Here is a 49,715-nt window from a genome sequence, read left to right on the forward strand (position 1 = left end):
GGCTGGCGCGGCGAAGGGCGAAGGGGTCTTTCGAACCGGTGGGTTGCTGGCCGATGCCGAAAATACCGCTGATGGTATCCAGCCGGTCCGCCAGGGCGATAATGGCCCCGGTGGTGGTCTCGGGCAGGGCGTCGCCGGCGAACTTGGGCAGGTATTGCTCCATCATCGCCCGGGCCACGTCCGTTTTTTCGCCGTCATTGCGCGCGTAGTAGTAGCCCGCAATGCCCTGCATATTGTCGAACTCCAGCACCATTTCGGTGACCAGGTCGGACTTACATAACTGTCCGGCGCGCTCGGCCAGGGCCTGGTCGGCGTTGAGATCGCCGGCAATGGTTTTGGCCAGGGCGGCAATGCGCTCGGTTTTTTCAAACACACTGCCCAATTGCTTCTGGAAGACAATGGGCTTGAGTGCCTCGCGGCGGCTTTCCAGGGTGTGCTTGAGGTCGGTATCGAAAAAGAAGGCCGCATCGGCCAGCCGCGGGCGAATCACCCGCTCGTTGCCGTCAATGACCTGGGCCGGGTCTTTACTTTCGATATTGGCCACGGTGATGAAATGGGGCAGAAGCTTACCGCTGCCATCAACCAAGTGAAAATATTTCTGGTGCTCTTTCATGGAGGCGATCAACGCCTCGGCGGGCACATTGAGAAACCGCTTTTCAAAGTTACCCAGCAGCGCTACCGGCCACTCCACCAAGGCGGTGACTTCATCTAGCAGGTCCTCGTCGATCACCGCCAGCCCGGCCACCTTCTTCGCTTCGGCTTCCACTTGTTCGCGAATCAGCTCGCGCCGGGCGGCCATGTCGGCCATGACGTAACCGGTGGTGGCGAGCTTCTCCAGATACTCGCTGGCGCTGAACAGGTCCAGCTCGTGGTTGTAGTGAAAGCGGTGCCCGTAGGTGCACCGGTTGGCGCGCAGGCCCAGCACTTCGGCGTCCACAATTTCGTCGCCGTAGAGCATGACCAGCCAGTGGGCGGGCCGGACAAATTCAGTACGGCTGGCGCCCCAGCGCATCCGCTTGGCAATGGGCAACTTGGCCAGCGCGTCGTTGACGATGTCACCGAGCAGCTCCATCACGGGCTGGCCGCCGGCGCTGGCTCGGGCGACCAGTTTGTCGGCCTTGCCGTCGTTCTCCGTGGTCAGCTCGGCCACGTTGAGGTTGTTCTTTCGGGCGAAGGCTTCGGCGGCCTTGGTGGGGTTGCCGTCCCCGTCAAAGGCGATTTTGGTGGGCGGCCCCCAAGTGACCACCTCCTTTACCGGCGTCTGTTCGGCCAGGTCTTTCACCAGTACCGCCAGGCGGCGGGGGCTGGCGTAGGCGTCCAAGCTGGTGTGCTCCAGGTCCTGGGTTTTTAGCCCCTGCTGGATGCCGTCGCGCAGGGCGTTCATTAGGGTTTTCAGGGCTTTCGGGGGCAGCTCTTCGGTGCCCAGCTCAAATAGAAAATCGGCACTCATGATTCCTCTCCCTCCGCGGCCAGCAGTTCGTTGCGCAAGGCTTCGGGGGCCAGCGGAAAGCCGAGCGACTTGCGCGCCTCAAAGTAGGCTTTCGCCACCGCGCGGGCCAGGCTGCGCACGCGCAGAATAAAACGCTGGCGCTCGGTGACGGAAATGGCGTGGCGGGCATCCAACAGGTTAAACGCGTGGGAGGCTTTCATCACCATTTCGTAGGCGGGCAGCGGCAGGTTCTGTTCGATCAACCGTTCGCTCTCGCGCTCGCACACATCGAAACTGTGAAACAGAAACTCGGTGTCGGCTTGCTCAAAGTTGTAGTGGGACATTTCCACTTCGTTCTGATGGAACACATCGCCGTAAGTGACTTTGTCCCCGCTCGGGTTCACCGTCCATACCAGGTCGAAAATGGAATCGACCCCTTGGAGGTACATGGCAATCCGCTCCAGGCCGTAGGTGATTTCTCCGGTGACCGGGTAGCACTCCAGGCCGCCCACTTGCTGGAAATAGGTGAACTGAGTGACTTCCATGCCGTTGAGCCAGACCTCCCAGCCCAGCCCCCAGGCGCCGAGCGTGGGCGATTCCCAGTTGTCTTCCACAAAGCGGATGTCGTGGACCGCCGGGTCAATCCCCAGCTCGCGCAGCGAGCCCAGGTAGAGCTCCTGAATGTCGCTCGGGTTGGGCTTCAGGGCGACCTGGAACTGATAGTAGTGCTGCAGCCGGTTGGGGTTCTCCCCGTAGCGGCCGTCGGTGGGCCGGCGGCAGGGCTGAACGTAGGCGGCGTTCCAAGTTTCCGGGCCAATGGCGCGCAGGAAGGTGGCCGGGTGAAAGGTGCCGGCGCCCACTTCCATATCCAGCGGTTGTAGGATCACACAGCCCTGGCGGGCCCAGTAGGACTGCAGGGCCAGGATCAGGCCCTGAAAGGTCCCGATATCGGGTTTATCGGCGTTCTGACTGTCGGTCACGGGTAAGCTGCCTCCGAGCATGAGGTCGAGAAATTGGCTGCACCCGGAAGTGCATAAAACCGGCGATTATAGCGGTAGTTGGGGGGTGATTGGTACGGCCGAGGGGGTGATATCCGGTCTTTTCGTTCAGTTGGGCCGTTTTTTCCCGTAAACTGCGCGCAGTTTCCCCTTTTTATAAAACGTTGAATGGTTCATGAAAGAAAGGCTAGCGCTGTGGTTGTTAAAAGGGCTCGGCCGGCTGCCGTTATCGGTGGGTCGGGGCATTGGCGGCTTTACCGGTTGGCTGATGTGGTTAAGTAGTGGCCGCTCGGCCCGGATCACCCGAGAGAACCTGGAGACCTTCCGCCCCGACTTGACGGCTCGGGCGCGCGAGCGCCTGGTTCGCCAGAGCCTTACCGAGACCGGAAAAACCGTGGCCGAAGCGGCGGCGGTGTGGGCTCGCTCCTGGGAGTGGCTGCAGCGGCATATTGTGGCCGTTGAAGGTGACGAGGCCATTAAAGAGGCGCTCGCGTCGGGGACCGGCGTGTTGGTACTGGCGCCACACCTTGGCAACTGGGAAGTGGTGGCCCCCTTTTTGGCCAGTTACGCCCGGTTGACGGCGCTTTATCAGCCGCCCCGCCAGGCCGCGTTGGACCAGTTGATTCTGGCCGGGCGCAGTAAAGATAATATCGATATGGCACCCACTAACCGGCGTGGTGTCAGTCAACTGCTCAGGGCTCTCAAACGCGGCGAAATTGTGGGCATCCTCCCCGATCAGGTCCCAGAGCCGGGCAACGGCGGTGAAGTGGCGCCCTTTTTTGGTCGGCCCGCGCTCACCATGACGCTGGTCCACAGTTTGATTCAGCGCACGGGCTGTCGTGTGGTCAGTGTGTTTGCCCAGCGAGTCCCCGGGGGGTTCAAAATGGTCGTGCTGCCGGCGGATGAGCGTATTTATTCCGAAGCGGTAACCGAATCGGTGACTGGGCTCAACGCCAGCGTGGAAAGCTGTGTCTTGCGAGCGCCCACGCAGTATCAGTGGGAGTACCGGCGCTTTCGCCGCGCGGACGTTAAATCATAACCTCCGCGCGCTCTGGCCTTCGAATTTGGCACATTTAAACCATGAAATTTATGAGTATCCACCGCTGTCCTGGCGCGCTACGTTACACTAGGCGGATTCTGTCAAATCTAGGAAGAGAACCATGAATCACTGCTTGTGGAAATCTCTGCTGCCGATTGCTGTGGTGTCGTTTTTGAGCGCCTGCAGTTCCAACTACGCGCTGGTGAAAAAGTCGGATGTCAGCACGGCAGAACAATGTCTGTTGGCGCAGCAAACGCAAAAGGAAACCATTGCCCGGCAACAGGAGCAGCTCTCCGAGGCCCTGAGCTTGCTGCAGCAGGCCGTGGAGTTGCAGCAACAGGGCGATACCGCCTTGCGTGGCTTTATGGAAGAGGCGCGCCGGGGGCTGAATGAGGGGGCCGCTCCGGAGTGTCGTCCGGCGTCCGTCGCCCGGGGGGCAACGGCCAATATCGCGCTGGACAAAACAGTGGTGGGCGCGGCCGAACCCGTACTGATCACGGACCTGGACATCATTGTGCCGGCACGCGTGGATACCGGCGCCGCTTTGTCTCAGTTAGACGCTCGGGACATTGCGTTTTTTGAGCGCAACGGTGAAGAGTGGGTCCGCTTCTATATTGCTGACCCCGACTCCGAGGAGACGATCGAGGTGGAGCGCCCGCGTTTGCGCACCTCCCGGGCTTCTTCAGAAGAAGGGACGCGCCGCCCGGTGGTGGAAATGCGCATTACCATCGGGTCTCTCACGCAAATGGCGGAACTAGTGCTTATCGATCGCAAAAAGCAGGACTTTCCGCTCGTGGTTGGACGCAACGTACTGCGCGACTTAATGCTGGTGGATGTGGCCCGCAAAAACATTACCGAGCCAGAACGGCAAACGGGTGGACACTGAGGAATGACCCAGTCCCGTGTTCCCTTTTACCTGATTGTGGCCGGCCTGGTAATCACGGGCTTGGCGACCGCCTGGGCCCGGCATGTGGAAATGGAGCTGCCCTTCTTCCCGGGCGAGCGGCGTCCGGTCTGGTTGGTTGAGGCGCGGGTGGACTTTCGGGCGATGGGCGATGAGGTGTTGGTCAGCCTTGATTTACCCGATAACCCCCCCGGTTTTCGGATTCACACCGAACATGCCACCTCCCCCGGCTACGGCTTTTCCATCATTGAACAGGATGGCGACCGTCGGGGAGAGTGGTCCAAACGACAGGCCGTCGGCGCTCAAACGCTGTACTACAAGGTGCAGTTGATTGGAGGCGTGCCCGAATCCAAGGAGGCGCCTGCCGATTCCGGTGCGTCCTCCCCTTCCGCGCGCTCGGTGTACTGGGAAGAGCCCCAGGAGACGGCGGCCAGTCAGATGCTGGCTCAAGCCCTGTCCACCTCCAGTACGCCGGAAAGCCTCACCCGTGAGCTGATCAAACGCCTGAATAGGCCCTCGGCGGATCAAAACGCTTCCATGTTATTGGAGGCGGTGGGCAGCCGCTCGCAGTTACTGGAGCGGCTACTGAATCAGGCTACGATTCCCGCGCGGCAGGTTATGGGCCTGTTCCTGGAAGATGCCCGACGGCGCCAGACCCTCACACCCATGGTGGAGGCCTATAACGGCGAAGAATGGGTGCTGTTTAACCCGGAGACCGGCGAGCAGGGCGTCCCCGATCATTTGCTGCTCTGGCATCGGGGCGGGGAATCGCTGATTGATGTGGTGGGGGGAAGCAATTCCGGTGTCAGCTTCTCGATGATTCGACAGACCGTCCCGGCCGAGGAGCTGGCGGTGGCCCAATTCAGCAACAGTGCCTTTGCGTTGCTCGGCGTTCAACAACTCCCCATTGAAGAGCAAAGCATGTTCAAGATGCTTTTCCTGCTGCCTTTGGGGGCGTTGGTGGTGGTGTTTATGCGCATCATCGTTGGCCTCAAAACCTCCGGTACCTTTATGCCGGTGTTGATTTCCCTGGCGTTTTTGCAGACCTCACTGTTCCCGGGCCTGATCAGTTTTATCGTGGTGGTCTCCCTTGGCCTGATGCTGCGCAGCTACCTCTCACACTTGAATCTGCTGCTGGTGGCCCGCATCGCGACGCTGGTGGTGCTCGTGATTTTCCTGATATCCATGTTGAGCCTGGTGGGCTATCAGCTGGGGTTCAGCGCCGGCATGACCATCACCTTCTTCCCCATGATTATCATCGCCTGGACGATCGAGCGTATGTCCATTCTCTGGGAGGAAGAAGGGCCCAGAGAGGTGGTCATTCAGGGCGGCGGCAGCCTGCTGGTGGCGGTCATGGCTTACTTGTTGATGCGCCTGCCCATCGCCAACCATCTGAGCTTCAATTTCCCCGAACTCAACCTGGTGATTTTGGCCCTGATTATGGTGATGGGGCAGTACACCGGCTACAAGCTGTCCGAGCTGCGGCGGTTTAGGGCCATGGCCCTTGAGCAGGAGGCCGCCTCGAAGGAGCGCAAACCATGAAGTGGATCAGCCCCTGGCGGCTCAAAAAACTGGGCATTCTGGGGATGAATGCCCGCAACCGGGATTTCATCGGCCGCTACAATACCCGGCAAATGTATCCACTGGTGGATAACAAGCTGAAAACCAAGCTGCTAACCGAAGAATATGGCTTGGCGACGCCAGCCTTGCGGCTGGTGGTCTCTGAGCAACACGCCATCAGCCATATCGAACAGCAGCTGTATGACCTGGACGGCTTTGCCATCAAACCGGCCAAGGGCTCTGGCGGCAAAGGCATCCTGGTGATCACCGGTCGCCACGGCGAGAACTTCATAAAGGCTTCCGGCGCGGAGATCGGCATCGAGGAAATCCGGCGCCATATGTCCAATACCCTCGCGGGGCTTTATTCACTGGGGGGCAAGCCGGACGTGGTGATTGTCGAAGATCTCATTGAGTTCGACGATATCTTTGATGGTTATTCCCACGAAGGCGTGCCGGACATACGCATTGTGGTGTTCAAGGGCTACCCGGTGATGGCCATGTTGCGCTTGGCGACCCACGCCTCCGACGGCAAAGCCAACCTGCACCAGGGGGCGGTGGGCGTCGGCTTGGACATCGCCACCGGCCGCTGCCTGAAAGCGGTGCAGTTTGGCTTGGGCGTGAGTTTGCACCCGGATACCAAGAAACCCCTGAATGAAATTAAAGTCCCGGGATGGCGGGATATGCTGGTTCTCGCCTCTCGCTGTTACGAGATGACAGGCCTGGGCTACATCGGCACGGATATCGTGCTCGACAAAAGCCGGGGGCCGCAGCTGTTGGAGCTCAACGCCCGCCCGGGGCTGGCCATTCAGGTGGCCAATGGGCTGGGGCTGGTGCCCCGGCTGCGCGAGCTTGAAACGCTCAAACTCCGCCAGCACAAAACCCCAGAGTCTCGGGTAGACTACGTAATGGAAACGTTCGCCGAGCCGCTGCCCGCTAAACCTGCCTAGTCCGATTAGAAACCCCTTGGGTTTTTGCCCTTTTGGCCGATATAGCCTAGTGCAAAGTGAAAGAAGCAACCCAATGTGTGAGAGACCCCATGAACGGTAAGGCCCAGCACACCCAAAAGCTGTTGCTGTTTAAATTGACGCCCACCCAGAGCTTCGCCATGGGAACGCTCAAGGTGCGTGAAATCATTCCCTATACCCGGCTGAATCGGCTTCTGCAGGACCACCCCGCCGTTCTCGGAGCGACAACGGTGCGTGGCACCACCATTCCGGTCATCGATATGGCCGCGGCCGTGGGTTACAAGCCGCTGACCGAGGAGGAAATGCAGCGGGGGTCAATTATCATTACCGACTGCCAGCGCAAGGATATTGGCTTCCTGGTCCGGAGTATCGATCGAATCGTCGATGCCGACTGGAAATCGGTCAAACCCCCGCCGGAGATGTTGGGCAAACGGGCCTTTGTCACCGGGTTGTGCATGGTCGATGATCAAGCGATCCAGCTCATAGACCTGGAACTGCTGTTCTCTCAAATCTATCCAGACCCCCCGGACCGACGACGGGCGGTGTTGACCGACCCGCAGCGGGAGCAGCTCAGGCACCTGAATATCCTGTTGGTGGATGACTCCCACGTCGCGCGCAAACAGTTACAGGACGCCCTCGACAGTGTGGCCATCCCCTACCAGGTATTAACGAACGGGGGGAAGGCTCTGGAACGTATGCGCGAGGCGGCGAAGGACCACAATGCCATCGATATTCTGGTAAGCGACATTGAAATGCCGGGGCTCGACGGCTACGAACTGGCCTTCAGCGTGCGGGACAACAAAGCGCTCAAACACACTTACATTATTCTGCACACGTCACTGAACAGTGAAATGAGCGTCAGTTATGCCCATCAGGTGGGGGCCAACGAAGCCCTGACCAAATTCGACGCGGAGGAACTGGTCCACGCCATGCTGCGTGGGGCCAACGCGCTTACCGGGGACTGAGCCCCGGCATCGCGGCCACTCTACTGGCAGATTTCACCAGTGACCGAAGGGTTTGTTAAGTTTTTCGTGGCACTGCGGCCCATAAAACGAACCCGGGCGCGTTCGCCGGCGCCCAGGGAGCGCTCGGCCCAGCGGTAGGGGTTGTGGCCCACCATGAGCGCGTCGGCGGCGTAAATATCCGTGTCTTCGGGGTACTCCCAGCCGACAGCCCAGTCCTCCATCGGCTCTTCACTTTGGTTGTGAACCGTTACTTGGCCAAGGAAGATTTCCCCGAACTGCATGAGTACCTTGTGTTCGCACGACGCCGGGGGCGGTGCCACCTGGTAGGGCTCGTAACTGACCGACAGCTGTCCGTTCGAAATGTCGCTATAGGTGCGCACCAGCACGTGGTAGCGGCCGGGTTCGGCCACCTCAAACAGGCAGGTTTCCACCTCACCCTCTCCCCCTTGGGAGCGGCAGTCGTACTCGTCTTCGGTGGGCACCTCTGCCCGGCGAACGTACAAGTCCGGATCGCCGGATTCGGCGGAAAACTGGAATTGCAGGTTGGAAACACGCTCCTCTACATCCAGGTGCATGGTCAATTCGGTGTTTTCAGCCAGGGAGAGGCCGTTGACCGTCTGATGGTTTTCCAGCGCTTCCAGGGTGTAGTCGCCTCGCAAAGTGACGTCGTCGAAGCTGGTAAAGCCCTCAACAATCACCGTGTAAGTGCCGGCCATGGCATCGTTGAAGGTGCACTCTTCATCGTTGTCGGCCACCGCCGGGTAACACGCCTCGTTTAAGCTGTTCGGGTATTCGCCATAGTGCACTCGAAGGTCCGCATCCCCCGTGCCGCCATTGATGGCCACCCGCATGTAGGCGGCGGTCTCGGGCACGTGGAAGTGGAACCGAAGGCGTTCGGTAATATCACCGGAAAGCCCGCGTATGGGGGTGTCCTTCTCCAGTTCGGCGACCTCGGGCCGCGGTGAATCCATTGCCTCTTCAATCCAGTCCCGGTGGGCATCGGTGCGGGCGTAGACGCCATAGTAGCCTGGCAGAGCGCACTGATCGTGCCCCCAACTGACGACGCCGATGCTGTAGTCCTGTCCGTCCACGGTCAGGGTTAGGGGCCCGCCGCTATCGCCAAAACAGGAGTCCTTACCGCCCTCTCTGAAGCCGGCACACAGCATGCTGTCGGTCACCGCCTCCGGTCCGTACAACTCCTCGTAGGCCTCCTGGCACACAGCGTCATCGACCAGGGGCACCTCCACTTGTCGCAAGTGGGTGGGGTAATCTCCCAGGTTGTTGAGCGCCCCCCAGCCCGAGACACGCGCCCGTTCGCCGGGCCGAGTAGCGGCCAAAATGTCGGGTGAGGCCAGCGCCAATGGCTCAATTGTTTTGGGGGCGGGTTCAGCGAGGCGCACCAAGGCTACGTCGTGGTTGAGGGTGGATGGGTCAAAGTCGGGGTGGACAATGACCTGCTCCACGGGAATCCAGAAACCGCCCTCCCCCCACAGTTCGGTGCTATTGAGAAACACATCGAATGACCCTTGAACGCAGTGGGCTGCGGTGAGTACCCATTCAGGATCGATTACCGCGCCACCGCAAAAGTGCCCGTCTTCCACGTCTTGTAGGGAGACCTGATAGGTGCGCTCCCCCTCGGGCGTGCGTTCACCGCCCACAATTCGAGGGGTGAGCGTGGGGGCCGCAGTGGTGAAGGAACTGTTCTCGCTATCAAGGTGGATGCCACGGGCTTTCAGCGTTCGCTCCAGCTGCGTTAACGACAAAGGGCGAGCCGCGCCTGGGCGAGCGTCTTGTTCGGGTTGTGGCTGTTCACTAAGTTCAATAAGGGAAGTGGCGGTCGCGTTGGAGGCCGAACCGCAAAAGGCGATCAACAAACCGGTCAAAAGTGTTGTCGACGATAGAATCCGAAAGGGCATTGACGCTCCTTATACCGCTGGTGGAGAGTAAAAGTGGGTGCAAATGGAGTCCTCTCCTTGGTCGACTCCGTTCGCGGTAGCAGTATATAAAGTCACCCAGGGGGGTGGGTAGATTTTTGGATGCCAAGGGGCAGATTTTTTTTGAATATACGGCCCCGCTCCTCGGATCAAGACCCACTAAGCCGGGGCCTAGGTCCGTTACAGGACAAGCGGGGGCCCTAGAAGGGTTAGTGCCGCTCCTGCCGCTCGATCGGCACGCGTGAGCGAACGCTGCTCAGGTGATTGCGCATCTGACCAATATGCTGCTTGAGGTATTCTGAATAGGAATGGATACCGCCGAGAGTGGCTGGGTCGATGCAGTCACTGCGCTGAAGAATGGAGACCACCGCGTCACACAAAAAGGCGCAGCGGTCGCTGAGTTCCGCCAGGTCGTCATCGAAATCCAGCAGTTCCAGTCCGACGCTGCCATTTCCTGCCAGGCGATTGCTTTGAATGATGTCCGACACGGCGACTCCTCCGTTAGCCCGATCATTGCGGTTACCGCTATCGACCCTCGAGCGCAACGACAACGTAGCCGTGGACGAGAATTGGCAAGAAACGCAATGATTCGTGTACAAAATGGAAAATTACACTATTAGTGTTGATGCCAGAATCATAGCGGTTCGCTAGCATACCCGTCAAGCGTGTAAAGTATGATGATAAACCCGCCAAAGAGAATCCATTGGTATGCCGAAACCGCTCGTCCACGAACTCGACCGCCACTTGGGAGCCCGGCTGCGCAAGCTCCGACAGCAACAAGGCATTAGTGCGGCCATGCTGGCCGAGGCGGTGGGGCTCACCCAGCAGCAGATTTCCCGCTACGAAAACGGTGAGAATAAGTTGGCGGCGGTGCAGCTTTACCGAATGGCCAGCTGCCTGAACACCCCATTGGCGTGGTTCTTTCAGGGTGCGGAGCAAATTGAGGAGGCGCCGGCCATTCGTGACCGACGAGGTGTGTACCGAGTGGAGCCGGCCTCTGGTGAGGCCGCTCTGGAGGAGGAGCTGTCCATACTGCGGGCGGTGTGGCCGACATTGGGCCCCGAAAGGCGCGCCGCGCTCTTGCAGTTGCTCGATACGCTCTCGGTGAAGTAGTGCCCGCGACCGCTAGAGCACCATTACCCCTTCGGCCTCAAACAACGCGCCCTTGGGCAGTTGGCTGATGCCTACCGCCGCGCGCGCTGGGAAAGGCTCCCGGAAATAGCGGGTCATGACTTCATTCACCACCGCAAAATTATCCAAATCAGTCAGGTAAAGGTTCAGCTTGACGATATGGTTCAGGCTGCCGTTGGCGGCTTCACACACCGCCGAGAGGTTCTTAAACACCTGTTCCGCCTGGGCTTCGAAGCCGCCCTCCACCAGCGTCATGGTCTCTGGGTTCAGGGGAATCTGACCTGACAGGTAAACGGTGTTGTCCACTTTGACCGCCTGGGAATAGGTGCCGATGGCGTCCGGCGCCTGCTTGCTGTGAATCACGGCGCGATTGGTCATAAGGGAGTCCTTGCATCGTTGGGTTAAGGAGAAAACCGTTAAGTATAGAGGAACCACCCCGCCCGGAGCCAGCCGCATGGGCTACTAGCGTGGAGCGGTATTTAGACGAATCCTGTACAATGCTCGCCTTTGTGGTACCTACCACCCTAAACCGCTTTTCCCTAACAACAAAAGCTCGCCTTGTCCGCTGGCCCTTCAGCGTGACCCGGGCGGGTTTTTGCCCAACTTTGGACCCGTGAATGACAGCCCCCACCCCCGCCGCCAGCCCTACACTCACCAAAGCCCAAATGTGGCTTATTGAAATCGCCCTGGCGGTGGGCGGCTTCGGTATCGGCACCGGTGAGTTCGCTACCATGGGGTTGATGCCGGGTATCGCCGAGGGATTGGGCGTCAGCGAGCCCCAGGTGGGCCACGTCATCAGTGCCTATGCGCTGGGAGTCGTGGTGGGTGCACCCCTGCTGGCGGTCTTTGGGGCCCGGCTGTTCCGGCGGCATTTGCTGATTGGGTTGATGGGTTTCTATACGCTGGCCAATATTGCCAGTGCCCTGGCCCCCAGTTACGAATCCCTGCTGGCCTACCGCTTTATTGCCGGCTTGCCTCACGGTACCTATTTCGGGGTGGCGGCCCTGGTGGTGGCGAGCCTGGCTCCGCCCAGTGACCGGGGCAAAGCGGTCAGCCGTGTGATGATTGGCCTGACCCTGGCCGTGCTTATCGGCAACCCCTTGGCGACTTGGCTGGGGCAGTCCATCAGCTGGCGCTACGCCTTCGGGATGGTGTCGGTCATTTCCCTGCTTACCGTCGTGCTTATCGTGATCTACCTCCCGCTGGATCGCCAGCAGCCGCGCAACAGGCCCATGGCGGAGTTGAAGGCCTTTGGCCGGCCTCAGGTCTGGCTGGCCCTGATGATTGGTGCCACGGGTTTTGCCGGGGTTTTCTGTGTGTTCAGCTATCTGGCGCCTACGTTGCTCTATGTCACGGAGGTGGAAAAAGGCTGGATCCCCATTGCCATGGCCACCTTTGGGGCTGGGGGTTTTCTGGGGAATATAGTCGGCGGCTGGCTGTTCGATAAGTTCCGGTTCAAGGCCGTGGGTGGTGCCCTGCTCTGGAGCCTAGCGGTCTACTTGATTTTTCCCTCGGCGACCCAGGAGTTGTGGAGCATCTTGTTGATGACCTTCCTGGTGGGCACGGTGGCGGCGGTGTCCCCACCACTGCAGACCCATCTGATGGACGTGGCCGTGGGAGCACAGACTCTGGCCGCCGCCTCCCACCATGCGGCGTTCAACACCGCCAACGCCATTGGACCCATGCTGGGTGGCTTGGCAATTTCCGCCGGGCTGGGCTGGAGCGTCACCGGTTATGTCGGAGCGGCTACCGCCGTTGCGGGGCTCGTCTTCTTTGGGCTGGCCTGGCGCTTGGAGCGATCAACCGCCCAATAAACTATAAATCATATTTATTATGGAATCCGTGCTCACTCTTGGATAAGCTGGCGTCTGTCGATCACGCTGACGTTGGATTGCCAGAGGAACGCCGACCATGACCGCCCCGTTTGACCCAACCGAGCACCCGCACCGCCGCTTCAATCCGTTGACCGGCGACTGGGTGTTGGTTTCGCCCCACCGCGCCAAGCGCCCCTGGCAAGGGCAATCCGAAACGCCGGATCAGGCACCGCGGGCCCCCTACGACCCCGGCTGTTACCTGTGCCCGGGCAACACCCGCGTCAATGGGGAGAAAAACCCCCGCTACGTGTCCACCTTCGTGTTTGGTAATGACTTCGCGGCCTTGCAGGCGGATACGCCGACCACAGAGAACAACGACCCTTTGTTCCGCATGGCCGCCGAGCAAGGCTGTAGCCGGGTGATCTGTTTCTCGCCGGACCATAGCAAGACGTTGCCGGAACTGTCTCAGTCAGAGGTGGAAGCCGTTGTGCGCTGTTGGCGGGAGCAGAGCGCGGAGTTGGGGCAAACTTACCAATGGGTTCAAGTCTTTGAGAACAAAGGTGCCGTGATGGGCTGCTCCAACCCCCACCCGCACGGTCAGATTTGGGCCCAGACGCAACTGCCGACCCTGGCCCAACGCAAAGCCGAACACCTTACCGAGTATCGCCAGCGCGAAGGCAGCGCCTTGCTGGAAGATTATGTCGCCCGCGAGCTCAGGGCCGGTGAGCGGGTAGTCTGCCAGAACGAGGATTGGCTGGTGGTGGTGCCCTACTGGGCTGCCTGGCCCTTTGAAACGCTGCTTCTACCCCGCTTTACCGTGGCCCGCCTGCCGGCGTTGAGCGAGGCCCAAAGCGCGAGCCTCGCCGACATCTTGCGCCAGATCACCGCGCGCTACGACAATCTGTTTCAGGTCTCTTTCCCCTACTCCATGGGTTGGCACGGCGCGCCTTTTGATGGTGAAGCCCACCCTGAATGGACCCTCCACGCTCAGTTTTTCCCGCCCCTGCTGCGCTCGGCCACGGTACGCAAGTTTATGGTGGGCTACGAAATGCTGGCCGAAGCCCAGCGCGACCTGACCCCCGAGCAGGCGGCGGAGCGCCTGCGGGCGCTTCCCCCACACCACTACAAAACGAACGAAGGGTAGTGCTCAGCCGGCGACGGAGCTGCGCGCCAGTTCGTTGCCGCTGGGTTTGGTGAAATGAAAGCGTGATCCCGGGGCCTGGGAGCAAGGTGTAAACAAAAGGAGGTTAGTTCTTGGCGCGGTTAATCCGCAGCACAAAACTCAGGTTGCGGGCCCGGCGCATGATATTGGCCAGGTGCACGCGGTTATGCACCCCGATGCACAGGTTGATAACGCTGTTGTGGGCATCGCGCTCGTTGACCTTGATGTGCTCAATGCTTCCGCCCTGTTCGGTCACCCGGGTGGCAAGAGTGGCGATGATGCCCCGCTCGGATTCCACTTCCACCCGCACATCCACCAGGAACTCTCCCGAGACGGTCGGCGCCCAGTTCACGTAGCTAATTTTCTCGGGCTTGTGGCGCAGCTCGGTAATGTTGCGGCAGGTGTCTTGATGCACGACCAAGCCTTTGCCCGAGCTGATATGGCCGATGATCGGGTCCCCGGGGATAGGGCGGCAGCAGCGAGCGAAGGTGATCATCATACCTTCGGATGAATCGATGGTCAGGGGCGAGTAGATGCTGCCGCTGGGCGGGTTCACCTCGGCGTCGGGCTGTAACAGCTTGGCGACCGCTTGGGCCACGCGGTTGCCGAGCCCGATATCTTCCAGCAGCTCTTCCATGGAGTTCATCTGAGTGGCGATCAGGAGCTGGCGTTGCTGCTCTTCGGTCAGCTTGCTCAGTTGCAAGCCCACCTCACTCAGGGCACGGCTGAGCAGTCGCTTGCCCAACGCCACCGACTGGTGATGGCGCTGGTGTTTGAGGAAGTGCCGGATGGCGCTACGAGCTTTACCCGAAATGGCGAAGTTGAGCCAGTTCGGGTTGGGCTGGGCCCCCTGGGAGGTAATGATGCTGACCTTCTGCCCGCTTTGCAGCGGCTGGGACAGCGGCGCGAGCCGACCATTGACCCGGCAGGCCACACAGTTGTGGCCAATGTCGGTATGGACGGCGTAGGCAAAATCGATGGGAGTGGCGCCGTGGGGCAGCTCCACGATTTCGCCTTTGGGGGTGAAAACGTAGACCTCGTCGGGGAAGAGGTCGATTTTCACGTTTTCAATGAATTCCAGCGAGTCGCCCGCCCGGCGCTGCATTTCCAGCAGGCCCTGCACCCACTGGCGCGCGCGGTTGTGGCTGATGCTTTCATCCGCCCCGCTGTTCTTGTAGAGAAAGTGGGCGGCAATGCCGTTGTTGGCCATTTCGTCCATTTCCTTGGTGCGAATCTGGACTTCGATAGGCACCCCGTGCATGCCCAGCAACACCGTATGCAGAGACTGGTAGCCATTGGCTTTGGGGATGGCGATATAGTCCTTGAATTCGCCCGCCACCGGTTTGTACTGGTTGTGTACCACGCCCAGCACGCGGTAGCAGGTGTCCACGCTGTCCACAATAATGCGGAAGGCGTAAACATCCATGATCTCCTTGAAGTACTTTTTCTTCTGTCGCATCTTCTCGTAGATGCTGTACAGGTGCTTTTCCCGGCCGATGACCAGGGCGGTGAGGTTTTCCCGGTCCAGGCGCTTTTCGATGGCGGTTTGGATTTGCTCCACCAGCTCCTTGCGGTTCCCCCGGGCCGTTTTCAAGGCCGCGTGCAGCCGGCTGGCCCGCAGCGGGTGCATGGCGTAGAAGCCCCGGTCCTCGAATTCGAGGCGCATGTCGTTCATGCCCAGGCGGTGGGCGATGGGGGCGTAGATTTCCAGGGTTTCCTTGGCGATGCGTCGCTTCTTGTGGGGCGGCATGGCTCCCAGAGTACGCATGTTGTGCAGCCGGTCGGCGAGCTTCACCAGAATAACCCGCAGGTCATTGGCCATGGCCAGTGCCATTTTCTGGAAGTTCTCCGCCTGCTTTTCGGCGTGGGATTCGAACTCGATCTGGGTCAGCTTGCTCACCCCATCCACCAGCTCCGCGACCGTGGGGCCGAACTGCTTGGAGATGGCTTTTTTGCTGATGGCGGTGTCTTCAATCACATCGTGCAGCATGGCCGCCATCAGGCTTTGATGGTCCATATGCATGCTGGCGAGAATATCGGCGACCGCGAGGGGGTGGGTAATGTAGGCTTCGCCGCTGCGACGGTTTTGCCCGTCATGGGCTTGTTCCGCGTAAAAGTAGGCCCGCTTCACCAAATTGATTTGGCTGTACTCGAGATAAGATGAAAGCCTGTGACTCAAGGCTTCGATCGTTTGCAAGGCCGTCCTCCAAATGGGGCCGGGTGCGGACCCGGCCGGGGCTGTCAGGCGAGGAGCTTACTCGTGGCCGGGTTGCGCCTCGGTCTCCTGAATATGTTCTTGCGAGGGTGCTTCGTGGCGCACCGGCTCGTCCGCTTCCAGCAGCACGCTGGCATCGATCAGCCCTTCTTCAATCTCGCGCAGGGCGATCACGGTGGGCTTGTCGTTCTCTTCCGGGACCATGGGGTCCTTGCCGCCCACGGCGATCTGGCGGGCGCGTTTGGCGCTGACCATAACCAGTTCGAAGCGGTTATCAACGTGGTCCAGACAATCTTCAACAGTAATACGTGCCATAGAGTTACATGCTCACAGTGTTAATCTGGCGGCGGGCCGGCCGGCTTTCAAGCCAGGGCCGTCCCGTCGCGGGGAAATCGAACCAAGTATTGTACACAATTCGCGCGCCCAGCGTCAGTTCTAGAGCGGTATTTAGGCCAATAGTTCCCGCAGCATGGCGTCGTAGACCTGCTCTTGCCGGTCGCGCCTGAGGTGCTGGCTGGTAATCAATGCCTGAAATTGAGCCAGGGCGGTGGTGAAGTCGTCATTGACGATCAGGTAATCCGTTTCCCGGTAGTGGGAAATTTCGCTGATGGCCTCGTTCATGCGGGCTTCAATGACCTCGCTCCGGTCCTGCCCGCGGCCGGTCAGGCGCTGGCGCAGAGCGGCCAGTGACGGGGGTAAAATGAACAGGCTGACGGTATCGGGCAGCAGCTTGCGTACTTGCCGGGCGCCCTGCCAGTCGATTTCGAGAATCACGTCCATGCCTTGGGTCAGCGTTTGCTCCACCCAATGGCGGGAGGTGCCGTAGAGGTTGTTAAACACTTGGGCGTGTTCGAGAAAGGCGCCCTCCTCAAGCATCGCCTCAAAGCGGGCGTGGTCCACAAAGTGATAGTTGACTCCGTCAACTTCTCCGGGCCGCATGGGACGGGTGGTATGGGAGACGGACACACAGACTTCGGGGTTCGACTCTACCAGGGCGTTTACCAGGCTGGTTTTACCGGCGCCCGAGGGGGCGGAGACGGTGTAGAGAATGCCTTTGCTGGTCATGGGGTGCTCTTCGTTTTAGGGTGCGGCCTGCGGGAGCAAGGGCACAAACAGGACTTTGACGCTAAAAAAAGGCATTATGACACAGCTTTTGCCTGGCTTCATGGTCAGAAAAGTGCAAACAACGGTATTCCCCGATGAGGTGGCGAGTGACCCAAGGCATAACCCAAAAAGCGGCAGCGGAACGCCTCAACAGTAGCGAGGACTTTGTTCGCCGGATGATTCAGAAAGGCCGGTTGGTGCCGGATGAGGAGGGGCGCCTCGACCCGGAGCGGGTGGAGGATTTGGCCCGGCTCCTCGACCGACTCCGTGCCAATGGGGTCGGCACGGTGATCGGTTTGATTGGCGAGGAGCTCGGACCAGAGGATCGGCACTAGCTTAGAACGTCATGGCCGCCATCAGCCACAGTTTACGGGTATCGGTGGCGTAGTCATCGGCGCTGTAGTCGGCGTACTTGAAGGTTAGCCCCACGGGGCCAACCTTGGTGCCGGCCACCAAGCCCAGTTCGTTGCCGTAGTCCATATCGCCTTCGTTGGCGCTGAGGCTGTGGTAGACCACCGTCAGGTTCACCGGGCCCACGGGGTGGCCGGCACTGACGTAGAGGTCTTCAACCCCGGTGGCGGGGGTGCCGAGAAACTTATCGGTCCAGCCCTGAAAGGCATGCAGCGTCGCCAGGGAGGTGGTGAAGGCAGCGTTGCCATCGTCCGAGCCCAGCACTTCGTAGCCCAGCTTGAACTTGAATTTCTGAACGCCGGCGACGCCTTCGGCCAACATATAATCGGCGGAGTAGTCCATTGGGTTGTCGCCCGCATCGGTCTGGCTGGCGTACTCGAGGTTATAGCCCAGGCTTTCGCTCAGTTTGCCTTCCCAGCGCAGCCCAAAGGTATCACTGGAGAAAACCTGCGCCGTTTTGTTTTCAATCAGGTAACCGTAGCCCACCAGCTTGCCGGCACCGAGGCCGCTGAAGCTGGCGTTGAGCAGATGGGTTTCGTGGTTGTGGTCACCGGCGGGCGAGCCTTCCCCGAAAATACGGTTAACGTTGTGAACATAGGCATAAAAGAGGTCGATGTTTTCCAGGCTTTTGTTGGTCAGTGATAAGGCGTCGAACGTTTGTTCGTTTTGACGCCATCCGACCCCGCCCACAAAGCGCTGGTTGTCCAGCAGGATACGCTGGCGTCCGTAGCGAGCTTTGGTGCCCCCCATTTGATAATTGACATAGACCTGGTTGACCTCAGTGCCTTCCGGATCGGCGATCACTGCGGTGTCGGTATTGATGCCAGTGCCGTCGTTGTAGTCCACATCAGTGAGGGCCGTGGTGTCGTCCATTTCCAGCAGGAAACTCATATTGTTGAAGGTGCCGGACTGAAACGTCAGTCGCGTTTTCTGAGTCAGCGCGCTGGAGGATTCCACGCCGTCCTGGTCGACATCTTCAAAGCGGGTGCGTAAATGCAGTTTGGTTTCGCTGTTTTCAAGCGCCTCGGTCAGGCTATCCGCCGCCAGCGCGGGTGCGGCCGATAGCGTTGTCAGAGCGATACAAGCCGCGAGGGGGCGAAGGGTTTGGGTCATGCTAAATGTCTCCGTAACAATGGATCAAACAGTCAAAGAATGTATTTTGAGGCGGGGCGGAACCCCGCCTGTTTAGCCGGTAATTTTAAGCTTTTGGGCCCAGGATTTACGGGGCTTTCGTTTCGCGTCGATGGACTCGACCTTCTTCTGTTTTTCGTACAGAAAGCGTAGCACGGCGCTGCGGCACTCGTTGTACTCGCGGCTGTCCACCAGCTCCAGGCGCTCCCGGGGGCGGGCCAGGTTAACGGGTAGGATTTCGCCGATAGTGGCGGCCGGCCCGTTGGTCATCATGACGATGCGGTCCGAGAGCAGCACGGCTTCGTCCACATCGTGGGTGATCATGATCACGGTATTGCCCAGCTCGTTTTGGATGTCCATCAGCGAGTCCTGCAAATGGGCGCGGGTTAACGCGTCCAAAGCCCCAAAGGGCTCATCCATCAGCAGTACTTGAGGCTCCATGGCCAGCGCCCGGGCAATGCCCACGCGCTGCTTCATACCGCCGGAAATTTCCTGGGGCTTTTTGTGCATGGCGTGGGTCATTTGCACCAGCGCCAAGTTATGTTCGATCCACTCGCGCATTTCAGCGCGGCTTTTGGTGCGTTTGAACACTTGTTTAACGGCCAGCTCGACATTTTGGTAGGCGGTGAGCCAGGGTAACAGCGAGTGGTTCTGAAACACCACGGCGCGCTCGGGCCCGGGCTGGTCCACCTCCTTGCCGTTAAGCACCACGCCGCCAGCCGTCGCTTGGTAGAGCCCGGCAATGATATTCAGTACGGTGGATTTGCCGCAGCCAGAGTGGCCAATCAGTGAGACGAATTCGCCTTTACCGATTTTTAGGTTGACGTCGTTCAGCGCGCAAAAGGGGCCTTTGGGGGTGGGAAATTCAATCCCCACTTGGGTGAGTTCGAGGTGGGTTTGTGACATTGTCTACTCCTTCTCTCAATTCGGTGGGTGCTTAGCGAACCACGGCGGATCTGTCCCAATTGATCCAGCTCTGCAGGAATAGCAGGGCTCGATCGAGAAGGAAGCCAATAAAACCAATCATTAATACCGCCACGCAGATGCGACCCAGAGAGTCGGAGGAGCCGTTCTGAAACTCGTCCCAGACAAACTTCCCCAACCCAGGATTTTGCGCGAGCATCTCGGCGGCAATCAATACCATCCAAGCGATACCCAAAGAGAGGCGTAGCCCCGTAAACATCATGGGTATGGCGGACGGTAAAACAATGGTTTTTACATGGCTCAGTCAGTTCAGGCGCAGTACCCGGCTGACGTTCTGCAAATCGCTGTTGACACTGGCGGTACCCACGGCGGTGTTGACCATGGTTGGCCAAATGCTGCAAAGGGCGACGGTTACTACCGAGGTTACAAAGGATTTGGCGAACATTGGGTCATCAGTTACGTACACCGCGCTTACGACCATGGTCACCAAGGGCAGCCATGCCAGTGGCGAAACCGGCTTCAGAATCTGAATGATGGGGTTCAGTGCCCGGTAGGCGGTATTGCTTAAGCCGATGACGATACCCAATGGGATCGCGATTGCCGTGGCCAGGAAAAACCCGGTCATGACCGTGCCCAAACTCGTCCAGATTTGGTCGAAGAAAGTGGGGCGACGGTTGTACTCACGAAAGCGCAGTTCGGCGTTGGGGTTCTGAGCGAGCTTGCGCTCGTGGCGTTTCTCCTGCCGCTCGTAGAAAGCGGCGGCTCGGGCGTTTTCTGCCTGGTGCTCGTCCGCCAGGTTGTTCCATTGTTCATACACGTCCTGGGGGCCCGGGAAGGTACCCAATGAGGTGTCTACCTGTCCGGCTCCCCAGTGCCAGAGGCCCAAAAACAGAACAAGGCCAACGAGGGGGATGGTCACGGCCCGGACGATTCGGCCGATTTGGAATCCTTCCAGGTCCCAGTTCAGCTTGTGTTTAACGATGGTGGCGGGGTTCATGGTGGCTTCTCCTATAACGCTGGGTTTGCCCAGCAAGAGCTTACGGTGACCGAGGGGCGACGCCGAAGCGTCGCCAAGCGCTGGTGCTACGCCGGGTCACTACAGTGTTTCGTCCGCCTTCAGCCCGATGTCCAGCTTGTCGAGATAGGCGTTGGGCTTGCGGCCGTCGTAGGTCATCTCGTCGAGAAATTCGGTTTGCGGCGGCTTGAAACCGGATTCGCTGGCAAAGTCGGGGAACTCATCGGAATCGGCGTAACCGTCTTCGATTAACGCCTTGGCGGCCTTCTCGTAGATGTCTGGGCGGTAAACCTGCTCGGCGGTATCGAAGTACCATTCATCGGGTTTGTGCTCGCTGATCTGACCCCAGCGCCGCATTTGGGTTAAATACCAGATGGCATCGGAATAATAGGGGTAAGTGGCGTTATAGCGAAAGAATACATTGAAGTCCGGCACCGACCGCGTGTCGCCCTTCTCGTATTCGAATGTGCCGGTCATGGAGTTGGCAATCACCTCTTCGTCCGCGCCGACGTAGTAAGGTTGCGATAGAATTTTCACGGCTTCGGGCCGGTTGGCGTTGTTATCGGCGTCGAGCCACTTGGCGGCGCGAATCAGGGCTTTGGTCAGGCGCACGGTGGTGTTGGGATATTTCTCGGCAAACTCTTTGGTAATGCCGAAGACTTTTTCCGGATTGTTTTTCCAGATTTCGTAATCGGTGATTACCGGTACGCCAATACCCTTGAAGACGGCCTGCTGATTCCAGGGCTCTCCCACGCAATAGCCGTGAATGGTACCTGCTTCGAGCGTTGAGGGCATTTGTGGCGGGGGGGTGACACTCAGCAGCGCTTCTGCCTGAAGCTGGCCGGAGGTGTCGCCCTTGTGCGGGGCATAGTAGCCCGGATGAATGCCGCCGGCGGCGAGCCAGTAGCGCAGTTCGTAGTTGTGTGTGGACACCGGAAAGACCATGCCCATTTTAAACTGTTCACTTTTCTCGTTGAGTTTTTTGATAACCGGCTTTAACGCATCGGCATGAATCGGGTGCTCCGGCATTCCATCCTCGCGCTTGGGAATGTGTTTCTCCATGGCTTTCCAAACCTCGTTGGAAACGGTGATGCCGTTGCCGTTCAGGTCCATGGAGAAAGGCGTAATAATGTCTGCCTTTGTGCCGTAGCCAATGGTGGCGGCCAGGGGCTGGCCCGCCAGCATATGGGCGCCGTCCAGCTCGCCGGTAATAACCCGATCCAGAAGCACCTTCCAATTGGCCTGAGCCTCAAGTTCGACGAACAGGCCCTCCTCCTCGAAATAGCCTTTCTCAAGCGCGATGGCCAGTGGTGCCATATCGGTGAGTTTGATAAACCCGAACTTCAGGTCTTCTTTTTCTGGGAGGCCAACCGCTGCGGTGTGCTGACTGGCCGCAATCATTAGGGCCGCCGTGGCAAAGCGTTTGCTAGCGGCGGTAGCTGCGGCGGCTCGACCCAACAAAGATCGACCGCCCGAGCATAGAGCGTGAATTAAAACGTGCATAGGGTACTCCTGGCGTATAACAGGCTTGGTTCAGTCAACGCGCTCCGGCTCGGTTCTTGTGCCCTGAAGTCAGCGTGACCATGGCTCGAATTGCGATCGCAAAATTCGGAAGTTATCTTTCCGTGTGCACACCATGAACTATTCAAACTCTGTGCCAATGGTGGAAAAAACGTACCAAAATTTTTATTTCCCCTCTTCAAGCGATTGTTGGGGCATTCTTGCACTGAAATGGGGTTGCAAATCTGGCATTGCTTTAAAATGGAACACACTCCGAATGAGTGTTTTGCCATATATTCGGCCATTTATCGTTCGGTTATGCTCGAAGATGAAACAAAAAGGGGAAGGCGCGTGAAGGGAGAAGGTGCTCGAAAAGGTAAGACGGCGTGTGCTTTTACTGGTGGGAAGAACTTACGTCGTCCTTGACGAGCGATAACAAATTGATTTGCTATGCCTTTGTTGATCGGCTTACCAGTGCTTATAAGGAAGGAACTTTCCATTCATGGTAATCACCACCCGGTCGCCCTTTGGGTTTTCTTCTTTGTCGATGTCCATGGTGAAGTCGATCGCGCTCATAATGCCGTCCCCGAATTTTTCGTGAATCAGTTCCTTCATCGTGCTCCCGTACACGCCGACCACTTCATACAGCCGGTAAATCAGTGGGTCCTGAGGGACGGCGGGCTCCCAGCTCTTGCAGGGAAAGGCCATCAAGGCTTCCTTGGCCCCCTCGGGTAGTTCGAGTAGCTTGCACAGGGCTTCGGCCTGGGGTTCCGGGGCGGAGTTCATCCCCAGGCAAACCGACGTGGTCCATACTGGGGACATATCGATTTGCGCGGCGATTTTTTCCCAGCTTAGGCCTTTGGCCTGCTTGGCGAGTACGGCGGTTTCTACCAGTTCGTGTTTTTTCATAATACATCTCCTAGTTCAAACATGATTAACCGATCCTCGCTCAGTAGAGAATCGAGAGAGGTCGCTCGAGCGATTTGAGCACGGAGATAGGGTGGTACTCGGGCTCGCGCCTCCGCTCGTATGAATACGCTTAGCAAGGAACGTGTAGCGAGGAACGTGCCAACACGAGCAATGGGAATTTGGGGAACGGGTTCTGGGGAGTGGGTTTAGCGGGCTGGGCGTGGCAGCATCTAGCCGCGCAGCCCACTAGGGTAGCCAGGGATGCTGCGAGCGTTTATATAGCCGCTTAAGCCCCCGGCGCTGAGGAGTCAGCGGTCTCGGTAATGGGAGTCTTGGGGTTGGGCGAGTTGGTCTCGGGTGCCGTCAGGTTGGGATGCGCCCGTTTGGCCGCCTCCACGTCCCTGACTAAAACGGCGCCCCAGGTTCTTAATTTTTCAAAGCCCAGCAGGCAAAGCATCAGCGCGGTCAGTGCGAGGGCGACTCCTGCGAATCCCAAGGTGGCGCGCTCGGCGTAGCAAGTCCAGACAAATTGCCCCACGCACAAAATTGCTACCACCAGGAGCGTGGGGCGCCGCCCAATTAGCTCGACAATGAAAACACCTAGCGGCGCGCCCAATATCACCACCGGCGCCGCGGCCAGCCAGTTTTCGTACACGCCTGGCTGCCAGCTTCCCAGGAGCGACTTGACCACCACGCCACACAACGAGGCAAACGCCATAATGAGCACGGAAGTCGGAATCGCAATCTTCAGGTCGGCACGGCACAGAAGCACCAACGCGGCGTAGATGACCATATCGATCCCCACCCCGGTCACCGAGACGGCAATGGCCCCCGAGGTCAGGCCAAGGAAAAAACCGACTTTGTGGTCCCAGTGTTCATCGAAATCGGTCATTCCCGTGTGCCCGGCAATTTCATTTAGCCGGTATAGGTGCAGAACACCAAAGCTTCCCCAGAGTACCGCAAAGGTGAGCTTGATCCACAAGTCCGGAATCAGGGGCGCAAACCACACAATGCCGATAGGGGTACCGATGAGGGCGCCTAGCATCGCGCCTTTTAGCAGCGGCCAAGCCAAAGGCTGGCGACGGGCAAGAATAAAGATGCCGGCACTGACCATGCCGATGGACTGGACGGCAAAGCTAAAGTCGCGCCCCAAGCTAGCGGGCAGATCGAAGAACAGCACCAGTACGGGAAACCCTACCGTGCCGCCGCCCATCGGCGTGGAGCCGGCCGCGTAACTGCCAATGGCCATGGCCAGCGCAATGGGCCAGTGTTCCTGGGCACTCGCCCAGGCGCCCTCGGCTTGAAGAAGAAACAGCCAGACACTATAAAAAAGGGCGACCCAGAGAAACCACACCCAGAGGTGCTTGCGGGGCCGGGGTTTGATGGACATTAATTACTTCCTCGCCCGGAGGGGGCTACCGTTTGGCTCTTATGGCGTCATTGTACCGGTATGAAGGAAGCCCTTGCCAATGAAACGGTTCTTAAGGGCTGGCAGCTCTAAATTGTCTGATTATAGTATTTCATTTGATGTGGGTAGTCGCCTCTATTTGTATTGCATAACGGCGTGTGGCCGTCTACGCTCTTACTGGCATATGTTGGTATATTTGGTTATATATTAGATGGTATTTCTAACTATCGCTTATTGACAAGGCGTAGGGTCGAGTGTAATAGTCTCGGCGACTAACCTTTATAGTCACACGTGCTTTTATGTGGATTTAGGCGGCAAAAGTAATGCTTTTTAGCTTATCTTGGCGGCAAATTTCTCATCCGAATGATTTGTGGCGGGGTTAATTCTGAAAAGTGAACGGTAGCTTATTGCCCGAAAAAACTGACACCGTTATGAAGAGCTTCAGTGGTCGGCCTTCGGCGTGTGGGAGCGTGACGAATAGCCGACAGGATCTAAATAAAAACAGTAAGGAGACCCCTTTTGGGCTCTGAGAACGGTAATAATCAACTAGAACACCGTACAACAGCTATTTTCGGATTGCTGATAAATGACTTGCGGTACCCCGAGTACCGACAATAATAACCTGGTCTCATTTAAGGAGAGTTCCATGAATCCCAATAGAAAGTATTTCCAAAAGCGCCTGATCGCTTCTGTTGTAGCGTCCTCGGCCCTCGCCGGTTTCAGCGGCGGCGCCTTTGCGCAGCAAGGTGAGCCGGTGCTGGAAGAAGTGGTTGTCACCGGTATCCGCAGCTCGCTGGAGCGGGCGATGGATATCAAACGCGATTCCGACGGCGTAGTTGACGCCATCTCCGCCGAAGACATCGGTAAGTTCCCCGATAGTAACTTGGCCGAATCCCTGCAGCGGATTACCGGTGTGTCGATTAAGCGCACTAACGGTGAAGGGTCGGAGATTACCGTGCGCGGTTTTGGCCCAGCCAACAATATGATCACCTTGAACGGTCGTACAATGCCTGGTGCCATCGCGTATGGCGGTTCCTCCGGCGCTGACGGTACGACTCGCGGTGGTAATACCCGTGCATTCGACTTCTCCAATCTGGCTGCGGAAGCTGTTAGTGGCGTAGAGGTCTACAAAACAGGTAAGGCGGATATTGCGACGGGCGGCATTGGCGCCACCGTTAATATCAAAACCAACCGTCCGCTCGATAATCCAGGCCTTCGAGCTTCTATTGGTGCGAAAGCTCTGCACGATACGACTAATCGTACTGGCGATGACGTAACGCCGGAATTGTCAGGCCTGATGAGCTGGACTGACGACTCAGACACTTTTGGTGTCTCGCTGAGTGCGAGCTATCAAGAGCGCCACTCAGGTTATACCGGTGCCACAGTCAACGAGTGGCACATGGGTGAGTGGGGCATCGACAACCTCTACAACCGTGATTTTGACGATCCGGTATTTGTCAATGAGCCGGAAGTAGGACAGCTGTATACCCGTCCTAACGATATTCGTTATGCCTTTTCGGATACTCAACGCGAGCGCACAAACGCTCAGCTGACCCTTCAGTTCGCCCCTACCGATGCCATTACCGGTACTGTGGATTACACCTTCGCTCAGCAAACCATCCAAGAGGAGCGGGGCGAGGTGACTAATTGGGTGCAGAACGGTACTTTTCTTGAGCGTGTCGAGTTCAATGACGCTGATGTAGCAACACCCATCTTTATCGCTGAGGACTATCGTGGCAGCGATGGCACAGGTATCCGTGATCAGGGGTACGAACAGCAGTTCCGTAACCAGGAGAACACGCTGGACTCCTTTGGTTTCAACGTTGAGTATCAAGTAAACGACAGCTTAAGTCTGGCGCTTGATGTCCACGACTCCTCCATGGAAAGTCTGCCTAACGGTCCGGGTTATACCGGCTCAATTTCTGTTGGTCTCGGCGCCCCCGTCAAGCGCGCCAAAACGCTGGACTACAGTGGGGACTTGCCGACTTATACCCATGAGTTGAACGACTGCACCCACGCGGATAACAATCCCGACAAAGAATTCGTAACCAATTGTAATGGTGAATTAGACGCGGGCGATGTTAGTTCTTCGGTGCTGCGTAACTGGTCCGCCGAGCAGACAAACGATATTACCCAGGTCAAACTTGACGGCGCTTGGGAGTTTGACAACGGTCGTTTTGATTTCGGTTTGGAAATGCGCGACATGAGCTCCAATACCAAACAGTACAATGGTTCGCAAAACCAGGTGCTGGGCGGCTGGGGTGTTGATAACCCAGGCGAGTTCCCCGAAGGCATGATCGAACCATTCGATGTAACGGGTGAGTTTGACGATTTTAATACGGGTAATTCTCCACACGTTGGGTTCCGTGCCAATGCGTATGAGCTGGCGAAACACTTGGTGGATGCTCCACAGTACGCCGACCAAGACCCCTACATCGGCATTCAGAATGATGGTCGTAACACGCTCAATGTGAATGACACCATTGACGAAGAAACTATGGCGGGTTACTTCCAGGTTAGCCTGGACGGGTCGCTCGGTGATATGGACACCAACCTCTTGTTTGGCTTGCGTTACGAGACCACTGACGTGACCTCGACTTCGCGTGTTACGCCGACCAGTTCTTTCCTCTGGGTCTCGGAAGACGATTTCTTCGCCCAAACGGCGTCCGAGAGCGTTCCTTTTTCTGCTGAGGGTGGCTACGACAACCTGCTGCCGAACCTGGACTTCCGCATCAACTTGACAGAGGATCTGGTTGGTCGCTTCTCCACCAGCAAAACCATCGCGCGCCCGTCTTTTGGCGATCTGTCCGCTTCGGTCGGTAACCTCGGCATTGGCGGGTCAACGCTTAATGGTGCTGTTCCCACGGCTGATGGTGCGAACCCCAGCTTGGCGCCGCTTGAGTCAACCAACTTCGATCTCTCGCTGGAATGGTACTATGACGACGCCAGCTATGCGTCGGCAGGTATCTTTGAAAAGCGTGTAATCAACTTTGTGGGCACGGGACAGACCACTAGTAACCACTTTGGTGTGCGGAATCAGACTGCCGGTCCGCGAGCCTTTGAAGCGATGGATGCACTTAACGATCTGGATGAGCCGATCGACGACTCGACGCTCTATACCATGATGGTTATTCTGGAGAACCCTGATCGTTTCCCTGGCGGAGCCAGTGAATACGATGGTACACCGGGTCAGGCTCAGGCTTTAGGCGAGGGTTGTGGCGAGGAATGTGACATCGCCCCCAACTCGGAGGATCCGTTGATGCAGTTCCGCACTAGCGTACCGGTCAACAATCGTGAGGCCAAAGTGTATGGTGCTGAGTTTGCGGTGCAACACTTCTTCGGTGACAGCGGTTTCGGTGCTCAGGCTAACTACACCTATGTGAATGGTGATGTGAAGCACGACGATTTGGCGAACCCGGACGAGGAACAATTCGCGTTGCTTGGCTTGAGCGATACGGCTAACGTAGTTTTGATGTATGAGGACTACGGCGTCCAAGCTCGTTTGGCTTACAACTGGCGCGACAAGTACCTCAATCGCACCAACTACAAAGCAGGTAATAACCCCGGTTACATTGAGACCTACCAGCAGCTGGATCTTAATGTTTCGTACGACGTTACCGACGATGTCCAGGTCTTTTTTGAAGGCATTAACTTGACCGGCGAAGATAACCGTGAGCATGCTCGCAATGAGAATATGCTTTGGTATCTGGAAGACTTGGGTCCACGCTATGCGGTGGGCGCTCGATACAGCTTCTAAAGCCTCACGTAGGTTGTAAGCTAAAAAAGGACCGCGATTTCGCGGTCCTTTTTTTTGTGGTATGGTAAAAATCATAAAGTGGCTCACAGCACCGTTTCCACTAAATTTTAACGCTCTATAAAAATAAATTGCAGTAAGGAATTAATTATGGCTCGTTTCGAGACTCTGGATAACATCAGCCATCAAGATGTCAAAATAAAACCGTATTTTTCGGAAGACCTTGGGGATAATGTCGCAAGCACTATAACTTTTATTACTGAATTCGCTGAAGTGCAGAAAGAATACCCTATTCTAATTCGCAAAGAGGCAGAGTCAGGCCTTTATCAGGCTGTAGCGCTTTTTGGTATTCAAAAAAATGAGAACTTGTTTCTGAGTAAGCCGGATCCCAAACGTCAAAAAAATCCCGGCTGGAATGGGAACTATATTCCGGCTGCTATAGCAAGGGGACCTTTTTCAATAGGTGTTCCCCGTCCGTCTGGCGACACGGGGCAGGAAAAAGGGGCGATGGTAAATATCGATATGGAAAGTCCCAAGGTCTCAAAGGAAGAGGGTTTGCCTCTGTTTTTAGAGCATGGTGGCAATAGCGCTTACTTGGAGCAGATCTCCTCAACACTGAACCTTATTAGAGATGGTATGCATCTGAACAAGCCTATGTTTGATGCCTATGTTAAATACTCGCTGCTGGATGACGTCACAATCAATATTGATTTGGATAACGGTGACCGTCATAAAATATCCGGGTTCTACACCATTAATACTGAAGCGCTTTCAGCGTTGAAGGGCGAGGCGTTAGAAGATTTGAACAAGAGCGGTTTTTTGCAGGCTGCTTATTTTATATTAGCTTCTCTTTCGAATGTTCGAAAGTTGATTAATATTAAGAACTCACAGTTAAGGGAAAGTTAATCAAGGAACTGTTGTAGCTCACTTAGATAATGGTGATTCTGTGGAAAATGTCAGTGTTATAGAATGCCATACGCCTGGCGAAGTTCCGGAAGAGCTGGAGCTAGGAAAAGCTCCTGTTGTTTTAAAAGGCTTGGTTAATGATTGGCCCATTGTGAAAGCCGCTGGTCAGTCAAACGCTTCAGGTGTGGCCTATCTGAAGCACTTTTATAATGGTCGGCCTACTATCGTATGTAAATTACACCCAGATAGAAAGGGGCGCCTCTTTTACAATGATGATTATACGCGGTTGGATTATGAAAGTTACAGGGGGCGTGTGGATGACACGCTTGACGCAATATATGAGCAAATAGGGGCTTCCCATCCTTTTGGATACTATATTGCGTCGAATGTCATCAAAACTCATTTTCCCGGAATGGATGTTGAAAACTCGTTAGCTCTTCCCAGAGCTGAGTCAGAGGAAGTAAGCGATGAAACAGTCAGTATTTGGATTGGAAATGCGACAACGGCAAGTTGCCATTACGATGCACTAGAAAATATAGCGTGCTGTGTTGCAGGCCGTCGTCGTTTTACTTTGTTTCCTCCTGATCAAGTCAACAACCTGTACCCTGGCCCACTCGAGCCTACCCCTGGCGGGCAGGTGATTAGCCTTGTTGATTTTAAAGACCCGGATTTCAACAGATTTCCAGGCTTCAGGGAGGCTCTGAATAACGCGCAGTATGCGGAGCTTGATCCGGGAGATGCTTTATATTTACCGAGCATGTGGTGGCACCATGTGGAAGGCTTAGAGCCTTTTAATTTGCTGATCAACTATTGGTGGACGGACGCCGCCAAGTATATGACCTCGGGGATGAATGCGCTTTATATGGCGATGCTGGGGATCCGTGATAAGCCAAAGCATGAGAGAGACGCTTGGAAGTGTTTATTTGACTACTATATTTTTGAGGGTCACGAGAAGGCCAGTGCACAACTGCCTGAAAAGGCCAGAGGCCTTCTTGAAAAAGTTGATGCTACAAGTGCCAGAAAGTTACGAGCGCTGCTCATTAACTCATTAAACCGGTAGCTATTATGCAGTCTAATCCAAAAACCAAAATGAAGGTGGTCGTGGCAGGAGGTGGCACCTCCGGGTGGTTGGCTGCCGCCGCTCTCAAGCAGCAGTTAGGAGACTCCATTGAGCTTACGCTCGTCGAGTCTTCCGATATTGGCACTGTCGGTGTGGGAGAGGCGACTATTCCTCCCATGAAAACGTTTCATCGGTTGCTGCGTATCGATGAGAGGGAGTTTATGAGGGCGACGAATGCCACGTTCAAATTGGGTATACAGTTTGAAAGCTGGAAAGAGCTGGGGGACAAATATTTTCATTCTTTCGGAACGACCGGTAAGGACACTCTTATTACCGAATTTATCCACTTTTGGTTAAGAGGACGAGAGCTGGGGATCGCTAAGGACTTCGGTGATTACTGCGTTGAATACAAAGCGGCATTGGAAGGGCGATGTTCTGCTAAAGAGGGGGCGCCCCTTAATTACGCTTTTCACCTTGATGCGGGGTTGTACGCACAGTTTTTGCAGAAAAGAGCTGAAGCAGCCGGAGCAAAAAGAGTAGAGGGGAAAATCGTAGATGTTATACAGGATGTCAATACTGGCTATATCAATCGCTTGACTCTTGATTCAGGTGATGTGGTGGATGGAGACCTCTTCATTGATTGTACTGGGTTTCGCGGCTTGCTGATTGAGCAGACGCTGCACTCAGGGTTTGAAGATTGGAGTCATTGGCTTCCTTGCAATAGGGCAGTAGCAATACAAACGGAGGCAGTATCACCACCCCCTCCATACACTCGGTCTGTGGCTCATAATGCAGGGTGGCGGTGGCAAATTCCATTGCAAAATAGAGTTGGTAACGGGTCAGTCTACTGCTCCCATTATATGTCTGACGACGAAGCGGCCAAACACCTTCTGGAAGAGGTTGAAGGAAAACCTTTAACAGAACCTAAGTTCCTTCAATTCAAAACCGGAAGACGTCGCCAGTGCTGGAATAAAAACTGTGTGGCTATAGGGCTGTCATCGGGATTTATTGAGCCTTTAGAGTCTACCAGTATACATTTGGCTATGACGGCAATTACTCGGTTGTTACAACTCTTTCCGAGCGGCGGAATTTGTCAGTCGGTTATTAATGAGTATAACCGTCAAGCAGACACTGAAATTGAGAGAATTCGTGACTTTATTATTTTGCATTATAAGGCCACAGAGCGTCGCGATAGTCGATTTTGGCGCTATTGTGGCCAAATGAAAATTCCCGAGGAACTGGCTCATCGAATAAATCTGTTTCGGGAGTCGGGAAAGTCATATCAAGTCGAGTCCGAGCTTTTTCGTTTAGACTCCTGGATGCAGGTGATGTTAGGGCAAGGCATTGTCCCTGAAAGTTATCATCCCATTGTGTCAACAATGGAGGCTAGAGAGCTAAAAGCGGTCCTCGGTAATATTGAATCCCATGTCAACCAAAGCGTTAGCGCACTATCTCGCCATGACGAGTTTTTAAAATTATATTGCTCTTCTTTATAGCGAATATTTAGTAAACCGTTAAAGCTCCCGGGTTACTATGCCTTTGTTGAACACTACTAAGGGGGACATACTGAGGCATGAGTGATGACTAATATGGCCCTAGGCGCTAGCCCGAATATTTGGGCTCGTAGCTTCAAAAATCAGTAAAGAGGGCCCTATGTGTCAACCTGAATCTATACTCAAAAAAAGCCTTGTCAATGCTCGATGGCAGAACCAGTGGGAGCGAGCAATGACCACGGTGATTGAACAGCGCCCACCGCGCCTCCCGTTGGCCAACGCTTGTCATGCGCGCGGCCTGAATCGGAGCACTGTGTACGCCTAGCACCGCCAGCCGCTGGCTCCTGTGGTTGAGCCAGCGGCTTTGTCAGCACCGGTCCACTTTGTCTGCCCCACCCTCCACCGAGGCCCGCACCACTCGCTTGACTACATGACACCCCAAGAGGTTTACTGGATTGGCGGTGGGGGCGCGGTGATCACTGATAAACTTCATGGCGCCATTGAGAGCTATTCTGAGCCATTAATCGATACGGAGGCGCCCGTCTCCGCGGTAGTTTTCAACCCAGTTGTCCAAAAAAGTGTGTCTAAGCCGCTACTCGATTGCGGTCTATTTCCTGGGTTCTGCCAGGGTTAAGGGATACCTCGCCAACGGCGGTCCAGTTTCGGGTTTGTCCCGACCAGCGCCTCGGATGCAGGCGTTTGGCTCTTTCATAAACCGTTTTCCGTTGGGCCAACAGCGCCGTGTCTTCACCACGATGGCGACTGGCCGGCGTCACGAAGTTAATGCCGCTGTGTAGATGTTGCTCGTTGTACGCGTGCTCGAAGGCCAGCATCCACTCTCGCAGCGCTGCCAGTGACGTGAACCCTTTGGAGGGCCACTTGGGACAGTATTTCACCGTCCGGAACAGGGACTCCAAGTATGGGTTGTCGTTACTGACCCGAGGCCGGCTATGAGACATCGGCATATCCAGCTCAGCCAACCGGGATTTGAGCGTGTAAGAGGTCATCGGCGCACCGTTGTCAGAGTGCAGCACCGGCGGGTTGTGCCAGCAGCCTTCGCGGATCAAAGCTCGCTCTACCAGCGCTTTAGCGTACTCACCCGACTCGCTCTCATGCACCTCCCAAGCCACGATTTTGCGGCTGTAGAGGTCCAGGATCAGATATAGATACCAGTGCTGGCCTTTGACCGCTGACGGGCAGTAGCTAATGTCCCAGGTGTAGACTTGGTTGGGGTCGGTTGCGGTAAAGCTTGTCGGCCTCGCCACGGTCTGTCTCGGCTGCGTGCGCCCCCGGTGATTCAGTTGGCGGTGCTTTTTCAGGACCCGGTAGAACGAGGCCTCTGAGGCGATGTAAATGCCCTTATCCGCTAATGCGGGCACAACCTGTGACGGTGGCAAGCTTTGGTACTCCTTCAGGTTGCAGGTGATCAAGATGGCTTCCTCTTCGGCGGCGGTCAACTGGTGCGGTTGGGCGACCGGTGCCGTTTTCGGGCGCTTGTCGGCGGCCACTTGATCGCCCTCGGCGCGCCAGCGCTTGAACGTTCGCTCACTCAGCCCCATGAGCTCGGCGGCCTTGTACCGCGGCGCACCACTGCGGACGGCCTCGTCAAAGTACTCTAGCAGCCTTGTACGATCTTCCAGGGAGGTCAGCTGTCCTCGTTGTCCTGGTCGGTTCCGTACAAGGCCTCGAGCTGTTTGATTTTTTTACGGCTTTGCTTGTGCTGTTTTTGAGCCTCTTTGTGTTGAGTCGCCTGTTGACCGGCCCCTTGCAGGCAGGCTTCTTTCCAGCGCTGGACCTGTTCCACATGCAGGCCTTTTTCCCGGCAGTAGGTGGACAGCTCGGTCTCAGACAGCGGAGCGGTTTCAATCACAACGGCTAATTTGGCGTCGGGAGACCAGTCGTCTCCAGTTTTGCGGTGACCCGGCACAGGCATACCTCGATGTCGACAGAGTTTGAGCCAATTGTACAGGGTCCCTTCGGTTATGCCTTCCTCGGCCGAGACCGAGACGACGGTCCGGTTGGCCGGAGGAAGCAGCTTGCTCAGCACGGCCGCTTTGCGCTCTTCCGAATAACGTGGCATGTTTGCTCTCATACCGCCCACTCTGGGTTGGGTTTAGGCGAAATCGCCAACTGGACAACTAGGCTGACAGAGTGGGCGGCGCGGTGATCGCTGATAAACTCCATGGCACCATTGAGAACTATTCTGAGCCATTAATCGATACGGAGGCGTCCGTCTCCGCCTAAACAGGGCAGCGTTGTTCAGCTACGTGCAGTGATGGTTTGCAGCTTAAACATGCGGGGAAATCTGTCTTGACAGTGGAATCCACTTTAGAGGGAGTGGTGCTTATTAGGCCAGATGTGGGTTGATACGTACGAATAGAAGGTAGCATCCAGCTTTTCTCGGTTATTTTGATCTCTGGCAGGCTTCCAGCAAAAAAGCCAAAAGCCTGCCAGGCCATTTCCGGCAGATTATTGAACGATTATGAACGTCTGATAGCCTGCGCTCGTGCAGCTCTCACTGTCGTCGTAGTATCGTACGCAACGTTCCAGAGAATAAATATAGGTACCAGTGCTTCGATTTGTAATTAGATGGTCGCTGTTGGCGTTAACACCTTCAATCCTGTGAACGGTTGTGGAGCCGTCATTATTTAACTTCGATTGAATAATGTTGCCCCATTTTTCAACGATAGGACCACTTACTGGCCACATTGTTGTTACGTCGTAGCTGAGGTAGAAGTCGTCGCAACTCGAAGTATAGGCTGTTCCGGTTTGCATGTTAAAAGTCGGTTTATCGCAGGATTCGGTTCCGCCGTTATTGCCACCCGGGTCGGGATCCGTACTATTGCTGACATAAACATCGGTAGACCAATCTAGGTCGTTGCACGACTCATACTGGTTCAAATATTCTGTGCAAATTTCGAGGCTATAGCTATAAGTACCGTTGTCTTGGTTAAAGAATGATTTGACATCATTGTTTACTGAAATGTCGTAATGCTTTCTACTTGTGTTGCCTTGTGGAGAGGTGTAGGTCTCTTTCAAGGTTCCCCAGCGGTCTGTTATTGGTCCAGACAGTTCCCAGTGGCTACTAGCGTCAACGCTATAGTTGCCTCCCGAATTGCTGTACGTCGCCCCACTTTCCATTTCATAGGTCGGTAGTGACTGAGATAAAGCGGCCATTGAAAAGGCTGATAGTATTACCCCAACCCCCACTGCTAAACGGTTCATAAACTACTCCTTTACTTTTGAAATAAATAATTCACGCAATTCAACCCAAAATTCTATGATCTTTGGGTCAAAGTGACTATAGCAAATGAATGACTTGAATGCGTCGATATCTATGACAGCTTTAGGATGTTTTTTAATAATGAGATTAGAGAATCTAGGACGAAAGGTAATGAGATAATATGCGACTGGCGGCCTAATGAGCCGTCGTCTTCCTCTCGCCACAGCGGCTGCATTCGTAAACCGTGACCAGTTTCCCCTGCTTGACATCAAACTTCTTTTCAGTCACTACCTTCCATTTGTGAAAGCCGGACCGGCAAAGTGTTTTGCCTTTGTGTTTTTCTTTGGCGCTGGGGCGTTTAAAGGGAAGAATGTTATCGCTCACAGTAACGTGTCCAGGTCGGCTATGGAATTTAATGTGTTCGCTGCCGGGTTGATTTTGCACTCGTCTCCGGTTCGGTACTTACCGGTTTTGACCAAGCGGGCCTGAAGGCCTGTGTTGAGGGCACCCTCGACGTCACCAAAGACGTCGTCCCCAATCATCAGGCATTGATACGGTTCGGCCTCAGTGGAAGCCACCACTTGGTCGAAGAAGGCCCTGCTCGGTTTTCCCATGATAACGGGTTCAACATCAGAGGCCCAGGCGATGGCTCTGACAAAGGGCCCCGCGTCCAGGCAGAGCTGCCCCTCATCGGAGAAATATTTATTGTCGCCAATGGCGATTAGCCTGCGGCATTGCATTGTGTGGCGAAACGCCTGGTTTAGGTTGGGGTAGTTGAGGTCCTCGCGGGCGTCGCCCAGTACGACGCAGTTGGGTTTGTCGTTGGCCTCAGCGTCGAACAGCGGTTTGATGCTCGGGTGCACCAGCGCGTAGGGGCTGAGGTGGTGGGCTTGAAGGTAGGTTAGGGCCGCATCCGGCGCGGTGAATAGCTCTTCGGCCTGAACGGAGAAGCCCATGCCCGCCAGCTTATCGAGAATAGTGTCCCGGGATTTGGTGGCGGTGTTGGTCACAAACCGCAGGGTTAGCCCTTTCTTTCGGGCCAGCGCGATGGCCTCTGTGGCGCCGGGAACAACGCTCTGGCCGTCGTATAAAACGCCGGAGAGGTCAATAAATAGGGCTTTGAGCGGGGAGCTTGGGGTAGCCATAGTGCACCTCTCAATACTTACGGGTACACCTAAACGCTACCCCAAATCGCGGGCAGGGTACAGAGCGAATTACTCGCTTTGCCGCTCGCCCCCGTCGGCGATGTAAGCGGCCACTGGGTCATTGGGGCGGGTGTCCAGCGTGAGGTCGCCATGGAAGCCCGACTCCACGCCGCGCATGTCGGGTAGCTTGTGAGCAATGCCCTTGTGGCAGTCGATGCAGGTCTTCTCACCGCTGGCCAACAGCGTGCTGTGCATCTCCCGGGCACGGGGGGACTGTTGAGTAAAGTCCATGGACTCTTCCTCATGGCAGTTTCGACACTCCAGTGAGTCGTTGGCTTTCAGGCGGGACCACTCCCGTTCGGCCAGCATCCGTCGCTTCTTTCTATATTTTTCGGGGGTATCGATGGTGCCGAAAATCCAGCCCCAGACTTCTTTGGACGCCTCCATTTTGCGGGCGATTTTGAAGGTCCAGTCGTGCGGCACATGGCAATCCGAGCACACGGCGCGAACGCCTGATCGGTTGGTGTAATGAATGGTGGGTATCAACTCCTCATAAGGGTTCGACTTCATCTCATGGCAACTGATACAAAACTCTTCAGTGTTGGTATATTCGAGTGCCGTATTAAAGCCGCCCCAAAAGATAATACCCGCGATAAAGCCCCCCATGGCCAACACCCCGAGACTGATGTGAGTGGCGGGGCGATTAAAGGTGCGCCAGTAGGCTTTGAAGGTTTTCCTCATAACTCGCTCCCCACTACTCTTCGCTCTGGATGGCGGCTTCCAGTACTTCGTCTATCCCTTTGAAGGTGCTGTCCTTCACGGGGGGAATGTCGTGCTGAGGCACGTGACATTGATTGCAGAAATACCGCCGGGGTGAAACGGCGGCCAGGGTCTGCCCCTCGCGGTCAACGAAGTGAGTGATGCTGACCATCGGCGCGCCGCTAGTCTCGGTGGCGCTACGGCTGTGGCACGTCAGACACTGGTTGAAGTTCATATCGACCTGATAGCCCCGTATTTTGTGGGGAATCGTCGGTGGTTGGTCCGGATAGTTACGGGTGGCCCGCCGCTGCTGGTTGCGATGGTTGGAAATCGGCGGAGCCTCCTCGGTGACTGTCAAAGTTTCTCCGGGGCGAACGCCATCCGGAGCGGGGGCATCGGACACCGTCTGGCTGCCGGCCATCAGCGGGGTCAGTAGCAAGGAGAGCAATATCAGGCGTTTCATCACAGAGTCCTCCCTCAAGCTAGGCTGATCAATTCCAGGCGAACCGCGCACTTTTTAAAGTCGGTTTGCCGGGAAATCGGGTCGGTGGCGTCAAGAGTCAACTTGTTGACCAGACGGTTTGCATCGAAGAACGGGATATACACCAAGCCCTCCGGAGGCTTGATGCGGCCCCGGGTTTCCACCCGGGCACGGATGGACCCGCGGCGGCTGATAATTCGAACTTCACTGCCGCGGCGGAAACCCTGTTTACGGGCGTCTTCAAAGTTCATATAGAGCTTGGCGTGAGGCACGGCCAAATTGAGCTCCTCGACCCGCTGAGTCATGCTGCCGGTGTGCCAATGTTCAAGCACCCGCCCGGTACTGAGCCAGAACGGATACTCCTCGTCGGGCACTTCGGCGGGGGGCTCATAGGGCAGCGCGAAAATCAGTGCCCGGTTGTCGGGCTTGCCATAGAATTGCACGCCGCTGCCGGCTTTCACATAGGGGTCATACCCCTCCCGGTAGCGCCAGAGGGTTTCTTCGCCATCCACCACGGGCCAGCGCAGGCCGCGCTCCTGGTGGTAGCGATCAAACGGCGCCAGGTCATGCGCCTTGCCTCGACCAAAACGGGCGTACTCTTCGAACAAGCCCTTCTGCACGTAGAAACCGAAGGCATCGGCCTCATCGTTGTTGTAGCCTTCCGCGCGTTCTTCGTTGCTGTACTGGTCCACTTGGCCGTTGGCGAAGAGTACGTCAAAGAGGGTTTTACCTTTGAGCTCGGGCGCCTTGGCCAACAGCTCCTGCGGCCAAACCTCATCGACCTTGATTCGTTGGGCAACCGCCATGGTTTGCCACAGGTCGGAGCGTGCTTCGCCAGGGGGCGATACCAGTTGGTGCCAAAATTGTGTACGCCGCTCGGCATTACCGTAGGCCCCTTCCTTCTCAACCCACATGGCGCTGGGCAGAATCATGTCGGCGGCCTGAGCCGAAACGGTGGGATACACATCCGAGACCACGACGAACGCTTCGGGGTTACGCCACCCGGGAAGGGTTTCCTGCATTAGGTTGGGGCCGGCCTGAATGTTGTTGGACACTTGGGTCCAGTACACCTTGATGACCCCATCTTTGAGCTTGCGGCTTTGTTCCACCGCCGAAAAGCCCACTTTGGCAGGGATGGTGCCTTCCGGTAGCTTCCAGATTTTTTCCGCCATGGCCCGGTGCTTCGGGTTGCCAACCACCATATCCGCGGGCAGCCGGTGGGCAAAGGTGCCGACTTCCCTGGCGGAGCCACAAGCCGAAGGCTGGCCGGTCAGGGAGAAGGGGCTATTGCCGGGCTCGGAGATTTTGCCGGTCAGCAGGTGGATGTTATAGACCATGTTGTTGGCCCAAACCCCACGAGTATGCTGGTTAAAGCCCATGGTCCAGAAGGAAGTGACCTTGGTGTCCGGGTCGGCGTAGAGCTTGGCGAGCTCTTCTAGCCGCCGCTTGGGGACTCCGGTCTCTTCGGCGGCGTGCTCCAGCGTATAGGGTTTGACGAACTCGGCAAAATCTTCAAAGGTGATGTCGGTCCAGGTGTTGGCCTTCTTCGCCCCTTTGGCCGATTGCTGCCTTGGGTCCTCGTCCCGCAGGCCGTAACCGATATCCGTTTGGCCCTTAACGAATCGGGTATACCGGTTTACAAAATCCCGATTTACCTTGTCATTCTGGATAATGTAATTCGCAATGGCATTGAGAATAATCAGGTCGGTATGGGGTTTAAAAATCAGGGGCAAGTCCGCCAGCTCAAAGCTGCGATTTTCGTAGGGCGATAGTGCCACCAAGCGCACATGGTCGTGGGACAGCCTGCGGTCGGTTACCCGGCTCCAGAGCACCGGGTGCATTTCCGCCATATTAGAGCCCCACAGAACGAAGGCGTCGGCATGCTCGATATCGTCATAGCAGCCCATGGGCTCGTCTATGCCGAAGGTGCGCATAAAGCCGCCTACGGCCGAGGCCATGCAATGGCGGGCATTGGGGTCGATGTTGTTGGATAGCAGCCCACCTTTAAAGAGTTTGCTGGCGGCGTAGGCTTCCCACACCGTCCACTGGCCGGAACCAAACATGGCCACACTTTCCGGGCCGTGCTCGCGAATGGCGTTCTTCAATCGGTCGGCGAGAAGGTCCAGCGCCTGGTCCCAGGAGATTTCCTGAAAGCTGCCGCTTTTATCGTACTTTCCATCCTTCATTCTCAGCAAAGGCTTATGCAACCGGTCCGGCCCGTACAGAATTTTGGACAGAAAATAGCCTTTTACGCAGTTGAGGCCCCGATTGACATCGGCCTTGACGTCGCCGTGGGTAGCGACGACTCGGTTGTCCTTCGTGGCGACCATCACGCCACAGCCGGTACCGCAAAAACGACACGGAGCCTTGCTCCACTTGAGTGTGGTGAGCTCCCGGTTGGTGACCAGGTTGCTGGCGCCGGCCGGCAGGCTCATACCGATAGCGCTCGCCGCGACGGCGGCGGCATTGGCTTTGGCAAATTGACGACGAGTGAGGTTCATTCTGAGGCCTCCTCCAATGGGATAACTTCGTGGTAGACGAGAGCGGCGTTGACGACACCGGGTTGTTCAATCACCTCGTCAATCAGGTCGAGAACGTCTTGGGGGTTATCACTCTCGGTGACGACGACGAGTTTGCCTTGGTGGCTCTGGGCATGAACTTCGGTGCCGGGACGGTGCGTCAACCACTGGACCGTTTGTTCAAGGGCTTCCGGGCGGGTGTGAACAGCCACACTGGCTACATGCCACTCGGTACCCAAGCTCTTAGTAGGGATACGAGCGGGGTGCGCGGGGTCTGCAATGAACATTCGGGCTCCTTTTTAGCCGCCGGGGTGGCCGGCGATTAATTGAAACATCCAAATAGAAAACCCGTACGCGCCCACGAGCGCCACGGTCAGGATGGGAAACAGGAACACCACAATAAATATGAACATGCGCCACTCGCGGCGCTTGCTGTTGGGAGTATCAGCTGTAGGGGCGTGCTCAGAATCCGACATGGGTCTCTCCATAATCCGAGCGTTAAAATGAAGTATGTTTCTAAGGATAGTACAAATTTTCCTGCTTGCTTTGATGCAGATCAAACAAGAGAGGGGCTGTCAACAAGCATTCCTGCTAAAAAAAGGCTAATGATAATTGTTATTTTTAAGCTCATTCCAGTTCATGTGTAAGATCTTTTGCCGCCCCATGTGGGGGGCTCTGGGCGGGCCTTGGCGCGCGAGCGGCTGAAGGAGCATTGGCCAGAAAGCGCTGTCTTAAGTATGATTTCTGCCATTGAAAAACGCTTGGGAGGTGCCGCCGTGACTGATCAAGAACAGGCTTTGGAATTGGCTCGTGCTGGCGATTGGGAAAGAGCTCACAGCCTGGTGCAAGCTCACAGCGACACCCTGTCGTGCTTAATCCACGGTTACCTGCACCGAGAGGAAGGTGATCTCTCAAACGCCCGCTATTGGTACCGCCGCGCGGGCGAAGCCATGCCCGATAATACGCTGGAGGAGGAGTGGGAAAGGCTACATCAGCGCAAAAGGGACTGAGGAACCTTCAGGCTGCGTTGGCATTTGCTCGGTTCGTTAGGGTTGGGTCTGCTGCGTTTGGCACCCATTTAAATCTTTGGTTTATTCAAATGTGATAGGGTTCCATAGTAAGAGTGGCAAAGCTTGGGAGCGGAGCTTGGGCGCATGAGGCCCCAAGGACGGGAGGTTAACTATGGCGGTGGATAACAAAACAAAATCAACAAACTTCGGCTTCCTCGCCGAGCATGATGCCCTGTTTGTCCAACTCGGGGCAGCTGCCGAGCGCGCCTTCTCTAGTGACCCCAACACCACGCTCATCAAATTGCGCCAGCTCGGCGAAGCACTTGCCCAGAACCTAGCGGCCCGTTCCGGCGTCGATTTTGATCGAGAAACCAGCCAATCTGAACTCCTCTACCGCCTTAACCGCGAACTGCGCTTGGATTCCCAAGTACGGGAGATGTTCCATACCCTGCGGATCGAAGGCAACAAAGCGACCCACCAGTTTGAGACAAAACACAAGGAGGCCATGGACGGCCTGAAGGTCGCCCGTGAGCTCGCCATCTGGTTTCATAAATCCTTTGGGACACCCGGGCCGGAGTTCAACGCCGGACCGTTTACCCCGCTCCGGGATCCCAGTGGCCAGTTGCGCCAGCTGCAAAACGACATCGAAAAGCTCAAGCACGACCTGCAGCAAGCGAATATACAGCTGGGCGACAGTCAGCAACTCAACGAGCTGGTCAGCAAAGAGCGGGAAGAATACGAAGCCCTTGCCGTGGCAATGGACGAAGAGTCCCGGGTGCTCGCCGAACAGGCCAAAGCCCATGAAGCCGCCCTGGCGGCACAGCGGTCCGACTACGAAGACAAAATTCAGAACCTGCAGGCACAGCTCGCCGCGCAGGACCCGCAAGCGCAGTCCGCCGAGCGGCAAAAGGTATCCAGGCGCACCCATGCTGCCAGCCAGCACATAGTCCTGAGTGAAGAGCTGACTCGCATCCTGATCGACCAGCAACTCGTAGAGGCCGGTTGGGAGGCTGACAGCCAGGACCTTACCTATCAGAAGGGCGCCCGCCCCGAGAAAGGTGCCTACAAGGCTATTGCCGAATGGCCCACGCTAAATGGCCCCGCGGACTACTTGCTCTTTGTGGGCCTCACGCCCATCGCAGTGGTCGAGGCCAAGAAAGAGAACAAGAACGTCGCTGGTAAAATCGGACAGGCGGAGCGCTACAGCCGTGGCGTAAAGGTAACACCGCCGCTGACAGGCGCCTGGGAGTTGGAAGGTCGCACCATCGCTTGGCCGGATGAGGCGGACGGTCACTACATGGTCCCCTTCGTCTACTCCTGCAACGGGCGGCCCTACGTCCAGCAGCTCGCCGAGCAGTCCGGCACCTGGTTCCGGGATGTTCGCGAGCCAAGCAATACCAAACGCGCCATCGCCAGCTTCCACTCCCCCGCCGGTTTGCTGGACCGCTTAAAGCGTAGCAGGGAAAAGGCCGAGGCCAAACTCGCCAAAGAGCCCTTTGGCTACCTGAAGCTGCGGGACTATCAGGAAAAAGCCATCGTGGCCGCCGAAGAGGCACTGGCCGCCGACGCCCGCCGGATACTGCTGGCCATGGCGACAGGCACCGGCAAGACCCGCACCATTCTTGGTCTTATGTATCGCCTTCTGAGTGCGGAGCGTTTCCACCGCATCCTGTTCCTGGTGGACCGTCGAACGCTGGGCCAACAAGCCCTGGATGCCTTCGAGGAGGCTCCGTTGGAGCAAAATCAGTCCCTATCCCAGATATACAACATCGCTGAACTGGGCGATATGGCCGCCGAAGCTGAAACCCGCATCCAAGTGGCCACGGTACAGTCCATGGTCAAACGGGTATTCATGAGTGATGACCCACCGTCGGTGGACCAGTTTGACTGCATCATCGTGGACGAAGCCCACCGGGGCTACACCCTGGATCAGGACATGACCGAAGGTGAGCTGGCCACCCGAGATACCGGTCAGTACCTCTCCAGCTACCGCCGGGTGCTGGACTATTTTGATGCCATCAAAATCGGGCTGACCGCCACCCCCGCCAAGCATACCAGCGACATCTTTGGACGCCCGGTATACACCTATTCCTACCGGGAAGCCGTGGCTGATGACTGGCTGATCGACTACGAGCCTCCCATTCGCTACGAAACCCTGCTCACGCAGCAGGGAATCCGCTTTGAAAAAGGCGAACAGGTCAGCGCCATCAACACCCAGACCGGTGAAGTGGAAGCGGCCGAGCTGGAAGACGAGCTTAATTTCGAGGTCGAATCTTTCAACCGCCGGGTCATCAACGAAAACTTCAACCGGGTGATCTGTGAACAGCTGGTAGACGAGCTGGAGCCCTTCGGCGATGAAAAAACGCTGATCTTCTGCGCCACGGACCTGCATGCCGATATGGTCAAGCGCCTACTCGATGAAGCCTTCAAGGCCGAGTACGGGGAAAGTTACAATCAGGCCGCTGTGGCCAAAATTACCGGCGAAAGCGACAAAGTCGACCAACTCATTCGCCAGTACAAGAACGAGCGCAACCCCAACATCGCGATCACTGTGGACCTGCTCACCACCGGCATTGACGTGCCCGCCATCTGCAACCTGGTGTTCCTGCGCCGGGTGCGTTCGCGCATCCTGTACGAGCAGATGATCGGCCGCGCCACGCGCCGCTGCGACGACATTGGCAAAATCGTCTTTCGCATCTTTGATCCCGTGGACATCTTTGCCGCCCTGGCCGACGTCAACACCATGAAACCTCTGGTCAAAGACCCCAATGTCACCCTGGAGCAGCTTGCCGGCGAGCTCACGGACCCGCCCACACTGGAGCGGGCCCTGAATGCACCGGGTGAGCAGCAGGGTGAAAGCCAGGCCGATGTGATGTTGAGCCAGCTTAGCCAGAAAGTCATGCGGGTGCTGCGTAAGGCGCAGAAGCGGGCCGAGAGCAAACCGGCGGTGAAAGAAAAGCTCACCGAACTGGAACAGCTCTGGGGCGTGGAGCCCAAATCGCTGCACAAACACCTGAAAGAGCTGGGCCCGACCCAGGCAGCTGGCTTTATTCGTCGGCACTCCGGGCTGGTCGATCAGCTGGAAGAGGTCAACACGTTACTGGGCAGCGAGCGCCAGCCCATTTTGTCGGACCACGACGACGAAATCCGCGAGCGCACCCAAACCTACGGCCCCCACAAACGCCCGGAAGATTACCTCGACAGCTTCAACCAGTTCATCAAGGATCAACTCAACCAGTCCGCCGCCCTCTCCGTGGTGGTGAACAAACCCCGCGACCTGACCCGCGAGCAGCTCCGGGAAATCCGCTTGCTTCTCGACCAAGCAGGCTACTCGGAAACCAAGCTGCGTACCGCCGTGCGCAACCAGACCAACCGGGACATCGCCGCCAGCATCATCGGTCATATCCGCCGCGCCGCCCTGGGTGAGCCCCTGATCCCCTTCGAGCAGCGGGTTCAGCAGGCCATGGAGCGCCTCTATGCCCAGCACCAATGGAACCCCAAACAGCGTAAATGGCTGGACCGCTTGGCCAAACAACTGGTCCACGAAGTGATTATCGACCGAGAGTTCGTCAATGATCGCTTTGCGGAATACGGTGGCGCCAAAAACCTCGACAAGATCCTTGATGATCAGTTGGATACCGTTCTGGAAGAGCTGGGGGACGCTATCTGGCCGCCTCAGGGAGCCCAAAGTTAAAATAACCAAGACGGTTATTTTATTTACCTCTATAAGTTAAAATAAAGACCGCGCTAATTTCAGGATACTTCGATGAATAGAGGCACAACCGGGCATACGGTCCCCAGCATCGCCGGCGGCGTGCCCTGCCAGGCATTTGTCCCCGCGCCCTTGCCGCCTTGTCCACCGCTGGAGGTCGACAACAAGCTGCAAGGCCGCATCAACCAGGCCATGCTGGCACTGGGGCGGCTGGATGCCATCAGTACCCTTTTGCCGGACGCCTCCCTGTTTCTGTACAGCTACGTCCGCAAAGAGGCCGTCATGTCCTCCCAGATCGAAGGCACCCAGTCCTCCCTGAGTGACTTGATGCTCTATGAGATGGAAGGCCAGCCCGGTGTTCCCATGGACGATGTGCAAGAAGTGTCCTGTTACGTCAATGCGCTCAATCTGGGTTTTGAGCGTATCCGGGCGGGCCACCCGGTCGCTCACCGGCTGATCATGGAGGTCCACGAAGCGCTGATGACCTCAGGCCGTGGGATCAGTCGCGGGCCCGGTCAGTTCCGCCAGAACCAGGTTTGGCTGGGCGGCCACCGGCCCGATGAGGCGGTTTTTGTGCCGCCCCCGGCGACCCACATTGCCGACTGTTGGTCGCAGCTGGAGCGCTTCATCAACGATCAGCCCGAGGCAACTGACCCGCTGATCAAGGCGGCGCTGGCCCATGTTCAGTTCGAAACCATCCACCCCTTTTTGGACGGCAATGGCCGTCTGGGCAGGCTCCTTATCGTGCTGATCCTGGCGGAAGCCAAGGTGTTGCATGAGCCGCTGCTGTACCTGTCCGTCTTTTTCAAAAAACATCGGCAAACCTACTACGAGCGGCTTCAGCAGGTACGGGAAACCGGTGATTGGGAAGCGTGGCTGCTGTTCTTTGTGGATGCGGTCGCCGATACCGCCACCCATGCCGTGACCATGGCTCAGCAACTCAACCAGCTCCGCGCTTACGACCGTGAGCGGCTGGCTGAGCTGGGTCGGCTGGCCGCCTCCGCCCAACAAGTGTTGGATGCGCTTTTTGAAACGCCCATTGCCAGCGTCAACAAGCTGGTGGCCAGATCCGGCCTGACCCACGCCACCGTGAACAAAGCGCTGGCAGCGCTGGAACAACGCTGCGGTATTGTCAGCGAAATCACCGGCCAAAAGCGAAACCGGGTCTACGCCTACAGCGCCTATATACAGATTTTGAATCAGGAGTCTCCATGACCAACAACGATATCGTCCAAAAACTTTGGAACCTGTGCGACGTCCTGCGCGACGACGGCATCAACTACTCGGACTACGTCACCGAGCTGGTACTGCTGCTGTTTATCAAAATGGTCCACGAAAACACCGAGGCGGACATCCTGGAGAAGCACCCGTTGCCCAAAGGCTGCCGTTGGACCGACCTGAACAACAAGTCCGGCCTCAATCTGCTTAACGACTACAAGCGCATACTGTTGAGCCTGTCTACCGGTACCGACGGAGCAGGAAAGAAGGTCCATAACGACCCATTGATCAAAGCCATCTATGCCGACGCCCAAACCCGGCTGCGTGAACCCCGCCACCTGGAGCAGATGATAAAGGCCCTGGACCAAATTGATTGGTTTAGCGCCAAGCAAGACGGTTTGGGCGACCTATACGAGGGCCTACTGGAGAAAAACGCCAACGAAACCAAGTCCGGCGCGGGCCAATACTTCACCCCACGCGCGCTGATCAACAGCATGGTCCGTTGCCTGAAACCCCAGCCGCTGGAGGTCATTCAGGACCCGGCCGCCGGCACGGCGGGCTTTCTGATTGCCGCGGACCAATACATCAAAGACCAGACCGATGAACTGTTCGACTTGAGCGCCAAGGAACAAAAGTTTCAGAAAAACAGAGCCTTTGTGGGCATTGAGCTGGTACCGGGTACCCGCCGCCTGGCGCTGATGAACTGCCTGCTGCACGGCATGGAAGGCGATGATGAAGGCGTAGTGCATATGGGCAATGCCTTGGGTCAGGCCGGAAGAGATTTGGAAAAAGCGCATGTCATTTTGGCCAACCCGCCCTTTGGTACCTCCAAAGGCGGAGAAGCCAGTATCACCCGGGATGACCTCACCTACAAAACCAGCAACAAACAGCTCGCCTTTCTGCAACATATCTACCGGGGCCTGAAGCCCGGTGGCCGTGCCGCCATAGTTTTGCCGGATAACGTACTGTTTGAGGCGAACACAGGCACCGAGATCCGCCGGGACCTGATGCACAAATGCAACCTGCACACCATCCTGCGCCTGCCCACCGGCATCTTCTACGCCCAGGGCGTAAAAACCAATGTGCTCTTCTTCACCAAAGGCACCGCCAAAAAACCAACCCAGGACGAAAACTGCACCAAGAACGTCTGGGTCTACGACCTGCGCACCAATATGCCCAACTTCGGCAAGCGCACGCCCTTTACCGAAGCGCACCTGAAGCCCTTTGAAAAGGTGTACGGGCGAAAGGCCGACGGTACCAGTAAACGCACCGAAGGCGAGTGGAGCTTTAACGCCGAGGAGATCGACCTGTCAGACGAGGCGAAACAGGCCAAAGAAAACCAAAGCGTCGATGAACGACTGGCCCACAGCCGCTGGCGCTGTTTCTCACGCGAGTGGATTGCCGAGAACAAGGACGACTCCCTGGATATCAGTTGGCTGAAGGACAAAGACAGTGTGGATGCCGCGAACCTGCCGGAGCCGGAAGTGCTGGCGGGTGAGGCCATGAGCGAGCTGGTGCAGGCGTTGGGTGAGCTGGATGGCCTTATGCGGAAGCTGGGCGCCGAGGAGGAGGCCGATGGGCACAGAATGTTGTTGAGCCAGCTGATAGGTGAGTCTGAATGATGGGTAGTCAAAACTTGCCAGCCGGATGGACCAAAACTGAGTTGGGTAATGTTGTTCAGTACGGAAAGTCTGAAAAATGTGTTCTGGCCGACGTCGACGACAACACTTGGGTGTTAGAGCTTGAGGATATTGAAAAAGGAAGCTCCAGGCTGGTTAGTCGTAAGACAGCCAAAGATCGCCCTTTCAAGAGCACAAAAAATCGATTCCGGCGTGGTTGCGTGCTCTACGGAAAGCTGCGGCCATACCTAAATAAGGTGGTGTTGGCCGATCAGTCAGGCGTTTGTACTACAGAAATTATTCCGTTAGACGCCGAACCACTATCTTTAAACCGCTACTTATTCCATTGGCTGAGGACAAACGAATTTCTTAGCTATGTTAACTCCGTAAGTTATGGAGTGAACATGCCTCGCCTAGGAACGAAGGACGGAATGGCTGCGCCTTTTGCTTTGGCGCCGCTTGCCGAGCAAATAGTCATCGCTGACAAGCTCGATACCCTGCTGGCCCAGGTGGAAGCGACCAAAGCCCGTCTCGAACGCATCCCCAAAATCCTAAAACGGTTCCGCCAATCTGTTCTAGCCGCTGCTGTGACTGGTCGATTGACGGAGGATTGGCGGAAAACGTGGGAGGAGCAGGCAGAACGAAAAAAGGGGGTTGCTGAACATTATCAGGTTGATGACGAATATCAATTTGCAGTGCCCGATACTTGGCAACTTACCGCTATGGGTAATGTATCGAAATTTCAGCAAGGCCTCCAGATTGCTAAAAACACTCGGCGCTTGAAGCCAGGTAAAGACATACTTCCAATACTGCGAACGGTGAACTATGAAAATAATTTTAAAGAAAACGTTCATTATGCTTCGGTAAGTGAAAAGTCAATTATAGCCGAGCCAGAAGATATCATTCTTTCTAGAACTGGTACCGTTGGGCTGGTTCTCACTGGATTTAAAGGAATAATGCACAATAATTCCTTCAGGTTAAACTTTCAAAAAGAGCTTCTTCTTGGTGGCTACTTGATTTTTTACTTGAAGTCTCCGGCATGCCAAGAGTACATCAAGAAAGAATCGGGGCGATCAAGCCAACCAGATTTAACGCATAAAGCGTTTTCGAAGTGCCCAATATCAGTACCTGGAATATTGGAGCAACGGGAAATTTTCCACCGAGTCACCCAACTATTTGCCGAAGCCGATAGTATTGAAAAACAGAGCAACAATGCCCTCGCCCGCGTTAGGCACCTTACCCAATCCATCCTCGCCAAAGCCTTCCGGGGCGAACTCACCGAACAATGGCGCAAAGACAATCCCGATCTGATCTCCGGCGAAAACAGCGCCGAAGTTTTGCTGAGAAAAATTCAAGCAGAGCGGGAGTGTTAATGGCCATCTAAACTGACCCACCTCTGGCCAATAATTTTGACCCACCCCAGGTGGTTTTGGCCACCAGAACCTGTAGCGTCCCCCGCCACATCCATAAGCCGGGGACAGAGCATTGAAGGAGTGGGTTATGATTCACAAGATAAAAGCACTGTATGACCAAGGCCGAGGCCTGTCACTGCGCGCCATTGGCCGAGAGCTGGGCATTGCCCGTAACACGGTGCGCAAGTACTTGAAGATGGACGAGGCCGGGATCCAGCAGGCCCAGGAAGACCGTTCACGCCGTAAACGCCTGGATGAGCACCGGGACTTCCTGATTCACCAGCTCAAGGCCTACCCCCAGCTGAGTGCCGTCAAGCTGGCCCGGCGCCTGCGTGAGCGGGTTGGGAACTTGCCCGCCTCTGACCGGAGCCTGCGCCGGTATGTGCGCACGCTCAAGGAACAGGTCGCCAGCGGACAGTGCCGCTATTACGAGCCGGTGCTCGAGGCCGTGCCCGGCGTCCAGTGCCAAGTGGACCCCGGTGAGCTGCGCGGGGTGCTCATCGGTGGCGAGGAGCGCACCGTCTACTTCGTGGTGTTCGTACTCGCCTGTTCCCGGCTGATGTACGTCGGCATTCGGCTCCAGCCGCTGGACACCGAGGCCTTCATTCAGCTGCACGACGAGGCCTTCCGCTACTTCGGCGGCGTCACCGAAGAGTGCGTCTACGACCAGACCAAGATGGTGGTGATCAGTGAGCAGTACCGGGAGTTGACCCTTAACCAACGCTTCCACCAGTACGCCACCACCGCCGGTTACCGTATCCACGCCTGCGAGGGCTACGACCCCGAGAGCAAGGGCAAGGTGGAAGCCGGGGTCAAGTACGTCAAGCAGGACGCCCTGTACGGGGAGACCTTCGAGAGCGAGACGGCGCTACGTCAGCACCTGCAA

The 49,715-nt window shown here is 56.6% G+C and carries 41 protein-coding genes and 1 pseudogene (1 of these 42 cut by a window edge); 19 read left to right on the forward strand and 23 right to left on the reverse strand.

All coding sequences use genetic code 11. The features are described from left to right. A protein-coding gene (gene glyS / locus AAE514_RS02750) for a glycine--tRNA ligase subunit beta (protein ID WP_347329975.1) crosses the window boundary here: on the reverse strand, positions 1-1,450 show its 5' portion. 626 nt of this gene lie to the left of the window's left edge; only the first 1,450 of its 2,076 coding nucleotides appear in the window; its start codon is at positions 1,448-1,450; its stop codon lies beyond the left edge, outside the window. Continuing rightward, complete coding sequence (gene glyQ / locus AAE514_RS02755; protein ID WP_347329976.1) at positions 1,447-2,409, reverse strand: glycine--tRNA ligase subunit alpha; 963 nt, start codon at positions 2,407-2,409, stop codon at positions 1,447-1,449. The genes glyS and glyQ overlap by 4 nt, the downstream gene beginning before the upstream one ends. Before the next feature lie 193 nt (positions 2,410-2,602). Between glyQ and AAE514_RS02760 the strand changes: the two genes are divergently transcribed. From AAE514_RS02760 to AAE514_RS02780, 5 genes are all read left to right on the forward strand, one after another. Then, positions 2,603-3,466, forward strand: coding sequence for a lysophospholipid acyltransferase family protein (locus tag AAE514_RS02760; protein ID WP_347329977.1), 864 nt, complete (start codon positions 2,603-2,605; stop codon positions 3,464-3,466). A gap of 121 nt (positions 3,467-3,587) precedes the next feature. Then, complete coding sequence (locus AAE514_RS02765) at positions 3,588-4,352, forward strand: ATP-dependent zinc protease family protein (RefSeq protein ID WP_347329978.1); 765 nt, start codon at positions 3,588-3,590, stop codon at positions 4,350-4,352. 3 nt (positions 4,353-4,355) lie between these two features. Next, a complete protein-coding gene (locus AAE514_RS02770) occupies positions 4,356-5,912 on the forward strand; it encodes an inactive transglutaminase family protein (RefSeq protein WP_347329979.1) in 1,557 nt (518 codons plus the stop codon). Beyond that, complete coding sequence (locus AAE514_RS02775) at positions 5,909-6,877, forward strand: alpha-L-glutamate ligase-like protein (protein WP_347329980.1); 969 nt, start codon at positions 5,909-5,911, stop codon at positions 6,875-6,877. Before AAE514_RS02770 ends, AAE514_RS02775 begins: the two co-directional genes overlap by 4 nt. An 89-nt stretch (positions 6,878-6,966) precedes the next feature. After that, entirely contained in the window at positions 6,967-7,860 is an 894-nt protein-coding gene (locus tag AAE514_RS02780) for a chemotaxis protein (protein WP_347329981.1), read from the forward strand. Between the two features lie 20 nt (positions 7,861-7,880). Here AAE514_RS02780 and AAE514_RS02785 read toward each other — a convergent pair whose 3' ends face one another. Further along, entirely contained in the window at positions 7,881-9,776 is a 1,896-nt protein-coding gene (locus AAE514_RS02785) for a trypsin-like serine protease (RefSeq protein WP_347329982.1), read from the reverse strand. A gap of 227 nt (positions 9,777-10,003) precedes the next feature. After that, entirely contained in the window at positions 10,004-10,282 is a 279-nt protein-coding gene (locus AAE514_RS02790; RefSeq protein ID WP_347329983.1) for a hypothetical protein, read from the reverse strand. 220 nt (positions 10,283-10,502) lie between these two features. Here AAE514_RS02790 and AAE514_RS02795 point away from each other — a divergent pair, with 220 nt between their 5' ends. Next, the gene (locus tag AAE514_RS02795) at positions 10,503-10,907 is read left to right on the forward strand and encodes a helix-turn-helix domain-containing protein (RefSeq protein WP_347329984.1); all 405 of its coding nucleotides are present in this window, start codon (positions 10,503-10,505) and stop codon (positions 10,905-10,907) included. Between the two features lie 12 nt (positions 10,908-10,919). Here AAE514_RS02795 and AAE514_RS02800 read toward each other — a convergent pair whose 3' ends face one another. Next, positions 10,920-11,303 (reverse strand): RidA family protein, encoded by a 384-nt coding sequence (locus AAE514_RS02800; protein WP_347329985.1) that lies wholly within the window; start codon positions 11,301-11,303, stop codon positions 10,920-10,922. A gap of 239 nt (positions 11,304-11,542) precedes the next feature. Between AAE514_RS02800 and AAE514_RS02805 the strand changes: the two genes are divergently transcribed. Together AAE514_RS02805 and AAE514_RS02810 are read left to right on the forward strand one after the other, a co-directional pair. Further along, complete coding sequence (locus AAE514_RS02805) at positions 11,543-12,739, forward strand: MFS transporter (RefSeq protein ID WP_347329986.1); 1,197 nt, start codon at positions 11,543-11,545, stop codon at positions 12,737-12,739. Between the two features lie 97 nt (positions 12,740-12,836). After that, positions 12,837-13,883: a UDP-glucose--hexose-1-phosphate uridylyltransferase gene (locus AAE514_RS02810; protein WP_347329987.1), complete on the forward strand. Its 1,047-nt coding sequence runs from the start codon at positions 12,837-12,839 to the stop codon at positions 13,881-13,883. A gap of 103 nt (positions 13,884-13,986) precedes the next feature. Here the strand turns inward: AAE514_RS02810 and AAE514_RS02815 are convergent, their stop codons facing one another. From AAE514_RS02815 to gmk, 3 genes are all read right to left on the reverse strand, one after another. Beyond that, positions 13,987-16,098: a RelA/SpoT family protein gene (locus AAE514_RS02815; protein WP_347329988.1), complete on the reverse strand. Its 2,112-nt coding sequence runs from the start codon at positions 16,096-16,098 to the stop codon at positions 13,987-13,989. A 57-nt stretch (positions 16,099-16,155) separates the two neighbouring features. Next, complete coding sequence (gene rpoZ / locus AAE514_RS02820; protein WP_347329989.1) at positions 16,156-16,431, reverse strand: DNA-directed RNA polymerase subunit omega; 276 nt, start codon at positions 16,429-16,431, stop codon at positions 16,156-16,158. Between the two features lie 132 nt (positions 16,432-16,563). Beyond that, positions 16,564-17,181: a guanylate kinase gene (gmk, locus tag AAE514_RS02825; RefSeq protein ID WP_347329990.1), complete on the reverse strand. Its 618-nt coding sequence runs from the start codon at positions 17,179-17,181 to the stop codon at positions 16,564-16,566. Between the two features lie 146 nt (positions 17,182-17,327). On the opposite strand from gmk, the gene AAE514_RS02830 reads away from it, so the two are divergent. Continuing rightward, the gene (locus tag AAE514_RS02830; RefSeq protein WP_347329991.1) at positions 17,328-17,555 is read left to right on the forward strand and encodes a hypothetical protein; all 228 of its coding nucleotides are present in this window, start codon (positions 17,328-17,330) and stop codon (positions 17,553-17,555) included. A 1-nt stretch (position 17,556) separates the two neighbouring features. Here the strand turns inward: AAE514_RS02830 and AAE514_RS02835 are convergent, their stop codons facing one another. The 6 genes and pseudogenes from AAE514_RS02835 to AAE514_RS02860 form a co-directional block, all read right to left on the reverse strand. Then, on the reverse strand, positions 17,557-18,744 hold the full coding sequence (locus tag AAE514_RS02835) for an alginate export family protein (RefSeq protein ID WP_347329992.1): 1,188 nt from the start codon (positions 18,742-18,744) through the stop codon (positions 17,557-17,559). A gap of 72 nt (positions 18,745-18,816) precedes the next feature. Continuing rightward, positions 18,817-19,668, reverse strand: coding sequence for an ABC transporter ATP-binding protein (locus AAE514_RS02840; protein ID WP_347329993.1), 852 nt, complete (start codon positions 19,666-19,668; stop codon positions 18,817-18,819). A gap of 31 nt (positions 19,669-19,699) precedes the next feature. Continuing rightward, positions 19,700-20,683, reverse strand: a pseudogene (locus AAE514_RS02845) (ABC transporter permease). Between the two features lie 99 nt (positions 20,684-20,782). Continuing rightward, the gene (locus tag AAE514_RS02850) at positions 20,783-22,102 is read right to left on the reverse strand and encodes a CmpA/NrtA family ABC transporter substrate-binding protein (RefSeq protein ID WP_347330016.1); all 1,320 of its coding nucleotides are present in this window, start codon (positions 22,100-22,102) and stop codon (positions 20,783-20,785) included. Positions 22,103-22,669: 567 nt separating this feature from the next. Then, a complete protein-coding gene (gene cynS / locus AAE514_RS02855) occupies positions 22,670-23,110 on the reverse strand; it encodes a cyanase (RefSeq protein ID WP_347329994.1) in 441 nt (146 codons plus the stop codon). A gap of 286 nt (positions 23,111-23,396) precedes the next feature. Further along, a complete protein-coding gene (locus AAE514_RS02860; RefSeq protein ID WP_347329995.1) occupies positions 23,397-24,500 on the reverse strand; it encodes a sulfite exporter TauE/SafE family protein in 1,104 nt (367 codons plus the stop codon). A 664-nt stretch (positions 24,501-25,164) separates the two neighbouring features. On the opposite strand from AAE514_RS02860, the gene AAE514_RS02865 reads away from it, so the two are divergent. From AAE514_RS02865 to AAE514_RS02880, 4 genes are all read left to right on the forward strand, one after another. Beyond that, positions 25,165-28,275, forward strand: coding sequence for a TonB-dependent receptor (locus tag AAE514_RS02865; protein WP_347329996.1), 3,111 nt, complete (start codon positions 25,165-25,167; stop codon positions 28,273-28,275). 147 nt (positions 28,276-28,422) lie between these two features. Next, positions 28,423-29,178 (forward strand): SapC family protein, encoded by a 756-nt coding sequence (locus tag AAE514_RS02870; RefSeq protein WP_347329997.1) that lies wholly within the window; start codon positions 28,423-28,425, stop codon positions 29,176-29,178. 40 nt (positions 29,179-29,218) lie between these two features. Then, positions 29,219-30,238 carry a cupin-like domain-containing protein gene (locus AAE514_RS02875; RefSeq protein WP_347329998.1) on the forward strand — a complete coding sequence of 340 codons (1,020 nt, stop codon included), beginning with the start codon at positions 29,219-29,221 and terminating at the stop codon, positions 30,236-30,238. A 5-nt stretch (positions 30,239-30,243) separates the two neighbouring features. Next, positions 30,244-31,734: a tryptophan halogenase family protein gene (locus tag AAE514_RS02880; RefSeq protein ID WP_347329999.1), complete on the forward strand. Its 1,491-nt coding sequence runs from the start codon at positions 30,244-30,246 to the stop codon at positions 31,732-31,734. 581 nt (positions 31,735-32,315) lie between these two features. Here AAE514_RS02880 and AAE514_RS02885 read toward each other — a convergent pair. The 9 genes from AAE514_RS02885 to AAE514_RS02925 all read right to left on the reverse strand — a co-directional run bounded on the left by AAE514_RS02885 (position 32,316) and on the right by AAE514_RS02925 (position 40,334). Then, a protein-coding gene (locus AAE514_RS02885) for an IS3 family transposase (protein WP_430623872.1) occupies positions 32,316-33,811 on the reverse strand; the annotation gives its coding sequence in 2 pieces (ribosomal slippage) (positions 32,316-33,412 and positions 33,412-33,811; 1,497 coding nt in all). A gap of 389 nt (positions 33,812-34,200) precedes the next feature. Further along, complete coding sequence (locus AAE514_RS02890) at positions 34,201-34,956, reverse strand: hypothetical protein (protein ID WP_347330000.1); 756 nt, start codon at positions 34,954-34,956, stop codon at positions 34,201-34,203. A 193-nt stretch (positions 34,957-35,149) separates the two neighbouring features. Continuing rightward, on the reverse strand, positions 35,150-35,338 hold the full coding sequence (locus tag AAE514_RS02895; RefSeq protein WP_347330001.1) for a hypothetical protein: 189 nt from the start codon (positions 35,336-35,338) through the stop codon (positions 35,150-35,152). After that, positions 35,335-36,099 (reverse strand): TIGR01458 family HAD-type hydrolase, encoded by a 765-nt coding sequence (locus tag AAE514_RS02900; protein ID WP_347330002.1) that lies wholly within the window; start codon positions 36,097-36,099, stop codon positions 35,335-35,337. Before AAE514_RS02900 ends, AAE514_RS02895 begins: the two co-directional genes overlap by 4 nt. 69 nt (positions 36,100-36,168) lie before the next feature. Then, positions 36,169-36,840 carry a NapC/NirT family cytochrome c gene (locus AAE514_RS02905; RefSeq protein WP_347330003.1) on the reverse strand — a complete coding sequence of 224 codons (672 nt, stop codon included), beginning with the start codon at positions 36,838-36,840 and terminating at the stop codon, positions 36,169-36,171. Between the two features lie 13 nt (positions 36,841-36,853). After that, positions 36,854-37,321, reverse strand: a complete 468-nt coding sequence (locus tag AAE514_RS02910) for a nitrate reductase cytochrome c-type subunit (protein ID WP_347330004.1) — start codon at positions 37,319-37,321, stop codon at positions 36,854-36,856. A gap of 14 nt (positions 37,322-37,335) precedes the next feature. Continuing rightward, positions 37,336-39,840, reverse strand: a complete 2,505-nt coding sequence (gene napA, locus AAE514_RS02915; protein WP_347330005.1) for a nitrate reductase catalytic subunit NapA — start codon at positions 39,838-39,840, stop codon at positions 37,336-37,338. Further along, positions 39,837-40,145, reverse strand: coding sequence for a chaperone NapD (locus tag AAE514_RS02920; RefSeq protein WP_347330006.1), 309 nt, complete (start codon positions 40,143-40,145; stop codon positions 39,837-39,839). The genes napA and AAE514_RS02920 overlap by 4 nt, the downstream gene beginning before the upstream one ends. Before the next feature lie 12 nt (positions 40,146-40,157). Then, positions 40,158-40,334, reverse strand: a complete 177-nt coding sequence (locus tag AAE514_RS02925; RefSeq protein WP_347330007.1) for a periplasmic nitrate reductase, NapE protein — start codon at positions 40,332-40,334, stop codon at positions 40,158-40,160. 300 nt (positions 40,335-40,634) lie between these two features. On the opposite strand from AAE514_RS02925, the gene AAE514_RS02930 reads away from it, so the two are divergent. The 6 genes from AAE514_RS02930 to istA form a co-directional block, all read left to right on the forward strand. Next, a complete protein-coding gene (locus AAE514_RS02930; protein ID WP_347330008.1) occupies positions 40,635-40,868 on the forward strand; it encodes a hypothetical protein in 234 nt (77 codons plus the stop codon). Between the two features lie 172 nt (positions 40,869-41,040). Further along, positions 41,041-44,562, forward strand: a complete 3,522-nt coding sequence (hsdR, locus tag AAE514_RS02935; protein ID WP_347330009.1) for a type I restriction-modification system endonuclease — start codon at positions 41,041-41,043, stop codon at positions 44,560-44,562. A 72-nt stretch (positions 44,563-44,634) separates the two neighbouring features. Further along, a complete protein-coding gene (locus AAE514_RS02940) occupies positions 44,635-45,795 on the forward strand; it encodes a Fic family protein (protein ID WP_347330010.1) in 1,161 nt (386 codons plus the stop codon). Next, positions 45,792-47,420 carry a class I SAM-dependent DNA methyltransferase gene (locus tag AAE514_RS02945; RefSeq protein ID WP_347330011.1) on the forward strand — a complete coding sequence of 543 codons (1,629 nt, stop codon included), beginning with the start codon at positions 45,792-45,794 and terminating at the stop codon, positions 47,418-47,420. Before AAE514_RS02940 ends, AAE514_RS02945 begins: the two co-directional genes overlap by 4 nt. After that, on the forward strand, positions 47,417-48,790 hold the full coding sequence (locus AAE514_RS02950) for a restriction endonuclease subunit S (protein ID WP_347330012.1): 1,374 nt from the start codon (positions 47,417-47,419) through the stop codon (positions 48,788-48,790). The genes AAE514_RS02945 and AAE514_RS02950 overlap by 4 nt, the downstream gene beginning before the upstream one ends. Positions 48,791-48,917: 127 nt before the next feature. Beyond that, positions 48,918-49,715 (forward strand): IS21 family transposase (gene istA / locus AAE514_RS02955; protein ID WP_347330013.1); only part of this gene is annotated, 798 nt, incomplete at its 3' end.

The sequence above is a fragment of the Marinimicrobium locisalis genome (assembly GCF_039822625.1).
GTDB lineage: Bacteria > Pseudomonadota > Gammaproteobacteria > Pseudomonadales > Cellvibrionaceae > Marinimicrobium > Marinimicrobium locisalis.

Bases quoted from the DNA above. Each gene is read 5' to 3' on its own strand.
- AAE514_RS02920 (WP_347330006.1), bottom strand. From the start codon at position 40,145: ATGTTCATTGCAGACCCCGCGCACCCCGCTCGTATCCCTACTAAGAGC.
- AAE514_RS02865 (WP_347329996.1), top strand. From the start codon at position 25,165: ATGAATCCCAATAGAAAGTATTTCCAAAAGCGCCTGATCGCTTCTGTT.
- AAE514_RS02780 (WP_347329981.1), top strand. From the start codon at position 6,967: ATGAACGGTAAGGCCCAGCACACCCAAAAGCTGTTGCTGTTTAAATTG.
- AAE514_RS02870 (WP_347329997.1), top strand. From the start codon at position 28,423: ATGGCTCGTTTCGAGACTCTGGATAACATCAGCCATCAAGATGTCAAA.
- AAE514_RS02810 (WP_347329987.1), top strand. From the start codon at position 12,837: ATGACCGCCCCGTTTGACCCAACCGAGCACCCGCACCGCCGCTTCAAT.
- hsdR (WP_347330009.1), top strand. From the start codon at position 41,041: ATGGCGGTGGATAACAAAACAAAATCAACAAACTTCGGCTTCCTCGCC.
- AAE514_RS02900 (WP_347330002.1), bottom strand. From the start codon at position 36,099: ATGGCTACCCCAAGCTCCCCGCTCAAAGCCCTATTTATTGACCTCTCC.
- AAE514_RS02860 (WP_347329995.1), bottom strand. From the start codon at position 24,500: ATGTCCATCAAACCCCGGCCCCGCAAGCACCTCTGGGTGTGGTTTCTC.
- AAE514_RS02765 (WP_347329978.1), top strand. From the start codon at position 3,588: ATGAATCACTGCTTGTGGAAATCTCTGCTGCCGATTGCTGTGGTGTCG.
- AAE514_RS02880 (WP_347329999.1), top strand. From the start codon at position 30,244: ATGCAGTCTAATCCAAAAACCAAAATGAAGGTGGTCGTGGCAGGAGGT.
- AAE514_RS02840 (WP_347329993.1), bottom strand. From the start codon at position 19,668: ATGTCACAAACCCACCTCGAACTCACCCAAGTGGGGATTGAATTTCCC.
- cynS (WP_347329994.1), bottom strand. From the start codon at position 23,110: ATGAAAAAACACGAACTGGTAGAAACCGCCGTACTCGCCAAGCAGGCC.
- AAE514_RS02910 (WP_347330004.1), bottom strand. From the start codon at position 37,321: ATGAAACGCCTGATATTGCTCTCCTTGCTACTGACCCCGCTGATGGCC.
- napA (WP_347330005.1), bottom strand. From the start codon at position 39,840: ATGAACCTCACTCGTCGTCAATTTGCCAAAGCCAATGCCGCCGCCGTC.
- AAE514_RS02945 (WP_347330011.1), top strand. From the start codon at position 45,792: ATGACCAACAACGATATCGTCCAAAAACTTTGGAACCTGTGCGACGTC.
- AAE514_RS02775 (WP_347329980.1), top strand. From the start codon at position 5,909: ATGAAGTGGATCAGCCCCTGGCGGCTCAAAAAACTGGGCATTCTGGGG.
- AAE514_RS02805 (WP_347329986.1), top strand. From the start codon at position 11,543: ATGACAGCCCCCACCCCCGCCGCCAGCCCTACACTCACCAAAGCCCAA.
- AAE514_RS02770 (WP_347329979.1), top strand. From the start codon at position 4,356: ATGACCCAGTCCCGTGTTCCCTTTTACCTGATTGTGGCCGGCCTGGTA.
- AAE514_RS02905 (WP_347330003.1), bottom strand. From the start codon at position 36,840: ATGAGGAAAACCTTCAAAGCCTACTGGCGCACCTTTAATCGCCCCGCC.
- AAE514_RS02795 (WP_347329984.1), top strand. From the start codon at position 10,503: ATGCCGAAACCGCTCGTCCACGAACTCGACCGCCACTTGGGAGCCCGG.
- AAE514_RS02800 (WP_347329985.1), bottom strand. From the start codon at position 11,303: ATGACCAATCGCGCCGTGATTCACAGCAAGCAGGCGCCGGACGCCATC.
- AAE514_RS02785 (WP_347329982.1), bottom strand. From the start codon at position 9,776: ATGCCCTTTCGGATTCTATCGTCGACAACACTTTTGACCGGTTTGTTG.
- AAE514_RS02850 (WP_347330016.1), bottom strand. From the start codon at position 22,102: ATGATTGCGGCCAGTCAGCACACCGCAGCGGTTGGCCTCCCAGAAAAA.
- rpoZ (WP_347329989.1), bottom strand. From the start codon at position 16,431: ATGGCACGTATTACTGTTGAAGATTGTCTGGACCACGTTGATAACCGC.
- AAE514_RS02835 (WP_347329992.1), bottom strand. From the start codon at position 18,744: ATGACCCAAACCCTTCGCCCCCTCGCGGCTTGTATCGCTCTGACAACG.
- AAE514_RS02890 (WP_347330000.1), bottom strand. From the start codon at position 34,956: ATGAACCGTTTAGCAGTGGGGGTTGGGGTAATACTATCAGCCTTTTCA.
- AAE514_RS02925 (WP_347330007.1), bottom strand. From the start codon at position 40,334: ATGTCGGATTCTGAGCACGCCCCTACAGCTGATACTCCCAACAGCAAG.
- AAE514_RS02940 (WP_347330010.1), top strand. From the start codon at position 44,635: ATGAATAGAGGCACAACCGGGCATACGGTCCCCAGCATCGCCGGCGGC.
- AAE514_RS02760 (WP_347329977.1), top strand. From the start codon at position 2,603: ATGAAAGAAAGGCTAGCGCTGTGGTTGTTAAAAGGGCTCGGCCGGCTG.
- gmk (WP_347329990.1), bottom strand. From the start codon at position 17,181: ATGACCAGCAAAGGCATTCTCTACACCGTCTCCGCCCCCTCGGGCGCC.
- AAE514_RS02950 (WP_347330012.1), top strand. From the start codon at position 47,417: ATGATGGGTAGTCAAAACTTGCCAGCCGGATGGACCAAAACTGAGTTG.